At 51.3% G+C, this 55,644-nt stretch carries 46 protein-coding genes (1 of these 46 running past the window's edge); 15 read left to right on the top strand and 31 right to left on the bottom strand.

The features are described from left to right. Window positions 1-1,129 carry the beginning of a GLUG motif-containing protein gene (locus ACFO1S_RS25270; protein WP_204602091.1) on the bottom strand. It extends 2,969 nt beyond the left edge of the window, so only the first 1,129 of its 4,098 coding nucleotides appear in the window; the start codon lies at window positions 1,127-1,129; its stop codon lies off the left edge, out of view. 357 nt (window positions 1,130-1,486) lie between these two features. Between ACFO1S_RS25270 and ACFO1S_RS25275 the strand changes: the two genes are divergently transcribed. Further along, window positions 1,487-1,858 (top strand): iron chaperone, encoded by a 372-nt coding sequence (locus tag ACFO1S_RS25275; RefSeq protein WP_204602089.1) that lies wholly within the window; start codon window positions 1,487-1,489, stop codon window positions 1,856-1,858. 73 nt (window positions 1,859-1,931) lie between these two features. On the opposite strand, the gene ACFO1S_RS25280 is transcribed toward ACFO1S_RS25275, so the two are convergent. Beyond that, window positions 1,932-4,187: an ATP-binding cassette domain-containing protein gene (locus ACFO1S_RS25280; RefSeq protein WP_204602087.1), complete on the bottom strand. Its 2,256-nt coding sequence runs from the start codon at window positions 4,185-4,187 to the stop codon at window positions 1,932-1,934. Between the two features lie 157 nt (window positions 4,188-4,344). Next, window positions 4,345-6,264 carry a threonine--tRNA ligase gene (gene thrS / locus ACFO1S_RS25285; protein ID WP_204602085.1) on the bottom strand — a complete coding sequence of 640 codons (1,920 nt, stop codon included), beginning with the start codon at window positions 6,262-6,264 and terminating at the stop codon, window positions 4,345-4,347. Window positions 6,265-6,900: 636 nt separating this feature from the next. Here thrS and ACFO1S_RS25290 point away from each other — a divergent pair. Next, on the top strand, window positions 6,901-7,788 hold the full coding sequence (locus ACFO1S_RS25290; RefSeq protein WP_204602083.1) for a DMT family transporter: 888 nt from the start codon (window positions 6,901-6,903) through the stop codon (window positions 7,786-7,788). A 218-nt stretch (window positions 7,789-8,006) separates the two neighbouring features. Here the strand turns inward: ACFO1S_RS25290 and ACFO1S_RS25295 are convergent, their stop codons facing one another. From ACFO1S_RS25295 to ACFO1S_RS25320, 6 genes are all read right to left on the bottom strand, one after another. After that, a complete protein-coding gene (locus ACFO1S_RS25295; protein WP_204602081.1) occupies window positions 8,007-8,549 on the bottom strand; it encodes a GNAT family N-acetyltransferase in 543 nt (180 codons plus the stop codon). Window positions 8,550-8,843: 294 nt separating this feature from the next. Further along, window positions 8,844-12,302, bottom strand: coding sequence for an S-layer homology domain-containing protein (locus ACFO1S_RS25300; RefSeq protein ID WP_204602079.1), 3,459 nt, complete (start codon window positions 12,300-12,302; stop codon window positions 8,844-8,846). Window positions 12,303-12,478: 176 nt separating this feature from the next. Beyond that, on the bottom strand, window positions 12,479-12,781 hold the full coding sequence (locus ACFO1S_RS25305; RefSeq protein WP_204602077.1) for a Fe-S cluster assembly protein HesB: 303 nt from the start codon (window positions 12,779-12,781) through the stop codon (window positions 12,479-12,481). Window positions 12,782-12,823: 42 nt separating this feature from the next. Then, window positions 12,824-13,828, bottom strand: coding sequence for an NAD(P)/FAD-dependent oxidoreductase (locus tag ACFO1S_RS25310; RefSeq protein WP_204602073.1), 1,005 nt, complete (start codon window positions 13,826-13,828; stop codon window positions 12,824-12,826). Window positions 13,829-13,898: 70 nt separating this feature from the next. Further along, complete coding sequence (locus ACFO1S_RS25315) at window positions 13,899-14,252, bottom strand: HesB/IscA family protein (protein ID WP_204602071.1); 354 nt, start codon at window positions 14,250-14,252, stop codon at window positions 13,899-13,901. A gap of 180 nt (window positions 14,253-14,432) precedes the next feature. Next, window positions 14,433-15,962: a copper amine oxidase N-terminal domain-containing protein gene (locus ACFO1S_RS25320; protein WP_204602069.1), complete on the bottom strand. Its 1,530-nt coding sequence runs from the start codon at window positions 15,960-15,962 to the stop codon at window positions 14,433-14,435. Between the two features lie 232 nt (window positions 15,963-16,194). On the opposite strand from ACFO1S_RS25320, the gene ACFO1S_RS25325 reads away from it, so the two are divergent. The 4 genes from ACFO1S_RS25325 to ACFO1S_RS25340 are packed head-to-tail and all read left to right on the top strand — an operon-like array spanning window position 16,195 to window position 20,261. Next, on the top strand, window positions 16,195-17,709 hold the full coding sequence (locus ACFO1S_RS25325) for a spore germination protein (protein WP_204602066.1): 1,515 nt from the start codon (window positions 16,195-16,197) through the stop codon (window positions 17,707-17,709). A gap of 25 nt (window positions 17,710-17,734) precedes the next feature. Further along, window positions 17,735-18,910: a Ger(x)C family spore germination protein gene (locus ACFO1S_RS25330; RefSeq protein WP_204602064.1), complete on the top strand. Its 1,176-nt coding sequence runs from the start codon at window positions 17,735-17,737 to the stop codon at window positions 18,908-18,910. Between the two features lie 9 nt (window positions 18,911-18,919). Then, a complete protein-coding gene (locus tag ACFO1S_RS25335) occupies window positions 18,920-19,162 on the top strand; it encodes a hypothetical protein (protein WP_204602062.1) in 243 nt (80 codons plus the stop codon). A 13-nt stretch (window positions 19,163-19,175) separates the two neighbouring features. After that, window positions 19,176-20,261: a GerAB/ArcD/ProY family transporter gene (locus ACFO1S_RS25340; protein WP_204602060.1), complete on the top strand. Its 1,086-nt coding sequence runs from the start codon at window positions 19,176-19,178 to the stop codon at window positions 20,259-20,261. A gap of 77 nt (window positions 20,262-20,338) precedes the next feature. On the opposite strand, the gene ACFO1S_RS25345 is transcribed toward ACFO1S_RS25340, so the two are convergent. The 4 genes from ACFO1S_RS25345 to ACFO1S_RS25360 all read right to left on the bottom strand — a co-directional run bounded on the left by ACFO1S_RS25345 (window position 20,339) and on the right by ACFO1S_RS25360 (window position 26,526). After that, window positions 20,339-21,823 (bottom strand): Lsa family ABC-F type ribosomal protection protein, encoded by a 1,485-nt coding sequence (locus ACFO1S_RS25345; protein ID WP_204602058.1) that lies wholly within the window; start codon window positions 21,821-21,823, stop codon window positions 20,339-20,341. Between the two features lie 307 nt (window positions 21,824-22,130). Then, entirely contained in the window at window positions 22,131-22,469 is a 339-nt protein-coding gene (locus ACFO1S_RS25350; RefSeq protein ID WP_204602056.1) for a hypothetical protein, read from the bottom strand. Then, entirely contained in the window at window positions 22,466-25,012 is a 2,547-nt protein-coding gene (uvrA, locus tag ACFO1S_RS25355) for an excinuclease ABC subunit UvrA (protein WP_204602054.1), read from the bottom strand. The genes ACFO1S_RS25350 and uvrA overlap by 4 nt, the downstream gene beginning before the upstream one ends. A 59-nt stretch (window positions 25,013-25,071) precedes the next feature. Beyond that, the gene (locus tag ACFO1S_RS25360) at window positions 25,072-26,526 is read right to left on the bottom strand and encodes a DHA2 family efflux MFS transporter permease subunit (RefSeq protein WP_204602052.1); all 1,455 of its coding nucleotides are present in this window, start codon (window positions 26,524-26,526) and stop codon (window positions 25,072-25,074) included. A 174-nt stretch (window positions 26,527-26,700) separates the two neighbouring features. Between ACFO1S_RS25360 and ACFO1S_RS25365 the strand changes: the two genes are divergently transcribed. Next, window positions 26,701-27,615 (top strand): helix-turn-helix transcriptional regulator, encoded by a 915-nt coding sequence (locus tag ACFO1S_RS25365; RefSeq protein ID WP_204602050.1) that lies wholly within the window; start codon window positions 26,701-26,703, stop codon window positions 27,613-27,615. Here the strand turns inward: ACFO1S_RS25365 and chrA are convergent, their stop codons facing one another. Further along, a complete protein-coding gene (chrA, locus tag ACFO1S_RS25370) occupies window positions 27,616-28,830 on the bottom strand; it encodes a chromate efflux transporter (RefSeq protein WP_204602048.1) in 1,215 nt (404 codons plus the stop codon). A 150-nt stretch (window positions 28,831-28,980) separates the two neighbouring features. Between chrA and ACFO1S_RS25375 the strand changes: the two genes are divergently transcribed. The 4 genes from ACFO1S_RS25375 (at window position 28,981) to ACFO1S_RS25390 (ending at window position 32,374) form a co-directional block, all read left to right on the top strand. Next, complete coding sequence (locus ACFO1S_RS25375) at window positions 28,981-29,673, top strand: response regulator transcription factor (protein WP_204602046.1); 693 nt, start codon at window positions 28,981-28,983, stop codon at window positions 29,671-29,673. An 84-nt stretch (window positions 29,674-29,757) separates the two neighbouring features. Next, window positions 29,758-30,681, top strand: coding sequence for an ABC transporter ATP-binding protein (locus tag ACFO1S_RS25380; protein WP_204602044.1), 924 nt, complete (start codon window positions 29,758-29,760; stop codon window positions 30,679-30,681). Further along, window positions 30,674-31,435: an ABC transporter permease gene (locus tag ACFO1S_RS25385; RefSeq protein WP_204602042.1), complete on the top strand. Its 762-nt coding sequence runs from the start codon at window positions 30,674-30,676 to the stop codon at window positions 31,433-31,435. The genes ACFO1S_RS25380 and ACFO1S_RS25385 overlap by 8 nt, the downstream gene beginning before the upstream one ends. 24 nt (window positions 31,436-31,459) lie before the next feature. Next, on the top strand, window positions 31,460-32,374 hold the full coding sequence (locus tag ACFO1S_RS25390) for a sensor histidine kinase (protein WP_204602040.1): 915 nt from the start codon (window positions 31,460-31,462) through the stop codon (window positions 32,372-32,374). Here the strand turns inward: ACFO1S_RS25390 and ACFO1S_RS25395 are convergent. The 8 genes from ACFO1S_RS25395 to ACFO1S_RS25430 all read right to left on the bottom strand — a co-directional run bounded on the left by ACFO1S_RS25395 (window position 32,371) and on the right by ACFO1S_RS25430 (window position 39,526). Further along, the gene (locus ACFO1S_RS25395) at window positions 32,371-33,024 is read right to left on the bottom strand and encodes a DUF2306 domain-containing protein (protein ID WP_204602038.1); all 654 of its coding nucleotides are present in this window, start codon (window positions 33,022-33,024) and stop codon (window positions 32,371-32,373) included. The genes ACFO1S_RS25390 and ACFO1S_RS25395 overlap by 4 nt on opposite strands. A 191-nt stretch (window positions 33,025-33,215) precedes the next feature. Beyond that, entirely contained in the window at window positions 33,216-33,860 is a 645-nt protein-coding gene (locus ACFO1S_RS25400) for a hypothetical protein (protein WP_204602036.1), read from the bottom strand. Window positions 33,861-33,875: 15 nt separating this feature from the next. Continuing rightward, entirely contained in the window at window positions 33,876-34,988 is a 1,113-nt protein-coding gene (locus tag ACFO1S_RS25405; protein ID WP_204602034.1) for a hypothetical protein, read from the bottom strand. A 98-nt stretch (window positions 34,989-35,086) separates the two neighbouring features. Continuing rightward, entirely contained in the window at window positions 35,087-36,562 is a 1,476-nt protein-coding gene (locus tag ACFO1S_RS25410; protein WP_204602032.1) for a sensor histidine kinase, read from the bottom strand. Continuing rightward, entirely contained in the window at window positions 36,540-37,247 is a 708-nt protein-coding gene (locus ACFO1S_RS25415; RefSeq protein WP_204602030.1) for a response regulator transcription factor, read from the bottom strand. Before ACFO1S_RS25415 ends, ACFO1S_RS25410 begins: the two co-directional genes overlap by 23 nt. 35 nt (window positions 37,248-37,282) lie before the next feature. Next, entirely contained in the window at window positions 37,283-38,137 is an 855-nt protein-coding gene (locus tag ACFO1S_RS25420; RefSeq protein WP_204602022.1) for an SIR2 family NAD-dependent protein deacylase, read from the bottom strand. Next, the gene (locus ACFO1S_RS25425) at window positions 38,134-38,583 is read right to left on the bottom strand and encodes an Rrf2 family transcriptional regulator (protein ID WP_204602574.1); all 450 of its coding nucleotides are present in this window, start codon (window positions 38,581-38,583) and stop codon (window positions 38,134-38,136) included. Before ACFO1S_RS25425 ends, ACFO1S_RS25420 begins: the two co-directional genes overlap by 4 nt. Window positions 38,584-38,608: 25 nt before the next feature. Further along, window positions 38,609-39,526 (bottom strand): protein-ADP-ribose hydrolase, encoded by a 918-nt coding sequence (locus tag ACFO1S_RS25430; RefSeq protein ID WP_204602020.1) that lies wholly within the window; start codon window positions 39,524-39,526, stop codon window positions 38,609-38,611. 361 nt (window positions 39,527-39,887) lie between these two features. Between ACFO1S_RS25430 and ACFO1S_RS25435 the strand changes: the two genes are divergently transcribed. Next, on the top strand, window positions 39,888-40,739 hold the full coding sequence (locus ACFO1S_RS25435; protein ID WP_204602018.1) for a helix-turn-helix domain-containing protein: 852 nt from the start codon (window positions 39,888-39,890) through the stop codon (window positions 40,737-40,739). Window positions 40,740-40,839: 100 nt separating this feature from the next. Here ACFO1S_RS25435 and ACFO1S_RS25440 read toward each other — a convergent pair whose 3' ends face one another. The 7 genes from ACFO1S_RS25440 to ACFO1S_RS25470 all read right to left on the bottom strand — a co-directional run bounded on the left by ACFO1S_RS25440 (window position 40,840) and on the right by ACFO1S_RS25470 (window position 50,045). Further along, on the bottom strand, window positions 40,840-42,297 hold the full coding sequence (locus ACFO1S_RS25440; RefSeq protein WP_204602016.1) for a WG repeat-containing protein: 1,458 nt from the start codon (window positions 42,295-42,297) through the stop codon (window positions 40,840-40,842). A 136-nt stretch (window positions 42,298-42,433) separates the two neighbouring features. Continuing rightward, the gene (locus ACFO1S_RS25445) at window positions 42,434-43,711 is read right to left on the bottom strand and encodes a glycoside hydrolase family 125 protein (RefSeq protein WP_204602014.1); all 1,278 of its coding nucleotides are present in this window, start codon (window positions 43,709-43,711) and stop codon (window positions 42,434-42,436) included. A 25-nt stretch (window positions 43,712-43,736) separates the two neighbouring features. Further along, window positions 43,737-44,582 carry a carbohydrate ABC transporter permease gene (locus tag ACFO1S_RS25450; protein WP_204602012.1) on the bottom strand — a complete coding sequence of 282 codons (846 nt, stop codon included), beginning with the start codon at window positions 44,580-44,582 and terminating at the stop codon, window positions 43,737-43,739. Beyond that, window positions 44,583-45,458, bottom strand: a complete 876-nt coding sequence (locus ACFO1S_RS25455; protein ID WP_204602010.1) for a carbohydrate ABC transporter permease — start codon at window positions 45,456-45,458, stop codon at window positions 44,583-44,585. Between the two features lie 156 nt (window positions 45,459-45,614). After that, on the bottom strand, window positions 45,615-46,928 hold the full coding sequence (locus tag ACFO1S_RS25460; protein WP_204602008.1) for an ABC transporter substrate-binding protein: 1,314 nt from the start codon (window positions 46,926-46,928) through the stop codon (window positions 45,615-45,617). An 88-nt stretch (window positions 46,929-47,016) separates the two neighbouring features. Then, window positions 47,017-48,807 (bottom strand): L-fucose isomerase, encoded by a 1,791-nt coding sequence (locus ACFO1S_RS25465; RefSeq protein WP_378127796.1) that lies wholly within the window; start codon window positions 48,805-48,807, stop codon window positions 47,017-47,019. Between the two features lie 35 nt (window positions 48,808-48,842). Then, window positions 48,843-50,045, bottom strand: a complete 1,203-nt coding sequence (locus tag ACFO1S_RS25470) for an ROK family transcriptional regulator (RefSeq protein WP_204602004.1) — start codon at window positions 50,043-50,045, stop codon at window positions 48,843-48,845. Window positions 50,046-50,271: 226 nt separating this feature from the next. On the opposite strand from ACFO1S_RS25470, the gene ACFO1S_RS25475 reads away from it, so the two are divergent. The 3 genes from ACFO1S_RS25475 to ACFO1S_RS25485 are packed head-to-tail and all read left to right on the top strand — an operon-like array spanning window position 50,272 to window position 53,048. Further along, complete coding sequence (locus tag ACFO1S_RS25475) at window positions 50,272-51,429, top strand: hypothetical protein (RefSeq protein WP_204602002.1); 1,158 nt, start codon at window positions 50,272-50,274, stop codon at window positions 51,427-51,429. Window positions 51,430-51,441: 12 nt separating this feature from the next. Further along, the gene (locus ACFO1S_RS25480; protein ID WP_204602000.1) at window positions 51,442-52,386 is read left to right on the top strand and encodes a ribokinase; all 945 of its coding nucleotides are present in this window, start codon (window positions 51,442-51,444) and stop codon (window positions 52,384-52,386) included. Continuing rightward, window positions 52,386-53,048, top strand: a complete 663-nt coding sequence (locus ACFO1S_RS25485; RefSeq protein WP_204601998.1) for a ribulose-phosphate 3-epimerase — start codon at window positions 52,386-52,388, stop codon at window positions 53,046-53,048. The genes ACFO1S_RS25480 and ACFO1S_RS25485 overlap by 1 nt, the downstream gene beginning before the upstream one ends. A gap of 108 nt (window positions 53,049-53,156) precedes the next feature. On the opposite strand, the gene ACFO1S_RS25490 is transcribed toward ACFO1S_RS25485, so the two are convergent. Further along, window positions 53,157-54,674 carry a malate:quinone oxidoreductase gene (locus tag ACFO1S_RS25490; protein ID WP_204601996.1) on the bottom strand — a complete coding sequence of 506 codons (1,518 nt, stop codon included), beginning with the start codon at window positions 54,672-54,674 and terminating at the stop codon, window positions 53,157-53,159. Between the two features lie 264 nt (window positions 54,675-54,938). Further along, complete coding sequence (locus ACFO1S_RS25495) at window positions 54,939-55,538, bottom strand: TetR/AcrR family transcriptional regulator (RefSeq protein ID WP_204601994.1); 600 nt, start codon at window positions 55,536-55,538, stop codon at window positions 54,939-54,941. Window positions 55,539-55,644: the final 106 nt, after the last annotated feature.

Raw genomic sequence — 55,644 nt, forward strand, 5'->3', positions numbered from 1 at the left:
CGCCCACGGTTAAACTGTCCGCTCCCCCGTCCACATTACCCATAGCGTAGCTGTTGCTGATCTCTCCGAAACTAATATAGCTGTTCACCCCGGCCAAGCCGCCGAGTTTTTCGCTTCTGGACAGTCCGCTAACCTCTCCTGAAGCGTAGCTGAACAGAATCTTGCTGTCATTGTTGTAGCCGATCAGCCCGCCGACGGAGTTGCTCTCTTCATTACCGTTCACGTTTCCCGTAGCATAGCTATCTCTTAGGATGATTTCGATCTGCGTCCCGACCAACCCGCCGACGCTCATGTTCCCGCTCACTTCTCCGGTCGCATAGCTTTGGCTGACCTCGCCTTCGATGATTCTGCCGATCAATCCGCCGACCTCATCCGTGCCGTTTACTTTTCCAGCTGCGTGGCTGCGATGGATTTGCCCCTCTTCGGCAAAGCCGATCAGCCCGCCTACGTACCGGTCTCCGTTCACCTCTCCCGTTGCGCAGCTATCGGATATCTCGCCCATGAATTCGCCAACCAGCCCGCCTACCTTGTAATCGCCGGTCAACTCTACCGAAGCGCAGCTGTTCAAGATCGTTCCGTCATAGCTGGAGCCGGCCAATCCCCCGAGAAGATTGATTCCGCTGATCTCGCCCGAGACCGTGACGTTGTCGATGGTCCCCTGATAGTTTCCACCTACGAGCCCACCCACCAAGCTGTCCCCGATGATCGATACGCCGGTCAGCTTAAGATTGCCGATCCAGCCGCCGGTCGATAAAATGCCGAAAAGTCCCATGCTGTCTCCGTTATGATTCGTAAGCCCGCTTATCGTATGACCGTCCCCATCGAAATGACCGTAAAACGGATTATCGCTATCTCCGATAGAGTTCCATCCGGAAGCCGCGTACCCGCTTAAGTCAATATCGGCGATGAGCTTATAATGGTTCCCCGCATCCAAATAAGCGTTCCGTAAATTGTTCAGTTGAACCGCCGTTCCGATCAGGTACGGATCGGCCGCCGTTCCAATCCCTCCGGCAAAATCGCCTCCTGCCGCGTAAGCTTTATCGTTTCCGAAGCCTCCTCCGAGCACCGTTCCGAATAAAAGCGTTATCGTGAACAACCAGATTTTCGCTTTTTTTGTCGCTTCCAACATCCCTGTATACTCCTCTCGAATTCTTGTTTCCTAGCCATTCTCTTAGGGATAGTATAAAGAAGTCGAATAAAAGAATAATAAAAGGATCGGCCCTGAAATCGACCAAAACCGCAGAGCACCAAGGCTTCGCGGCTTTTAATAGAGCGTCTTTAATATTTCCTGTTCAGGGGCCGCTTGTTCTGTTTGAGTTGCCGTCAGACAGGTTGTTTGAATGTAGAGCTCTTGTTATCATAAAAGTAACTCTTCGCAAGGAAGGCACCTCGCGTCAAGTTTCTTAACGACAATGTGAGGAGTTGAATAAACGAGTGAGCTCGCGGAACTTCTCGTAGGTTATGAGGTTATTTTAGGAGGGTATACATGGAAGCTTTTGCAGACTATCTAGCACGCATTGATAACCCGCAGCAACGTGACCGAACGGAAGAGATATTCGCCTGGGTAACTCAAAAGTTTCCCCATTTATTGCCGAAAATCGCATGGAATCAGCCGATGTTTACCGATCACGGGACATTTATTATCGGCTTCAGCGTATCCAAGGCTCATTTGGCCGTCGCCCCTGAAAGAGCGGGGATTATCCATTTTGCGGATGATATTGTGCAGGCGGGCTACGAGCATACCAAGGAATTGATACGAATCCCGTGGAATCGTCCGGTTGATTACACATTGCTTGAGAAAATGATCGACTTTAACATTAGGGATAAAACAGATTGTTCGACTTTCTGGCGGAAATAAAATAAGAAGATGCCCGGGGTAGCCGATTCTGCCGGCAGCCCCGAGCATTCGTGACGCATTCGGATGGGATAGTTTACATCAAATATTTACCCGTGATCGAATGCTCCGCATCGATGATCTGTGCCGGCGTGCCCTCGAACACGACCTGCCCGCCCCTGCTGCCCCCGTCCGGTCCCATATCGATGATCCAATCCGCTTGGCTGATTACATCAAGGTTATGCTCGATAACGATCACGGTATTGCCGGCATCCACAAGCCGGTTCATGATCGCCAGAAGGTGACCGATATCCGACATATGAAGTCCGGTGGTCGGCTCGTCCATCACGTAAATGCTGCCCTTCTTATGCAATTCGCTTGCCAGCTTGATGCGCTGGCACTCCCCGCCCGAAAGCGTGCTGAGCGGCTGGCCGAGGGTAACATAGTTCAGCCCCACATCGCTCATCGCCTGAAGCTTGCGCACAACCTCCTTGAGCTGGAAAAAATCCAAGGCCTGCTCCACCGTCATCTCCAGCACTTCCGCTATCGACTTGCCGTTCAGCTTGTACGAAAGAACCTCTTCCTTGAACCGTCTGCCTCCGCATACTTCGCATGGCAGCTTCACGCTTTCGAGGAATGCCAGATCCGTGTACACCACGCCCAGCCCCTGACAGTTCTCGCATGCCCCTTTGGAGTTAAAGCTGAACAAGCCTTGATTGACTTTATTAGCGGAAGCAAACGCTTTGCGCACATCATCCATAATGCCTGTGTAGGTCGCAGGATTCGAGCGGGTCGATACGCCTACCGCCGATTGATCGATGACGATCGCATCCGGATGCCGGCCGAGGAAAACCTCGTTAATCAGCGTACTTTTGCCCGAGCCGGCGACCCCCGTAACGACGGTCAGCACTCCGGTTGGAATATCCACGCTCACGTTCTGCAGATTGTGCAGCGTGGCATCCTTGATGGACAGCTTGCCGGACGGCTGCCTGCAATCGCGCTTCAGCTGGAGCGACCGTTTCATATGGGTGCCTGTGAGCGTATCCGCCTCCAGCAAGCCCTGGAAGCTTCCTTCATACACGATGGAGCCGCCGCGGCTGCCTGCGTGAGGCCCGACGTCGACGATATGGTCCGCCAATTTGATTACATCGGGATCATGCTCGACGACGATCACGGTGTTGCCTTTGTCGCGGAGCTTCTGAAGCAATTCATTTAACCGATGCACATCGCGAGGATGCAAGCCAACGCTGGGCTCGTCGAAAATATACGTAACATCCACCAGACTGCCGCTCAAGTGCTTCACCATTTTGACCCGCTGAGATTCGCCCCCGGACAGTGTATCCGTCTCGCGGTCCAGCGTCAGGTAATCCAGTCCGATATCCACCAAATGCTCCAAACGCTCTGTAATCGACTTGACGATCGGCGCGGCGACAGGATCGTCGATCTCCCGAATGACGCGGATGAGCTGGCCGACCTCCATGGAGGACAGCTCCGCAATGTTAAGTCCATTGATCCTGCAGCCCAGAGCGGCTTGACTTAGCCTCGCGCCGCGGCAGCTGGAGCAAGGTCCTTCGGAGATGTACGGCGCGACGGCTCGTTGCGTGCGCTCGGACTTCGTCTTCACATCCTGCTTGATGTATTTGTTGGTGAATTTCTCGAGGACGCCTTCCACCGTAATATTCATGGCTTTCCCTGCAAAATCCATCTGAACCTTCCTGGCCTTGGCGAACAAGAGCTGCTCCAGCTCGTCCTCCGAATAGTCGCTTAGCTTCTTATCCGGGTCGAAGGGTCCAGCCTGCACCACCATATTCCATTCCCAGCTGTTCACCGAATAATCGGGCAGCATTATGGCTCCTTCATTCAACGACTTGGACAGGTCTACCGCCTTGCCCGTGTCAACGCCCAGCTTGCGACCGATTCCATTGCACTCCGGACACATGCCTTGCGGATCGTTGAACGAGAACATGTTCGCTTGTCCGATAAAGGGCTGACCCACACGGGAGAAGAGAAGTCGGAGAATGGGAGAAATATCGGTAATCGTCCCCATCGTGGAATGGGAACCGCCGCCCAGCCGCTTCTGATCCACAATGACGGCCATGCTCAGGTTCTCGATCGCGTCCGTGTCCGGCTGCGGAACGCGCGGCAGGAAATTGCGCACGAACATGCTGAAGTTTTCATTCAGCAGTCTCGTGGATTCTGCGGCGATCGTATCGAAGACGATCGAGGACTTGCCGGAGCCGGACACCCCGGTGAAGATCGTGATCCTCCGCTTGGGAATGCGCAAGGATACGTTCTTGAGATTGTTTTCCCTCGCGCCCGAAATCACGATGTATTGCTGATTCAATTCGCTCATGTTAACATCCTTCCGCTAACGATAAATTCCCCTTCTATTAATATTGTAGCATTCATCTGTCCGGTTGCCCAAGCCTGCGTACTACTCGAAGCGGCATAAGTATAACGGCAGTCCAAGACCAAGAAGGTCTCAGACTGCCGTTCTTTTGTCGTATCCGCTAGCGTTTGGCAGCCGTTTCTTCCTTCAGCCGTTCGATTAACGCGGCGACGTCCATGCTGTCGCTTGCTTCTGCCCCTCTTCTGCGTACTGACAACCGATGCTCGTTGCTTTCCTTTTCGCCGACGATGAGCATATAGGGAATCTTCTGCAGTTGGGCCTCCCGAATTTTGTAACCGAGCTTCTCATTCCGATTGTCGAGCTCGACCCGGATGCCCGCTTCGTTCAGTGTTCGCTTCACGCTGCGCGCATAGTCGGCATATCGATCCGATACCGGCAATATTTTGGCCTGCACCGGCGCGAGCCACAGCGGGAAAGCGCCCGCGTAATGCTCGGTCAGAATCCCGATGAACCGGTCTATCGAGCCGTAGACGGCGCGGTGAATGACCACGGGACGATGCTTTCCATTATCCTCGCCGATATAGCTGAGCTCGAATTTCTCCGGCATTTGGAAGTCCAGTTGAACGGTGCCGCACTGCCAGCTTCGCTTCAGGGCATCTTGAATGTGGAAGTCGATCTTCGGCCCATAGAAGGCTCCGTCTCCTTCGTTCAGCTTGTAGGCAACGCCGCGTTGTACAAGCAAGCTGCGCAGAGATTGCTCAGCTTGCTCCCATAGCTCATCCGACCCCATCGAATCGTCCGGTCTCGTCGACAGCTCGATCTCATAGGCAAAGCCGAACACGCCGTACATGTAATCGATCAGGTCGATCACGCGCCCGATCTCCTCTTCGATCTGCTCCGGCAGGACGAACAGATGAGCGTCATCCTGGCAGAACGTACGCACCCGAGTCATTCCGCCCAGCGCGCCGGAGAACTCATGACGGTGCACCTGCCCGAATTCGGACAGACGGATCGGCAGCTCCCGGTACGAATGACGGCGATCTTTGTAGATCAGCATATGCCCTGGACAGTTCATGGGCTTGAGCGCGTAGGTTGTGTCGTCCACTTCTGTGAAATACATATTATCCTTGTAATGATCCCAATGACCGGATTGCTCCCATATCCGGTTGTTCATCATGAGGGGCGTACGGACTTCCTCGTAATCCAGCTTGCGCTGCACCTCACGGGCAAATTGCTCAAGCTCCGCGCGCACCGTCATGCCGTTCGGCAAATAGAAAGGCATGCCCGGCGCTTCCTCCGAGAACATGAACAGCCCCAGCTCTTTACCCAGCTTGCGGTGATCGCGTTTGCGAGCTTCCTCCAGCATCCGCAAATGCTCTTCAAGCGCGGATTTCTTCGCGAACGCGGTTCCGTATATCCGCTGCAGCATTTTATTGCTTGCATCGCCGCGCCAATACGCGCCGGCCACGCTGAGCAGCTTGAACGATTTAATCAGGCCGGTCGCGGGCAGATGCGGCCCCCGGCATAGATCCGTGAATTCGCCTTGCGTGTACAGCGTAATGACGGCTTCCTGCGGCAAGCCTCGAATGAGCTCCAGCTTATAGGGCTCGTCGCGTTCGGCGAACAGGCTTAGCGCTTCCTCCCGGTTAACGACTCGCCGCGTAATCGGCAGGTTTTCCTGCACGATTCTTTGCATCTCCCGCTCGATGCCCGCCAGATCATCGACGGACAACGGCTTCTCCAGCTCTACGTCGTAATAGAAGCCGCTCTCGATCACGGGCCCGATCGCCAGCTTCACCGCCCCCTCGCCGTACAGACGCTTCAACGCTTGCGCCAGTACGTGCGAAGCCGAGTGCCGGAGAATATTCGCGCCTTCCGGCGAATCCAACGTTACGATTTCTACGAGACAATCCGGGGCAATCGTCTGGTTCAGATCCGTCAACGTGCCATTCATTTTCCCCGCGATCGCCTGTTTGGCAAGTCCTTTACTAATCGACTCCGCGACTTGCGCGAAGGTGGTCGTTCGATCAAACCCCCTCTTTGTTCCATCTGGCATCGCGACATTGATCATCTTCTCCATGATTAAGCCTCCGTTTCTCGGAAATTTGGTTTTTTGAACGCAAAAAAACGCATCTCATCCTGCAAGGGACGAGTGCGTTCAGCTCGCGGTTCCACCCTAGTTCGACCTGCAGCTTCTTCAAACAGCGACTTGCCATCGATGCGAGCGGCTTCGGGTCCTTCATTGGCATCCGTTAACGGGGACGAATCGGCGGCTCATACTGACGGCTCCGTAAGACTGGGACCGGGTTCCAAGCTGCGGCTGCAAAGGGGTAACTCCACATTCGCAGCTGAAGAGGCTCGCAGCAATCGCCTCTCTCTCTGGGCAGCCCGGTATGGGAATCCTGTCTTTGGTCATTGCCTTATAAATATGCTCCCTATCTTACATGGAGATTTTCAGGAAAGTCAAGCTTTTTTCAGGATCCACCCTGCCTTGAACCGCAGACAGGCTACTCGCTGGGATTGTTCGACACTGTTCAAATGGAACGGGCTTTGCTACTATAGATCACAAATGTAATCAGAGGTGAAACTGGATGTACCGAGCTCCATTGTTTGAAAACGACGTTCCAGCAAAATCCTTCCGTCCTTAATGGAGTGAAGGGGATTGCCTCACTCTCCGTTAAGGGCTTAAAACGCCTAATAAACGGAGGGAACAAAAATGAACAAAACCTGGGTAGGCTCGTTGTATCTGACTCTAGCTTCCTGTATCTGGGGGGGCATGTATGTTGTCGTTAAAATAGTCGTTTCCGTCATACCGCCGCTGGAATTGGTATGGCTGCGTTATTTCGTGGCGCTGATCGCCCTTGTCGCAGTCGGTTTAATCACCAAGCAGAATTGGAGAGTTCGCAAGCGTGATTTTTTACTCATCATCGCGATTGGAGTCATTGGTCACGCCATTTCGATTGTCGCCCAAGAAACCGGTACCCTACTGTCCACCGCGCAGATGGGAGCTATGATCACATCATCTACTCCCGCATTTATGGCGATATTCGCAGGGCTCATTCTTAAAGAACGCATTTCTTTAAAACAGGGTGTCTCTATCGCCTTGGCGACAGTTGGCGTATTGCTGATTATCGGCGTCGGGAATCTGGAATTTTCCGGCATGCTTGGCGGGTCTGCCTTGCTTGTTGCGGCTTTAACGTGGGCTTTGATGTCCGTTCTCGTAAAGCGCGTACCGAATGAATACTCACAAGTTGCGGTCATCGCCTATTCCATTCTGGTTGCCCTTCTTTTGTTGACTCCATTCGTATTACCGCGGTTGCCCGAGTTAGATATGACTCAGCTGGCGCAACCTAGGATTTGGGGAGGCTTGCTCTATTTGGGGATCGCTTCTACCGCAGGAGGATTTCTGCTATGGAATCGCGGATTACAGCTGTTGGACGTGTCGGGCGGAGGACTTTTTTTCTTCTTTCAACCGCTGGTCGGAGCCTTCCTCGGCTGGATTCTATTAGGTGAAACGATAGGAGCGATGTTTTGGGCTGGAGCCGCATTCATTCTTATCGGGCTGCTGCTCGTGATTACGGGGAAAAATAATCAAAGCCCTTGAATAGCGCTTAGTTTAGCTGTCTGCCCGTGATACGCCCGAATGGCCCGACTCCATTATGATGTCGGGCCATTCGTTTCCCATTCCTTTATGCCAATAGCAGGGAATTTCCCTTCCCTATTCCCATGAGAAATTAGCGGTTTGTCTCTGACAAAACCGCGTTACTGCGGTTGTAAACCAACCGCTTTTGCTTCCGCCTAACGATCGCGTTTCCGCCGCTTCTAGTGATCCGGGGACGGATTGATGAGGGCAAGTACCTGGTGGTCCTCCCACACCCCGTTAATCTTAACGTTGCTGCGTGAAATTCCTTCTTTATGAAATCCGGCATTCTCAAGCACGCGGATCGATCCCGGGTTCCGAGGCGAGGCCTCCCCGACGATCCGGTGAAACTTCAGCTCCTCGAAGGCATAGCGCACCACCTGCTTCACGGCTTCCGTCATATAGCCTTTGCCGTTATAAGCCTGGTCCAGGTTGTATCCGATCATGCAGCTCTGAAGCGGACCCCGCGCCACAAAGATCAGATCGACGTTGCCGATAATTCGGTCGTCCTCCTTGCGGCATATCACGAACGAATATCTCCGATCCGCTTCCCTGTCCGATTTCCCCTGATGGATGGCCTTGAGCTGGTGCTCCTCCGTATCGTACTCTTCCGAGGTTCCCGGTGAGAATTTTGCGAAGAACTCTCTGTTGCGCTTGTACATCGCTGCCAATTGCACCGCATCCGCTTCTTCGGGGAAGCGTACGTAAATTTGTTGTTCAGACATCTCGCACCTCCCTGGCTCGTTTCATAATCTTGTAAAATTATATCACAAGTGACCGATCCTTCCCCCTTTCTCGCTTTGCGACGCAATAGTCTCAGCTGCATATGGGAAGGTAGCATGCAAGGCATCTGCTGCATCAAGCCAATGATCCCCATCCCTGACGACCGAAATAAGAAAAAGGAGGCTCCGGGCCCCCTTTTTCTCTACCATCCAGCAATCATGCTCAATCCCGTCATTCCGACTCGCGCATCCGAGGCCGCATTTCTGTCAGTCGTGCAGCAACATTTTTGCTTCCATCTAGGAGTTAATCAGACCGGACTTGACCAGCAGGTTTCTCACCATAACCGCTACTTCCGCTCTCGTGACAGAGGCTTTCGGCGCAAGTCGATTGCCGCCTTGCCCCGATATCAAACCATAATTCAAGCCATCGATCATGCTGTCCTCCGCCCAGGACGAGACCGCGCTCGCATCAGTGAAGGCGTCAACCGCAGGCCCTTGAGTCGGAGAAGCTTTTTCTTTCAGCTCTGTGAGCTTCATCGCTCTGGCTAGAATCGCGATAGCTTGCTCTCTCGTCAATCGTTCCTGCGGGCGGAAGGTATCATCCGTAAAGCCGTTAATCAAGCCATGCTTGAATGCCGATCCGATCTCGTCTGCGTACCAGCTCGCGGAATCGATGTCTCCGAACGGCGCCTTCTGTCCATCGGGACTCAGTCCGAGCCCTCGAACCAGAATCGCCGCGAACTCCGCGCGAGAAATCGACTGATCGGGACTGTAGGAGGCGCTCGAACCGCCATTCACGACGAGTCTGGAGCCCATATCGTTGACGGCCGGCTTGGCCCAATGCCTCTCGACGTCCGTGAACGACACCGGATTCCAGACGAGCGCAACAGTACCGTTCGACAGACTGTTGACCCTCGCATAGAGCTTCCCCTCGCGACGGACAAGCATCGTCGGCAGATGCCGCAGCGTACCGTCCGCCTGGACCTCCGCTCCAGTCGTGACGCGCTCAGGATTGACGCCGTTAGGGATCGCGATCCATCTTTCCGAATAGGCTTGCAACGCAGGAATCTCGATGGTATGCCCGTTATATACGGCTCGCAGCGTGAAAATCATCGGAGCGGCGACAATAGAAGCAGCGGCTTCCTTGGGCGCTTCTGCCGTACCGGAGACAATCTCAATTTGTATCTCAGAGACGGCAGCGGATGCTCCCAATCGTTCCTTAATGGAACGAAGATCGATTCGCCCGGTCGGGATACGGAATTCGGCCTTATCCGTCTGCAACACCATTACGGCTTCACGAGAGGCCATCTTTTCGAGTAAATCCCACTGGAACCGCCCGATAGCCATATCGGAGCCGCCAGGCGCGCGGATCGCGACTTCCGGTGACCCTCCCTCAGCTGCAAGCTTCTCCTCCAATTTCTTCCCGTCAACGGCAATCGTCGCAATCGTTCGTCCGTTCTCTTGCGTCAGCTTAAGCACTCCGGCTTTCTCTTGCTTGCCGTTCACGTATACGGCAACGTCTTCCGACGACGAGGCGGGCTCGGGAGAAGACGGAACGTATCCGCCCCCGCCGCCGGAGGTCGTACCACGCGGTGTAACTGCGTTCGAAGCCTTGGAAGGAAGACTGCTTCCGTAAGAGTTCACTGCGACAACGGTAAACGTATACGAGGTGCCGTTTGTCAATCCGCTCACCTTGAGCGGACTGCCCGAACCGCTCACGGTCGCGCCTCCGGGATTGGCGGTAACGATATAGTCGGTGACAATGCTGCCTCCATCGTTCGCAGGCGCCGAGAAGCTGACGGTCGCCTCGCCGTTGCCCGCTGTTGCCGACACATTCGTCGGTGCATCAGGCCGATCATAGGTCCATTTCTGAAGGCGATGGTTGGCATAGTCGGCGATGAAGATGTCTCCGCTGCCGCTCACGGACAAGCCTGTCGGACTGCTGAACTCGCCCGGATTGCTGCCTGGCTGTCCATCGGCCTTCCCCCATTGTCTCCAGGTTCCGTTCGAAGCATCGAGCATTTGAATCCGATGATTGCCTAAGTCCGCCACGAAGACATTCCCGCGGCCGTCCAACGATACGTCGAACGGCTCGCTGAATTGGCCCAGTCCGTTTCCTTCTCCGTAACCGACGACTTCCCATTCGTCTCCAGGCTGCCAATCGCTCGGCGGATTTTCCAGCAGCGAGACGTTCATCTTCTGGATTCGATGGTTGTCGGTATCGGCCACGTAGAGGTTACCGTCTCCGTCCACTGCAACGCCCGACGGATAATCAAACTCGCCCGGACCGTTTCCCTTCCCGTAACCGAGCACCTGCCACTGACCGCTGGATACGTCCAGCTTCTGGATACGGAAATTGTTGATGTCCGCAACATAGACGTTGCCTTCATGGTCGATCGCGATATCGTTCGGGAATTCGAACTGTCCCGGCGCGCTTCCTCTTCCCTGCGCCAGCACACTCCATACCCCGCTCGCGCCCTGAGAGAAGTCCAGCTTCTGAATGCGATGGTTATCTCGGTCCGCGACATAGACGTTGCCGGCAGCGTCGACGGCAACGCCGGTCGGATTATAGAACTCGCCAGGCAGGCTTCCCGCTTCACCGCCCGATTTCCCCCATTCGCGCCAAACACCCGTGGCCAGGCCCAGCATCTGAACGCGATGAGTGTCGTAGTCTGTGACAAAGACGCGGCCCAGGCTATCGGCGGCGACGCCTGTCGGGTAACTGAATTCTCCGAGGTTTCGCCCGGGAATCGTTCCTATGTAGCCCCACTCGCTCCAGATTCCGGCCGCCGCGTCCCATTTCTGGATACGATGGTTGTTGGCGTCAGCCACGTAAATAGTCCCGGTTCCATCGACGGCTAGTCCGAATGGAACATCGAACTCCCCAAGTGCCTTGCCTGCTCCGCCTCCGCCCCTCTTCCATTCGCTCCAATTTCCGGTAGCCGCATCGCGCTTCTGAACGCGATTGTTCCCCGTATCGGTCACATAGAGATTGCCGTCCCGATCAAATACGATCGAGGAAGGCGAATACAGCTGTCCGGGAGCAGCGCCTCTTCCGCCCCACATCGGATCCCACTGACCGGTAGCATTCAGCTTTCGAATCTCGTTCCTATTGGAAGAGGTCGCGTACACGTTGCCGTCTCCGTCAATCGCGACACCTCTCGGGAATGAGATACTCTCATAATCGGTCCAGCTCTCTGTAGCTGCGTCCAGCTTGCGAACACGGTTGTTATCGGTGTCCGCGACATATACGTTCCCCAAGGCATCCAGCGTCAAGCCCTTGGGATGCTTAAGCCCCGAAGGCTCTCCAAGCGTCTTCCACTGGCCGGGAAATCCACCCGTCATATCGAGCTTCTGTATCCGATTGTTGTAGGTATCCGCGACATAGAGACTGCCGGCCGCATCGACGGTTACGGCATGTGGCCGATTAAACTCCCCGAGGCCGGTTCCCGGCTGCCCGGCATTGATGCTCAAAACGGTCCATTCCCCGGTAGTTGCATCGCGCTTCTGGATACGGTGATTGTCGGTATCTGCCACATAGACGTTGCCGATTGCGTCTACGGCCACCCCGTAAGGCGCAGAGAAAGCGCCTATGCGCTCGTTGCTTGCCATTCCGGGCTTGCCGTAGGTCGTCCAGTTCCGGGTGGTTTCTGCCGAAGCCGGAGACAACTGAGGCAACGCCAGCAGCACAATCAAGGCCCACAACAAGGTTTTTTTAGCGAAAGCGATTGCGTACTTCCTTTTGTGTTGGTTCACGTTGGAATAAGTCCTCCTGATCTATCGAAGCCCTAATCTGGCTAACGACATATTTCTGCATTTTTCCCCCTCATCTTACGCACCGCCTCTTAACAATTGCTTAACATCCGTCTCCACATAACAAAAAGGCGGCCGGAGCCGAAGCTCCACCGCCGTTCCTAGACGTTTCCTACTATTTATTGCTCTCCAATCGACGCTTCAACTAATACAAATTGAATGTCAATTCCCTGTGCGTCAATGATCAGCTCTTTTTCTTGCAGATGCCATAGGTCTTGTTCCTCGATGAAAAAAGTGACCCCTTGTGTCACCGTGCGAATCGCCAGGCCGCCCGGTACAGACTCCGCCTTCATTATGCCTAGAGCGTACGGGTCCCCTCCTCCTCCCACATATCTCCCGTACACGCGTACGGATGTAACTTCCTCGAATCCCCACTCTTCCTGCAAACAGGTTAAGGCTTTATCCGTAACGGTTATTTTCATGTCGGCCTATCCCCCCGATCCATTCTTGGCAGATTCTCGATTTCATCCGAAGTTCATGTGACTGCTATGGCCCGGAGACAGCTTCGCTTGGGGATCGATATAGACTTTGGCGTTGTTAATCGCCGTCGGCGCTTCGCCAAAACCAACGGCAATTAGCTTCAGCTTGCCGGGATAGGTGGTAATATCGCCGGCGGCGAATACTCCTGGAATGTTCGTCTGCATTCGGGTATCTACGCGAATCGAGCCTTGTTGGATATCCAGTCCCCACTCCGCGACCGGGCCTAACGAAGAGACGAAGCCGTAATTTATAATCAGCGCATCGCATGTCAGAGCTTGCTCTTCGCCCGTCCGGATGCTTGCGATCGTAATCTCGTTCAGCTTTCCTTCTCCATCGAGCTTCCGAACTTCCATCGAGGTCAGAACGTTTACGCTGGATTTCATTAGCTTGTCCACGCTATGTTCATGCGCTCTGAACTTCTCCCTCCGGTGAATGAGTGTGACCTTTTTGGCGACGCCCTCCAACATAAGCGACCAATCGACCGCGGAATCTCCGCCCCCGCACACTACGACCTCTTGACCGGTGAAAGCCTGCAAGTCCCCAATGAAGTAATGCAGTCCTTTTCCCTTAAATGAGGCGGCCTCAGGAAGCTCAAGCTGACGGGGCTCGAAAGCGCCGACACCCCCTGAAATAATAACTGAACGGCCAACATATTCGCCTCTGTCCGTGATCACTCTGAATTGCCGCTCCTGCTCTTTAATCACTTGCCGAACCTTCTCTTCCAGCCGCACCGGAATCGAAAATGCATTCATTTGTTGTTCCAGCCGATTAACAAGCTCTTGCGCCGTAACGTTCGGAAACCCTGCTACATCGTAAATGCGTTTCTCCGGATACAGGGCCGCCAGCTGTCCCCCCAATTGAGGCATGCTGTCGATGATCAACGCGCTTGCCTTCCGCATACCCGCATAGAAGCCGGCGAACATGCCGGTAGGTCCACCGCCGATAATGATCATATCTATAACATCGTTCGTATGGTTTGCAGAATTCATGCTGTGTTCCCCTCTCTCACCGCTCGGCAGCCAAGTTATGTATTTGGCTTTATCTTGTCTTTTGTCTGTTCTAGCACTTGGTCGGATTGCCCCGATATGCGGCTGTTCTGAAGCTTGCCCCGCATCCGCAGCTGGCTTTGACGTTGGGGTTGTCCATGGTGAACCCTCCCGTCATTCCTTGCATTTTATAGTCGATTTTTAATCCGGCAAGGTACTCGGCGCTCTGGGCATCGATAATGACCCGGATTCCCATTTCCTCGAACGAGAGATCCTCTTGCGTCTGATTATCGTCGAATCGCAGGTCATAGGATAAACCGCTGCAGCCTCCGTCGACCACGCCTATGCGCAAGAACATGTCCTGCGAATCCAAGCTTTGAAGCATTTCGTTAATTTGGGCAGAAGCCCGATCGCTAATCTCAATCATCGCAGTCCCCTCATCGCCAATTATTTAGTATACATATAAGTATAAAATGTATGTGATTAATGTAATTCAAAAACTCGCCAGCGTCAATATATACATTTTAAACTATAATATTTACTATGTTGAGAGACACGTTGGCATGACGATAATGAAAAAACCCGCGTTTCCGCGGGTTTTTATTGCTTACTTCACAGTTTCGTTCGCATACACGTTTACCCGCTTTAGAATGCCATCGTCGAACAACAATAGATTTCCGTTGCTGTCTACCGACATCTGTACCGTGTAGCGATCCAGCTTCAGCTTTTCATCGCCGAATAACGGCCAGTTAGCGGTCTCTGGCACACCTACAATGCCCGGGTTAAAGCTGACCTTCGCAAGCTCCGCATAGGTTTCCATTTTCCCGTCCGGACTTACGCGATGCACGACATGATGTTCGTCCAGCAAATAAAAAGAGCCGAAAGATGCCGTTGCATACACAATCGAGTCTGCTTGGATTGCAACCTTCACGTGCTTAACCAGATTATTGCCCGTCCACTTAAAGATGGTGCCGTCCTTCTTATCGTAGACATACAGGTTTCCCTCGGTCACAATTGAGACCAGCTGGGTTTTGTCTGAGGTCGGGGAACTATTGAACAGCTCCGACGCCTGACCTTTGGTTGCCGAATAGATTATTTTTGCGTGCGGCTCGCCGAAATAATAGGTAGACCCATCCATGGACGCAAAGAAGGCGTCTTCTATCTTGAAATAACTCGAATTGTCCAACTGATAGGTAATCATACTTACCTCTGGCGTAATTGAAAAAACAGCGAAACGCAGTTTGTCGGGGATCCTCGACGAGCTTTCTACAAGCATGTACAGCCTGTCCGTAGCTTCATCATAGACAAGCCTCTTCGGAACGACTTCTCCATAAACAAAGCTCGCCTTATACTTCCCCTTCACAGAGTATTCGAAGTTGAACCTCTGATCTATTACAGCTATAACCGTATATTTCTCGGCAGAATTCGGGTCATATTTCTGAATCATGTAGCCTTTGCTCGGATCCTTCGACAGAATGTAGGCTTGATTGTCTTTCACGGCTGCTATGCTCACGGTTCCAAAGGGATAAAACCTGATTTTCTCCAAAGCTGGTAAGTTGATATAGTTGGCGGACAAATAATCCACAGTCAGCTTGTCCAAGCGTTTTTTGATGTCTAGGACTTCTTTTCCAGCCTCCTCTTCCATTGCCTCTGATGCCTTAATGATTTTCGATGCAAGCCGGATTTCTTTCGTCGTCCGGTTATAATGCCAATCAAGCTCCAAGTGTGTGGCGATAAACTTTAAGGAGACCATCGTCGTCCCCTTCAGCACAACTGCGGGCTGTTCCAACACGACCGCTTGCCCGTTGACCAGCGCCTTTGCTTGGCCGATAGCGAATTCAATGGTCGCTCCTTCATAGCTTATGGTCATTTTATCCGACTTACTCTCCCGCTTTAGCCTAGCTCCGAACGCATCGCCGATACTTCGAAGCGGCACTAGGGTATGATTGTTGAGCATTGTCGGCGGGGCTTGCAAGACAGTTTTCTTCCCGTTTATCCATGCGATCTTGTCATTCAGCTTAAATACGGCTTCATGCTTGATCGACTGCTGCGTATCCTCGGCATATGCCGGAGATACATTCACCAAGGCTAGACAGATCCAGAAGCCCATGATGATGACCCATTTTTTTCTTGCCATTGAAAGCCTCCTCTCCTCTTTCTCAACGCTGTCCTATACAAGATAAAATATTCCATATTATATTAGCATTTATTTTTAACGATCTGAAGAGCTCATAACAGAGTGAATGTCATTCTTTTGTTTTGCCATATTCAGCAAGAAACGGTTCAAAATTTGGAAACAAAATGAATAAATCCGATTGGAGTTGAAAACAACTATAGCATAGTTCTTGCTTCCGGAGGTTAACTACAGGATGAACTCAACGAGCGATGCCGGCCCCCCTTCAGAAATGGATATACAACCGATTTCACCGGCGTTGGGGGCGAACTTGGAGTGGCTGGGAACGCGTTTTGAGGACTGCGCGGACCTGTCGATTTTTCAGTGGCACTACGGACCTGATCTCCGACACACCGCTTTCTCCGTTTATTTCGATTCGTTAACCGAAAATAAAACAATAAATTATATGAAGTCATCGCTTCAGGATCTTGTCCCTCATGAATTAGGTCCTGCAGCTTCAGTCACACCCGAGGATGTCATTCGTTTTTTTGGCAGCCACGGTGTTTCTTCGCAATATGCCAAGCTGGTAAACGATCTGCAAGAAGTAACCGATGAGATTGTTACAGGCCATCTTGTTATTTTCTTTAATGGCTGGAATCAAGCTTTGTCCTACAAAGTCGCTTTACTGATCACCAGGCAAGTGAGCGAGCCGGTCGCAGAATCCGTAGTTCATGGTCCGCGTGAGAGCACAGTTGAAAATCTGCAAAAGAATATCGGGATGATCAGACAGCGGTTAAAAACGCCTAACTTAAAATTAGAAAAGTTCATCTTCGGGGCAGAAACCAAGACTGAAATCAATATCGCTTATTTAATTAATGCTGTTAACTTGGAAGTCTTGACTGAGTTAAAGGAACGCCTTTCCAGAATGAAGCAAGTCAATGTTCTAGATACCTCTTTTATTGAAGAGTGGATTGAGGACTCAACCTATTCCCCCTTCCCCCAATTTCGTTATACGGAACGCCCGGATACCGCTGCAGCGGCATTGTTAGATGGTAAAATCGTCGTGCTTGTCGAAGGTACAGGTTCAATTCTAATCTGTCCGGGACTCTTTACAGAAATGTATCAATCCTCGGAAGACTTCTATCAAAGAAGCATCATCGCCTCCCTGATTCGCATGATGAGGATATTCGCTTTTTTTATTGCCCTAAGCTTGCCCAGCATCTATATTGCCTTAACGACCTTTCATCCGGAATTAATCCCTACCGTCCTCTTGCTTGCTCTCATGAACGCACGCGAAGGCATTCCTTTCCCTGCGTTTTATGAAGCCGCAATAATGGAGTTCTTCTTTGAGCTTCTTCGGGAAGCCGGAGCTCGGATGCCAAGACAGATTGGCGCCACAATAAGCATTGTCGGCGCGCTCGTCATTGGCGAAGCAGCCATTTCCGCAGGGATTGCCTCTCCAACGATGGTCGTGGTCGTGGCCTTAACCGGAATTGCTTCTTTTGCCATTCCCCAATACAACATGGCAACCGCTTTAAGAATAATAAAGATTCCGCTCATGATATTAAGCACCTTTCTGGGCGGGTTCGGACTGATGATAGGTTATCTCTGGATCTTGCTGCATTTAACGAGTCTCCGATCCCTTGGACAGCCCTATCTAAGCCCGTTAGCGCCTCTTCAGCCTAAGCAATTGATGGATACGATTATTCGCGCCCCATTAAAAGTGTTGCTGCGCTCGCCGCGCAATAAGCTGTTCGGCTCTAAGAAATAAAAGGCATATTTTGAAAGTAGGCTCCATGATGCGACATATCGCCTTGACCGGCTGCCTGATGGTGTGCGTTCTATTGTTGCCGGGTTGCTGGGACAAAACCGAACTTACGGATCGTTCCTTAATCTTAGGTCTTGCCATCGACAAAGCCGATAATGGCATGGTCGATCTCACCGTGCAAATCTACAAGCCGGTACATTCCGGCGGATCGCAAGGGCAGCAAGGCGGAGATATTTCATATATCAATGTACAAACTAATGGAAATACGATGTTCGATGGCATTCGGGATATTATCCTTCAAATCGGGCGCAAAGCGCAATGGAGCCATTTGCGGGCAATCATTGTGGAGGATCAGCTCGTACATCGATATCCGATCGGCGAGGTATTGGACTTCTTTTATCGGGACCATGAGGCTAGACTAAGCTCATCGTTTTTTATTGCCCGCGGGAAAGCATCGCAGTATTTAAAAATGAAGCCTTTAATTGAAAAAACGGTAAGTCAGCAGCTGCTGCAGATTACCAAAAAAACCGATCAGTACAATTACAAAACGACCGATACTTCGCTGCTTGACCTCTTCCTCGGTCTTCGCAGCCAAACGGGGATATCGTTGGTTCCTTACATTACAAAAGGCGGAGACAACGGACAGAATCTGGTGGCTGTCGGGATGGCCGTCTTGAAAAAAGGAACCTGGAAGGGAATCGTTTCTCCTCAAGATTCGCAAATGATACATATGCTGCGAAATCAGTTCAAGAGTGGAATTATCCGCGTTCCGTGCGAAGGGCAAAGCGATTCAAGCGATGCAAACAAAAACTCCGTGGAAGTATTGTCCTTCCACTCCAAACTAAAACCCCAAATAGATGGCGAATCTGTCAAGCTTCACATCTTCCTTCAGATCTCGGGAGCGATCGGTGAAATGAGATGTATGAAATTAAAAACTCCGGAGGATGAGAAAAAATTTGCCGCAACCGTAGCTCGGACAGTTGAGGAATCTGTAAGTGAAGCTTTGAACCGAATGAAAAAAAAGAAACTAGACCTAATTGGATTGGGAGACCGGATATATCGTAAGCATCCAGCACTTTGGAAGCGGTGGAGGAGCAATTGGGGAGAGCGTTTCGCCGGTGCCGAGATCGACATTCATACCAAAGTTAAAATAAAGAATAGCGGAACCGCAATCCCAAAACCGCTATCCTCGGATAGGCAGTGAAGGTGCTCCATGGCTGAAAAAATGCTGGTTGTCATTTCGAGTTATTTGCTCATGACGATCTACAACCTCGCCAAAGTCAAGAAAATGGCGCTTCGTGACAAGCTTGCATATGGAGCAACCGTAATTGCTTCTATTTATCTTGGCATCGAGTATGTAGGCGAGCTTGGAATGCCGGTTCTGCATGACCTTGCCTCATGGCTGTTCAAAGATCTGGCTCATCCTATTGTTGAATATTTAAACAAGACTTCTTAGGAAGGAGCCCCTTATGAACAAACAAATTATTAATCAAGATCAATTGATCGTATTATTTTTTGTTTATTTGACAGGCTCAGTGATTGTAAACCTTCCGGGTCCGTTAATTGGATTCGCCCATAATGGCGTGTGGATCTCTCTGCTGCTTTCCGGGACGTTTGCGATGGTTCAATTGCTGCTGGTCCTTTACTTGGACAGGGAATATCGCGGATTGTCTTTTATTGAATACAGCAAAGCTGTTCTGGGCACCTGGCCAACTATTATCCTTGCTATTCCGTTTATATCGCTCTTATTTGAAATGAGCACGGATATCGTGCATGAAGTAGGAAAATATGTGATCAGCTCTTTAATGCGGCAAACTCCCCAGTACATATTCGATATCTTTATCTTCGCCACGGTGGCCGCAACAGTACGCGCAGGGATTGAAGTCATGAGCAGAATGTTCACCATTCTCATCTGTATCCTGATGCTGTTCATCTTCTTGACTTTGTTGTTGTCCCTGCCTAATTATCACACTGAATTTCTTTTGCCCATTCTTCCTGATGGAATCAAACCTGTATTGCATGGCGCGTATCTATCCTTTGGATTCACTCACGCAGAACCGGTGCTGCTTGCCCTGCTGCTTCCTTTTGTTCGCCGCCCGGCCCGGGGGTTACATAAAAAGCTGGTCATTGTGTTTGGGATCAGCGTCGTTACCTTGATCACGGTCGCGATCTCAACCATTCTTGTATTCGGTCCCTTGGCAGGAGAAAGAAAGTACTCGATGGTAGAGGTTGCAAGAATAATTGATTTACAGCCTATACAACGGGTTGAATTCATAATCGGGATCGCGCTAATCGTCGGCTCCTACATGAAAGCCTGCATTACCCTTTTCATCTTGAACCAATTAGTTGTACGCCTGTGTAAATTAAAGGATGAGAACGTGCTCATTCTGCCTCTTGCCTTTATCAACCTGGTATCTGCTTTTCTTCTACAAAGCAGTGAAGCCAAATTGACCGAGCACATCACGCAAATCCTCCCCTTATGGAAGCTGAGCGGATTTACCATTCCTCTGTTAATCGTGGTTGCCGTTCATCTATTGAAGAAAAAGAAGGCGTGAACCGCTTCGCTAGCAGGAATCGGTTCACACGATCATCTACAACCTCAATCAGCATCGCTTTCATCTCCCGGAATCGGTTAGTTTTTCAATTTCACCGTCTTAGTCGCAATACGATTGCAGAATTCGCTGTCATGCTCAACAAACAGGAGGGTCGGGGAATGCTCCAGCAGCAGCTCCTCAATCTGCATTCGGGAGATCACGTCGATAAAATTAAGCGGTTCGTCCCATATATGCAAATGCGCCCTCTCGCACAGGCTTCTCGCGATCAGCACCTTCTTCTTCTGTCCCCCGCTGAAGGAGGCTATGTCCTTCTCAAATTGCGCGCGTGAAAAATCGAGTTTTCTCAATATCGTTTTGAACAGGCTGTCTTCAATTCCGCTGCTTCTGGCGAATTCCGTCAAGCTCCCTCGCAGGTGCGAGGTATCTTGAGACACGTAGGAAATTTGCAGTTGGCTCCCTATTCGCAGCGAGCCGGAATGCGGGATGTCCTCGCCGCAAATCAGCTTGAGCACGCTGGATTTGCCTGAGCCGTTCGGACCGGACAGCGCTATGCGATCCCCTTGCTCAACGGTAAAGCTGACATCGCGGCAAGCCGTCTTCTCTCCATAAGCAATAGATAGGCGGTCAAGCTCGACCAATAGCGATTTGTGATACGCAATCTGGGCGATTTTCAGGCTTTCCGAGCTCTCGACGTTTTTCAGCAGCCGGGACTTTTCCTCGATCGCGCTGTTCTGCCTCTGCTCGATCGATTTGGACCGCTTCATCATTTTGGCGGCCTTGTGACCGACGTACCCTTTATCCACCTTCGAACCGGAGTTGCGGGTGCCGTTTTTCGTTTTTTCCACTTCATGCGACCAGTTGCTCGTCCTCTTGGCGGCTTCGGACAGCCGTTTGACGTCCTTCCGCAGCTTTTCGTTCTCGTCCAGCTCGAAGCTGTCTTGTCTTTGCTTGTTCTCCAGCCAGTCGGAGAAACGTCCTCTCTGGATATCGATATTCGTTTTGTTGATCGAAAGGATATGGTCCACGCAATTGTCAAGAAACGCCCGGTCGTGCGACACCAGAATAAAACCGCTTTTGCTGTTCAGATAATTGCTGACAAGCTTCCGGGCATGCAGGTCCAGATGGTTGGTCGGTTCGTCGATAAGCAAGAAGCAGTTTTCCTTCAAAAACAAAGCCGCCAGCAGCACCTTCGTCTGTTCTCCATGGGACAACGATCCGAACGGCCTGTATAACGCTTCCTCCGACACCTTCAGCAGTGAAAGCTCGCGCAGAAGCTGCCAATGCTCGTAGTCCGGGTAGATGTCGGCGACGACGTCGACGGTAAGGTTGTCTTTATTCGTGACATGAAACGGAAAATACTCAAAGCTTACATTTGCCGATATCGTTCCGCTGTATTCGTATTTGCCGAGCAGCAGCTGGAGAAAGGTGGTCTTCCCGCGGCCGTTTCTCCCCGTAAAGCCCAGTTTCCAGTCGGTATCGATCTGAAAGCTAACGCGATCGAAGATGTTATCGTAGCTGCCGTCATAGGCAAACGTCAGGTTTGTTACTTTGATTAATGACATAGGGCATCCTCCTTGGGCAAAATAAAAAGAGCTGCAAGAAAGTTACCTTTCTTACAGCTCACAAAAATACGTCAAATCCAACCCGCGCAGGGGAGGAAATGGATATATTTGCAGAGTGAAAAGAATAAGTAACTTTCTTGCCATAAAGAATAAAACAACGACTGCTTTATTCTTCAAACAACAGGCAAGAAATATTACATTATCCTCTTCATCTCCATTCGTTTGGCGTTAGCGCGATTCTAACACATTCGTTCGTTCATTGCAATGGATGGTGACGGACTTATATTCATCTGTGAGAACGTGATGTTTACTTCTTGGTTGATGGGCTGCCTTTCTTCGTTGCCGCTTTGCGCAATCCCTTCGCGGCGATCTTCTCCGCTCGATCCGCTTCTTCTCTGCGAAGCTGTTCAACCCGTTGCTTCTCAACCGCTAGTTGCTCCTGCTTTTTTTGGGCGTATTCCGCCAGCACGAATGACTGGGCGTCTGGATCGCTCATATGCAAATGCTGTCCGAAAGCATCCGGATAGACAAATGCCTTTTGGCCAATCGGCTCAGTAAAAGAAATGTCTACCCGGCCCTCGTCAATATTCACGATTGTCCCGGTCCCGAATGTAGTATGAACGACTGTTTCATGAATCAGCTTCAAAGCTTTGTTCCCCCCTTTAACTCTCCTCGCAGATAGCGACCGGTATGACTGCTCTCACAGGCGGCTACTTCCTCTGGCGTGCCAGTACAAACAACATGACCTCCGTCCACGCCGCCCTCGGGTCCCAAATCGATCATATACTCGGCGTTTTTAATCACATCCATATGATGCTCGATCACGATTACGGTATTTCCGTTATTAATCAGCTCATGCATAATCTCAACCAACTGATGTACATCGGCCACATGCAGGCCAGTGGTTGGTTCATCCATCACATAGAGCGTAGAGCCTGTTGCAGGCTTCAACAATTCCGCTGCAAGCTTAACGCGCTGAGCTTCGCCGCCGGAAAGCGTAGTTGAAGCTTGTCCCAACTGAACGTATCCGAGCCCCGCCTTGCAAATCGCCGCTATCCTTCTGCGGATCTTTGGGATAGGCTCAAAAAACGATAACGCTTCGTCAGCCGTCATCGCCAACACATCTGCGATGCTCTTGCCCTTGTAGCGAATTTCCAGCGTTTCCCGGTTATAGCGCTTTCCCTTGCAGACCTCGCAAGGAACATATACATCGGGAAGAAAATGCATTTCGATCTTCATCAAGCCGTCGCCGGCACATGCCTCACAGCGGCCACCCGAAACATTAAAAGAAAATCTTCTGGCGTCATATCCGCGCACTTTTGCTTCATTGGTCAAAGCATAATGGGAACGGATCAGATCAAAAAGTCCGGTATACGTAGCAGGATTGGATCGGGGAGTGCGTCCGATCGGACTCTGGTCGATATAAATGACCTTATCAAGAAGCTCATACCCTTTAACTTCTTTGTATTTCCCTGGCCGCGTTTGGGCTCGATTCAGTTCGGCTGCCAGTTTTTTATACAATATTTCATTGACCAGGCTTGATTTTCCCGAACCGGAAACGCCCGAGACACAGGTTAGCACACCTAGCGGAACAGCAATATCAATCTCTTTTAGATTGTTTTCTGCCGCGCCGACAATCGTTACATATTTTCCGTTACCAGGACGCCTAATCTCTGGCACGGCTATAGATTTCTTGCCGGATAAATATTGACCGGTAATCGAATTGGGTTCGTTCGTAAGCGCTTCAAGCGTTCCCTGAGCCACCACTTCTCCTCCATGCTTTCCTGCTTTCGGTCCGATATCTACAACCCAGTCGGCTTGCCGAATTGTTTCTTCATCATGCTCCACGATAACAAGCGTATTTCCCTTGTCGCGCATATCCCTCAGAGCGCCTAGCAATCGTGCATGATCGCGTTGATGAAGGCCAATCGAGGGCTCATCAAGAACATAAAGAACACCGGAAAGCCCCGATCCAATCTGGGTAGCTAATCGAATTCGTTGGCCTTCGCCTCCGGAGAGCGTACCGGAAGAACGAGCCAATGTGATATAGGAAAGACCTACCTTATTCATAAACATCAGGCGCGATCCAATTTCATGAAGAATAGGATCAGCAATTGTTGCTTTTGCGCCTGGCAAGTTTAAGCGCTCAATAAACGCGTTCGCATTGTCGACAGATAACCGGCAGAATTCCGCGATATTCAACCCGCCAACCGTTACCGCTAGCTGTAATGGAGCCAAGCGGTCACCATGACAATCCGGACAGGGTTGATCCGATAACTGATCTTCTATTTCCTTTTGCATGAGAATGAATCGCTCATCCCCTCCTGTCTGGAGCTTAACACCCAGCCCATGGCAAGTCTGACAAGCCCCTGATTGGTTGTTGAATGAAAACATTCGCGGCGATAATTCGGCAATGGAATGGCCGCATTGAGAGCAGCCGTAGCTTTGTGAAAATGTCGTTTCTTGCTGGTTTTCATATTCGTAGATCGTTACAGTATCGCCCGACAAGGAAAAGGCTTGTTCGAGAGAATCCCCGATGCGCTGGGCGTCCTCCAGCTTGACGGAAAGCCTGTCTACAACAATGTCGATCGTATGAGGGTTGTTCTTATCCAATTGTATCGTTTCGCTTAATGTATGAAAGGTTCCATTAACGCGCACGCGCACATAGCCGTTCGATCTTGCCCAATCAAGCGTCTTGTCATGTTCGCCTTTCTGCTCACGTATGACTGGCGCGAGTATTGCAAATCGGGCCCCTTGCGGCAGTGTGAGAATTTTATCGACAATTTCATCAACGGATTGTCTGCCGACTTCCACTTTACAATCCGGGCAATGGGGCGTCCCCACTCTGGCATACAGCAAGCGCAGATAATCATATATTTCGGTAACCGTGCCTACAGTAGAACGCGGGTTATTCGAAGTGGTTTTCTGTTCAATCGCAATTGCGGGCGAGAGTCCTTCGATGGAATCTACGTCCGGCGTTGTAACTTGTCCTAAAAATTGCCGGGCATACGCGGATAACGATTCCACGTACCGTTTCTGTCCTTCCGCATACAACGTATCGAATGCGAGGCTTGATTTCCCAGAACCGCTAACACCCGTAAATACGACCATTTGATCTCGCGGAATATCAATGTTTATCCCTCTCAAATTGTTTTCTCTCGCACCCCTGACACGAATGAAGCTTTGCATTTCTAACCTCCTCGCGGCATTCCTTATGAGATGCCTAATCGAAATGCGATATTGGCTGTTTAACGATGCATCTTTACCTTTACGCGAGTCACGAACAAACTCAAGACGGCAGCGGCTATAGCAATGAGCAGAGCAAGCCCGAATGCGTCCTGAATTCCTGCAGTGAGGGCTGCATTCGTAAAAGAATGCTCGACAACCCTCTCAACTTGTTGCATGTATTTTCCTGCTCCGCCTGTCATTAATGTGACAGCCATTGCCACGCCTACGGCGCCGGCAATTTGACTCAACGTGTTCATAATCGCCGTACCGTCACGATGCATTTCTCTAGGGAGCTGGTTTAATCCATTCGTCTGAGCAGGCATCCAGGCTAATAACAAGCCAAGCATGAGGCACATGTGCACGGATGTAATAAAGACAAGCGTGGAAGCTGCTGTGAGAGTGGTCAAAAACCAAACGGCTGCAGATGCAAGAATAAACCCGGGAATAACAAGCCACTTCGGCCCGAAGCGGTCAAACAACCGACCGATGACAGGGGATAATACGCCGAATAATATTCCGCCGGGAAGGAGCACAATAGCGGCAGATAGCGTACTCATTTCCAATACTCGAATTAAGAACATCGGTAACAGGAGCACAGCCATCAAGTTGACCATCATGCAAACAAAAATGAGCACGGTACCGACAAGAAACATCCTATGCTTGAGTGCGCGCAGGTTCATAATAGGTCTGTCCATTCTCAATTGCCGCACCACAAAACATGCGAGCGCGATCCCTCCGATCGACAGGGCCAAAACCACCTTTGAACCGCTCCAGCCCGCGTCTCCTTCGCCCGCGTTGCTTAAGCCGAACACGATACCGCCAAAGCCGACGGTTGACATCATCAGCGATAACACATCAATGCGCGGCTTTGTGACGGTGGATACATTTTGCATATAAAGGCTCCCTATACATAGCGCAAGAAGCATTAAAGCAAAGGAAAGCCAGAATATCCAGTGCCAGCTAAGATGCGCAATCAACAAACCCGAGACGGCCGGCCCTACAGCCGGGGCAGCGGTAAAGATCATCGTAATTAGCCCCATTGCCATTCCTCGCTTATGAGCCGGAAACATAATAAGCACGGTGTTAAACATGAGCGGCAAAAGAAGGCCGGTTCCCACAGCTTGTAATATTCGAGCCGCCAATAGCACCTCAAAGCTGCCGGCCATGGCTCCAACAGCAGCTCCGATTAAAGAAACGATAACGGCTGTCAAAAATAATTGTCTTGTCGTGAACCACTGCATCAATAAACCGGATATCGGCACGAGAATGCCCAGAGTCAGCAAGTATCCTGTAGTAAGCCACTGCACAGTAGACTCTGTAATGGAAAACACCTGTATGAAATTGCTAAGCGCAATATTCAAAGCTGTTTCATTAAATGTACCCACGAAACCCGCTATCATCAGCGAAAACATGATCGGGGCTATTTTAACTTTCACGTTACCCTGTCCTGCTCCAACACTTGCTTCCAAAATCAAAGTCCCCACTTCTTTAAAAGTCCGAGTCCTGCGCAGTCACACTCATTCTTCCAAATTTTTTATTTGCCAATTGGACTTTTTTACGTCGACAAAATCAAGCTTAGCACATATAATCATGACGACATTATGTCATATATTATTAGGGGAAATTAAAAACTTTTTCAGGTGAGGCCTATGAAAATCGATCGTCTATTGTCTATTGTCATGCTGCTGCTTGAACGGGAGAAAATCAGTGCTTCCAAGCTTGCCGAAATGTTTGAAGTCACGCCAAGAACGATCTTTAGAGACATCGAAACCCTCAACAAAGCGGGAATTCCCATCATTACTTATCCCGGCGCAAAGGGCGGCATCGGGATTATGGATAAGTATAAAATTGAAAAAAAGCTATTTACAGCCACCGACATTATTGCGCTATTACTTGGTCTTAACAGCCTTCATGCTGCAATGTCCAGCGAGGAATTTCTAAGTACCATCGTTAAAATAAAGGGCTTGATCTCCGAAGAGCAAATTCGGACTTTGGAAAGTAAAATTGCGATTGATCCGGCCCCCTGGTTTGGCAAGCCAACGATCAAACCGAATTTCGATGATTTGCAAACTGCGCTCATCAATAATCGATTGTTGTCATTCGATTATTCAGATCAATTCGATCAATTGACGGAACATCAAGTTGAACCGTATCGCTTGGTTCTCAAAGATATCGTCTGGTACTTGCATGCCTATTGCTTTACCAGACAAGGCTTTCGTATGTTTAAGCTCTCATGTATGTCTGCGGTAAAATTACACAATGAGCAATTTATGCCGAAAAATCTCGAATCCGAGCCCTTGGATTCATCCGAAACGAAGCAAGTAACTCTCAAGCTCCTTATTGATGAGTCCCTTCGACACTATATGGCAGGCTACTGCGGCGAGGAAAATGTTCAGTTCTATAACAGCAATAAATGGTTAGTTAGGTTTCCGTTTATTGAAAACGATTATTGCTATGGACACTTGCTTAGTTTTGGAGACAAATGCGAATGCTTGGAGCCGGAGCATGTGCGGTTGGAATTGATTGATCGCATTAATCGTTTAATGGGCAAGTATAATCAATGATCACACGCCTCCGCTGATGATTATCCCCCCTGCCGCACCGGCAAGGACGACTAGCCAAGGCGGCACCTTCCAGAAGACAAGCAATACAAACAGAATGGAAGCTAAGGCAAAGTCGACAGGCCTCAGGATTGCGGTCGTCCAGAGAGGATCGTACAACGCGGCCAGCAATAGGCCGACGACTGCTGCGTTGACTCCGATGAATGCTCCTTGAGCCTTCGGACTCCTTCGCAAGGCATTCCAATAGGGAAGCGCCCCTAGCACCAATAGAAATGCGGGCAGGAAGATCGCCGCCGTTGCGATTATGGCGCCCGTAATCCCGCCCGTCATTGCGCCCAAATAAGCGGCAAAGGTAAAAAGCGGTCCGGGAACGGCTTGCGCCGCTCCGTAGCCTGCAAGAAAATCCGCGTTGCCGATCCATCCGGCCGATACCGTTTCCCTTTCAAGCAGCGGAAGAACGACATGTCCCCCGCCAAAAACAAGCGACCCTGACCGATAGAAGCTATCGAATAAGGACAAGCCGTCAACGGCTATCCATTGTCTGAGCAGCGGCAACAGAATCAGCAAGCCGAAGAATACGGACAGGCATACGATTGCAAAGCTGCGGCCGACCGGAACCGTGATGTTCGCCGCTTCTCGATCCTCTGTTTGCTTGAAGAACAAGACCCCTATCAAGCCTGCGGCAAGGATCAGCAGAAGCTGGTTAAACACGGAAGGCCATATAAGAGCGGCGGATGCAGCAAGAATAGCGATCGTCGCTCTATGACGGTCGGGAGCCAGCTTGCGCCCCATGCCAAGAACGGCTTGAGCGACAATGGCCACAGCCACGAGCTTCAGGCCATGAATCCACCCGGCGCCGCCCATATTCGATCCCTGTATAAGCAAAGCGAAAAGCGCCAGCGCTATGACCGACGGCAGCGTAAAACCAAGCCAAGCCGCCAGTCCGCCCAGCACCCCGGCGCGGATCACGCCGATTCCAATGCCGACCTGACTGCTTGCAGGCCCGGGCAGAAGCTGGCAAAGCGCGACAAGCTCGGCGTAGCTTCGTTCATCCATCCATTTGCGGCGACGTATGTATTCATCATGAAAATAACCAAGATGAGCAATGGGGCCTCCGAATGAGGTTAGACCAAGCTTCGTAGATACCGTTAACACTTCAAGCAAAGCTTTGGTCTTGCTTTTGGGTTTATTTTGCAGCGCGGTTTTATGATTATCCATGCTTCTCTATTCCCCTCTTCAAGGATGATATAGATTGTAGCATGCGTTTGTTAACGCAGTTCAAAATTGTGGCAGTCATGAAAATCAGTTACCATATGTACTAAACAAACGTACAAATAACGGCCATCGCTATGCTCAGAAGGAGATTCAATGAACAATCCAATTCATATTCTCGTTGCAGAGGACGACAGCGACATCAGCCAGCTGCTGTGCAATATTATTAAGAAAAGCGGTTATATCCCTCAACCCGCCTTTTCAGGAACGGAGGCTCTCCTCTATCTGGAACAGAGGCCATGGAGCATGCTGCTGCTTGATCTGATGCTGCCGGGAATGACGGGCGAGGAATTGCTCCGGCGGATCGCCGGGCGGGACGATATGCCGATTATTATTATTTCAGCCAAGGGCGAGCCGATGACCAAGGTGGCCGCCTTGCGCGGAGGGGCGGACGATTTCATCACGAAGCCATTCGACATCGAGGAGGTATCGGCGCGGATCGATTCTCATCTGCGCATCTATGCCAGGATCGCGCAACCGGCTATGCCCAAAGTACTGCGGCATAAGGAGCTAGTACTGGATCAAGAGGCCATGTCGGTTACTGCGGATGGGAAGGCGCTGGCGCTTACGGCACGCGAATATGAGATTTTGGCGCTGCTCATGTCGGCCCCGAAAAGGGTATTCACGAAATCCAATCTGTACGAGAGCGTGTGGAACGAGCCCTTCTACGGCGACGATAATACGGTCAACGTTCATATGAGCAATTTGCGCGGCAAGCTGGCTAAGGCCGTCCCCGATAGCGAGTATATCGAGACGGTATGGGGCATGGGCTATCGATTGAAGCCTTAAGACATTCTTAATGATTGGCTTTAGCTCTTCTTATATTTTCGTTTCTATACTTGGTCTATTATCATGAAGGAGGCCAAGACGACAATGCACGAATACGTGTTGCAAACGAATTTGCTATCCAAGAAGTTTAAGGGCCAAACCGCGCTGGACAAAGTCAATTTGTCCATTCGTAAAGGCTCCATTTACGGCTTCATAGGACAAAATGGAGCTGGAAAATCAACGCTGATCCGTATTGTGACTGGACTTGCTTTTCCAACCGAGGGAACGATTGAACTGTTCGGCGCCAGTGAAGATCAGGCGTTGATCCAAGCTCGCAAGCGAATCGGCTCCATGATCGAAAGCCCTGCCCTGTTCCCCCATATGACCGCCAGCGAAAATCTGGAAGCGAATCGGATTCTTCGCGGCATCCCAGGCAAAGATTCCGTGCCCAGAATGTTGGAGCAGGTCGGCCTTCAGAACGCCGGGAGGAAAAAAGCGAAAAACTTCTCGCTTGGCATGAAGCAGCGGCTAGGCCTTGCGATTGCCCTGCTGGGCGATCCGGAATTCCTGATTTTGGACGAGCCCACCAATGGATTGGATCCAATGGGCGTCGTCGAAATGCGCCAGCTGCTCAAGCGGTTAAACCAAGAGCTTGGCATTACGATACTCATCTCTAGTCATATTCTGAGCGAGCTGCATTTAATGGCAAGCCATTACGGCATTATTCATCGCGGACAGTTGCTGGAACAGCTCACTGCCAAACAATTAGACGAGCAATGCCAACACTATGTATTGATCGAAGTAGACAATCCGGACAAAGCCGCAGCCGTTATTCAGAACGAGCTGGGTACGACCGATTTCGAAGTGATGCAGGACGGCGCTATCAAGCTGTATGGCCGCTTGGAGAGACCGGGCAAAGTCTCGTCTGCCCTATTCTCTGCCGGGCTGGAGATCGAGAAGTTCATGCCTATGGGTGAAGATCTGGAGAGCTATTTCACAAAGCGGATCGGAGGCCACGCGCATGTATAATTTGCTCAGAGTCGAGCTGTTCAAGCTGCGTAAGAACCGGTCGTTTTGGACGCTGCTGTTCATACTTTCCGCTCTTTCCCTGACGTACCCTCTTCTTTATTATTTTGATTATCAAGCTAGCGGTAAACCTCAGATGACCGGAGCGGAATTTCTGGTTGCCTTTATCTCAGGCAATGCGTATGTGATCAAGCTCGGCGTAGCAGTGCTGGCTGGCTTCTTCATCTCCAATGAATACTCCACGGGCGTCATGAAGACAATCGCTTCGTCGGGCAATACCAGGGGACGACTGTTCGCTGCAAAGCTCATCGTATTTGCGTTCGGCTCGATGGCGATCTCTCTCGTCTTTCCGATCGTCAGCACCATTGAAGTTACATTGCTTTCGGGCTTTGGCCATCTGCCGGAGGGAAGCAGCTCGCTGTTCATACCGCGAGCCCTCGGATTCACGCTATTGTACGCGGCGGGCTACGCGGCAATCGGGGCTTTATTTACTATGATCCTTATCGACAGCGGCAAAACCATCGGCTTCTCGATGATTTTCTTCCTCATGATCGATACAATATTGGCAGGCATAGGTTCGAAGCTCGCATTCGTTGAGACCTTATACGACTATTCCATCTTCAAGCTAATAGGCGATATCGGAAGGCCGCAATTGGACGTCGGAGATATGCCAGCGCTCCTGCTCGCACCGTTGTTGACGTTTGCGGTATCCGGACTGCTCGGTATTGTTGTGTATCGTAAAAAGGAAATTAAATAATCAAGCAAAGGGGGCAGGAGCGCCTTGCTTATTCTGATCATCCTATCGGTTGCGGCTGTGGCTTTCCTGCTTGTCCGTCTGATGATGCTAAGAAGCGAGCTAGGTCGGATGACGGAGCAATTGCGCCGCTACAACAACCGGGAAAGCGGAAAAAAGCTCGACGTGGCTCTGTTCGACCAGCGGCTTGAAGCGCTGGCCGGACAGATCAATCGTCAATCCGAGCTTATCGTAGAAGCCGAAGCTCATCAAAAACGCACTGAAAATGAACTTCGGCAAGCTGTTGCGAATATTTCCCATGACATCCGTACACCGTTAACCTCTATCTTCGGTTATATTCAACTGTTGGAGGCGGAGTCTATAACGCCCGAGGAGAAGCATGAATACGTCTCCGTCGTTAAAAAAAGAACGCAGCGACTGCAAGCTTTGCTGAACGATTTCTTTGAATTGTCCGTAATTGAATCTTTGGATTACTCTCTTCAAACCGAGAAGCTGGAGATAACCGCCCTGCTCTCCGATATTTTGTTTGGATTTTATGATTCGTTTAACGAGCGCGACATCGTGCCGGATATCCGATTGCCGCAGGATAAGGTGTTCGTATACGCGGATGAATCAGCTGTGCGGAGAGTCGTGGAGAACTTGCTTGTCAATGCGATCAAGCATGCAAGCAAACAAGTGGAATTTCGTCTTGAACGGCAGCAGGATACGGCCAGCCTGACGATGATTAACGATGCGCAAGAACTAGCTGGAACGGACGTTACCCTGTTGTTCGACCGTTTCTACACCGCAGACCGCACCCGATCCGCTCAAGGATCGGGGCTTGGTCTTTCCATCTCCAAAAGCCTGATGCACAAAATGGGGGGTACGATGACAGCCGAACTGCACGGGGAGAAGCTCACGATGACTTGCCGTTGGAAGCTGTCGGGCGTGGCGCCGGATTAGCGGCTTGACGAAGCTGAGACGGATTTACGATTCCGCAGCAGCCACTCCGCGAAGATCAAGTTCGGTACCCAGCAAAGCCAGGCATTGATCCGGTAGCATGCTTCAAAATTATCCGGTCCGAAAATCTCGGTGGACGCCGGAACGTAAACTCTTAAGGTCACCGCGGCGAAGGTCAAGGCATAGTTGCGAATCATCCATTCCCGATGCGCGTGCACGTCTCTCTGGACGACAATCGTCCGAACCCCTTGAATCAAGGTGTACAGCCATGCCAACGAAAGCAGAAAAAAACCCGCCCAGGACACCCATCCGCCCGTAGCATAGAACGACAGATACCCTCCGGCGATCCCGGACAAGCCGACGCACACGGTATAAAGGAGCCCGCCCCCTTGATGAAGCGCAGGCGATTTTTTGCGCAGCTTGCCGACGAATTGCGTCCACCCGATACAGATCGCCACGACGGCCGTCCCGATGTGCAGATAGAGCACTTCGTACCAAATGTCCTCCAGCTTCATTCGACTTATCTTGTCTTGCACAAAATCGCTGCTGTCCGCTCCTAGCGCATAGTACTGGAATGCCAGAAAAATTCCGATGCCCAATGCCAGAAACGCGATCACCGTTATGCTTTTGCGGCTGCCGTTTGCCTTTTGCAAGGCGATTCCCCCTCGGAGGCTCGAATGCATGAATATCCATGCTCGATTTCAGCTTACCGCAGATCACAAGTAAGGAAATCCGACCGAGGCTCGGCAGGCGGCACAGACCGAGGTCGGTACTCGTACCCCGACCGCCGTCTGGCGACCGCCCGCTTGGATGCCCACTACAACCTATTCCTCTTGCGAAAGTATTAATTAGCCTGAACTGTCGAAAGCGTGACAAGAACCGGGTTGGCGAAATCGGAGGCTTCTTTGCCCTTCGGATTGTGCAGACGGAACAGAAAACGGTCTCCCGACTCCGCTTTCCAGACGATGTAGTCGCTGATTCCGTCCCCGCTTTCCGCTTGAAGATAGAGCTCTGCAGAACCGAGCGGATGCTCGACAAGCTCCCCGCTGTAATCGGAAACCTTGCCGGCTTTCGCGAGCTCTTCCTCTCCTGCAGCTCTCAGCTTCGACAGGTCTTCATCCGTTGGCAGAAGCTTGATCTCTACATCGTAATCGCTGTTCTTTTCCAGCGACAGTCGTCCTTGGTCGGCATCAAAAACAAACCCATCAAAGAGATACAAGGAAAATCCGTCCCCTTGATGCAGCGTTGCGGCTTGCGGTCCTGTGATCAGATCGAAGCTTTCGGTCTGCGGGCGTGCTGTACCGGGCGGCTTCTCCGAAGGAGCCGGGGTATTGGCGCTAGGTGCCGGAGAAGAGGCGCTCGCGTTCTGCGAGGGTGAGGCGGTGCTTCTTGGCGAACCGGCCGGTTCGTTAACGCTGGAGCAAGCAACAAGCGCGAAAGCCATAGCCAGCACCGGCAGTTTTTTCAGGGTTGAGCCTAAGTTCATCATACTGTCTCTCCTTAATTAGCGTATTGAATATTTCAAATGAACAATGCTGCTGCTGGCTTTGTACCCTTTCCATTCGGTATAGGCCAGCGCGTTGCCGGAAGGGCTCCAGACGGTTGTTGCATGGTTTAGATCAACGGCGATCTGTGTGGAATCGCCAGATAACATATCATAGACATACAAACCATTGGCCGATGCGCCTGCCGTGTCAGCACTCAGTCTGTACGCGATCATCCGCTGATCTGGAGACCAGGACACCCCGCCAAGCTCCGTGCCTTCAACAATGGTTTTTGCGGTCCCTTTAATCGTATCATAGACGATCATAGTTGCTTTGGAGCCCCGATATTGAAGCGCCAGCAGTAGATTTTCATCCGGCGAGGGGATGAGGTCATATACCTGGTCGAGCTTCAAGCTCGTCTTCTCTTTGGTCGTCAGATCCATCTGCTTTAAGGTTCCATCGTACTGAGTATTGTAATAGACCTTATCCTTGACTTTCCTAGCGATAAATAAGCCTTCCTCTTCCAGGCCGGGGATGAGGCCGATATCTCCCGATGTCTGCGCTTCGTATATGCCGCTGCTGTACGAAGCTCCAACAATCGTTCCATTGGCTGTCCATCGGGCGCTGACGGCTCCGCCGATCGGTTGGCCGATCAGGCCGAAGGATTTCAGCGTATCGAGATTCAGCACATAATAGACGGGATCGCCCAGATCAAATTCATGATAGAGCAAATGCTTCTTGTCCGGCGACAGCACCGCTCCTCCTAACAAGGTGTTCGGCTTCTCCTTCAGCAGCTTGTATTGCTTGGAGGTCAAGCTGTATGCATACAAGCTTTTGGGATAAAGCTCCGACAATTCTGCCAGCTTCATTCTGTCCAAGGCCTCGTTTTCCTTAGATACAATAATCGTTTTCTCGTCCAGCCAATCCGTAATTTCCACATCGCCTACCCGATCAATCGATTCCACGGCGACTTCCGGGCCGCCGGCCTTCGGGGCAGCGCGTTCAACGACTGTGATCGTCGACCCGGATTCCTTGATGACGACCCGACCTCCGTCAGAATTTGAACTGCATGCTGTCACGGATAGCAGCAATGCGGGAACCGCCGCCATCATCAGCAGGGTTTGTTTTCTCAAGGGGGGTCACCTCCTTCCGACTTCCCTCACTATATCAGGAACTTATTCCTAAAATACAAACGGTTATTTCCAAAATGTAAACAAAAGCAACAGAGCTGTTACTTCTGGCCATTTGCAGAAGGCGCATAGGCTGGCAGCGATACTCGGAACAAGGTGATCTCCGCGTCCGAGCTAACAAGCGTAATGGAGCCGCCAAGCACCTTCGCGTATTTCTGGGCAAGGGACAAGCCTAATCCGGCTCCCCCGTTCTGCCGGGCTCTATTCTTATCCACGGTGTAGAAGGCGTCAAATATTTTGTGTCCGACCTCCTCAGGAATGCCGATACCCGTATTGGCAATTTCGATGAATACCTGTCCGCCCTGCACCCGGTTGCTGACCTGAATATGCCCGCGGGGGCGGTTATACTTGATGGCATTGTCCAGCAGATTCACCAGAACAAGAGTCATGCTGTCCTGGTCTGCTTCCACGCAGGCTTCCGTCAGATCTGTTCTCAATTCAATTCCGAATTTGTCTATTTTCCCTTTCAGGCTGTTAAGCACGATCCGAATAAGAAAAGGAACATCCACTCTTTCCTTGACGAACTCAAAATCGTATTTGTCCAGAGCGGAGAGCTGCAGCACCTTTTCCACCATTTCATATAGGCGTTTCGTCTCGCTGTCGATATTCCGTTTTGAGGTTTCCAGCAATTTTTCATCGTCCGGATACATATCCAGCAAATCAATATAGGCTTGAATGGAAGTTAATGGCGTTTTAAATTCGTGAGTGACGCTGCCAATAAACTCCTTTTGCTGTTTGTCCAACAGCGACAGCTTCTGAACCGCCAAAGCCAGCTTTTCCCGTTCCTCGTCCTTATCCCGTATCGTTCTCATGATCTGCTCGCTCATGGCCCCGATGCCTGCGCTCAGCTCGCCAATCTCATCCCTTCGCAATAAGGGGGTTGTCTTGTAGTCTCCCTGCCGGATCTGGTCTACTGTCTTGTTCAGCCTGATGATGCCGAGCGCGAACGAATTAAAATACACGTATGCCAGCGCAAAGCTCAACATAAACACTCCTGCTCCGATGTAGACAAACCATTGCTTGATCTGATCGTAGAAGGCTTGGTTGGCAGATAAAGAGTAATGGAACTGGATGACGCCGACCTGATCGTTGCCCGCTCTTAGCGGAGTCATGTAATACAGCGAGCTTTTCTCCGTCAGATAGGCGTCTTTGTTTTGCTGAGCATAGGCAAGCGCTCTTTGCAAGCCCTTCGGCGCCGCATAAGTGCTGCCTTTGTTCAGGACAGCCCCCTCCTGGTCGTACAAGACCACCGTTTGTCCCGTTATGAGCTCCAATTGCGCGGCGAACTCCCTGCCTTTGGCGGCAAGGAACGTTTCCGGCGATTTATTCGATTCGGCCATAAGCGTTTGGATAAAGTAGATATTCGCCGTCGCTGATTGCTGTGAGAAATATTGCTCAAGCTGCGTCTGCTGATTTTGCTTGATGCCTTGAAGCACCAGCAAGCTGATAATAAATACCGTCAGAAGCAGAAGAACGCCGAGGAAAATGCTGAATTTAACTTTTATGCTGATTCGCACTGTACCCTCCCAACACTTTATAGCCAATCCCGTGAACGGTCTGTATGATGTCGCTATAGGCTTCGCCCAATTTCTTTCGCACGCGCTGCACGTGAATATCTACGGTACGGGTCCCGCCAATATACTCCATTTCCCATACGAGATCGAGAAGCTGCTCTCGGGTGTACACCCTGTCGGGGTTGGATAGCAGCAAGGCCAGCAGATCGTACTCCTTCGGCGTCAAGTCCAGCTTCTGCTCCTTTGCGTGAGCCGTTCTTTTGCCGACATTCAGCACGATGTCGTCAAATACAATCTCCGTAACCTCCTGCACCTCAGCCGCGGCCTGCATTCTTCGCAGCAATGATTTTAAGCGCGCAAGCAGCTCACGCATATCGAAGGGCTTCGTCATATAGTCGTCGGCTCCGAGCTCCAGCCCCAGTATTTTATTGACAATATCCTCTTTCGCCGTCAACATGATTACCCCTATGCGTCCTTTATCTTGCAGCTTTTTTAGAATGTCGTAGCCATCCTTCCCGGGAAGCATGACATCCAGGATAAGGGCATCCGGGCGAAACTCCCCCAATCTTGTTAGGGCAGCGTCTCCATGATCGACAATTTCTACGGTATAGCCTTCTCTGCTCAGAGCATAGGCAATCGCCTCCGCGATTTTTCTCTCATCCTCGACAACCATAACCTTTCCGCTCATTCGTTAGCCCCCATTCTTCCATAGATATCCTGGGCTCATTCGTCCCCTGCTATCCAAGCGGATAATGCGTCTTGCATCTCGCTCGTGATCGATATGGTTTTGCTTTCATTTTCTTTCATGCCTTCGGGGTCGCTTTTGTTCAACCGGATCAAGGTGGCATTTCTATTCTGGTGCGTCCACTTCTCAAAAGGATAACGGATGATTCCCGGCGTGTTATAACCGACGCCCAGCTCCAAGAGCACCGTCTTCTTCTCTTCCGCCGCGCTTAGAAAACGCTGATAAGCCTCATTGGCTTGATGCCAGCCCTCGTTCTGGATGAAGTAGGCGTTGATTCTCAAGTGAGGGTCCATCGTACCGCCGCACACCGGGCACATAGGAACAAGCGAGGCAGGAATTGTACAATTGATCGTCTGCTCCAGCATTTCTTTAACAGCCGTCTCATTATTATACAATCTGTCGTGACAGGCCACCGCGCACTGCAGATAGCCGTAGTTCCCCTGAACCTCGAAGATTCTGTCAGCCGGAAAGCCCGCCTTCTCGAACTGACTGTCTACATTCGTGGTGATGACAAAGTAATTCTTGTGCCGGACTAATTGAAACAGGTCCCGATACAGCCGGGTGACCGTCGCTTCATAACGGTTAAGGCTTATGTGCTTGGCCCAATAGCCCCATCTCTCCTCCTGCGTTCGAAACGGGTAAAAGCCCGAGGAATACATATCGGTTAGCCCGTATCTGCGGATGAACGGAGCAAAGCTCGCGGTAAATCTCTCTCCCCCATACGCTAGACCCGCCGCAGCGGACAAGCCAGCTCCTCCGCCCAACACGATGCACTCCGCCTCTTGCAGCGCCGACATTGCTCGATGGAGCGCCTGTTGTTCATTATTCTTCATATCATTAGCCTCACTTCTGCTTCATCGTTCTCCCGATTCAGGATATCCGCGACAACCTGCTCCACCGTCGTTTGAGCAAGCGTATTCTCCATTTGCAATTGAGCGCTTCTCAACGGCTCGTCGAGCGCCCGCTGAACGTTTCGTCCCACCGGACACTTCAGGCTCGTGCCCTGATGAACCGTGAACAAGCCCCGGGCTTCCGGCAGCTCAACCGCATGATAAGCCTCCAGCAACGTAATCTCCGAAATAGGTCGCATCAGCCTGATCCCAACGACGCCGGGTCTGGATTCAATCAATTTGGCTTTGCCGAGCATGCTCATCAATTTGCGAATGACTGCGGCATTCGTATTAACGCTCGAAGCGATGAATTCCGATGTCACTTTGCCTTCATAGATATGGATGAAGGTCAATATGTGGACCGCTACGGTAAAACGGCTGCTAATTATGGCGGTGACCCCCTTCCGATCCTTCTCATTGCTTCAGCACCGATTCGTAGATACGCCGATCTTCATCGCTGAACGCATTATATATAATCCGGTCGAAGCGTCCGGGATTTTGCTTCAGCCAATTCGTCACTTCTCTTACGGCAAGCTCCGCCGCTTCGGCTTTGGGATAGCCGAATACCCCCGTTGATATCGCGCAAAAGGCAATCGAACGTATAGAGTCAATCTGTGCCGCCAGCGACAGGCAGGAAGTATAGCAATTCGCCAGCAGCATGCGGTGCCGCTCCGTGACCGGGCTTCCGGCCGGAACAATCGGCCCCACTGTATGCAGAACATAAGCGGAGGGCAGATGATAGGCCCTGGTGATTTTGGCATGTCCCGTCGGCTCGGAATGTCCTTGCAGCTTCATGATCCGATTGCAGTCCTCGCGAAGGCGCGGACCCGCAGCCGAATGAATAGCGTTGTCGATGCATGCGTGAAAGGGCTGGAAGCAGCCTAACAGCGCGTTGTTGGCGGCATTCACGATGGCATCGGCCGCAAGCTCGGTGATGTCTCCCTGCCACAGAACAAGCTCCGCAGGAATGCGTCTGTTGCCAAACCGCTTCGACGCGGGGACCAGGTCGGAAGCGTTGGCAATGGCTTTCGATTGTCGTTCGAACTGCAACAGCCGATCCACATGCCCATGCAGCTTCTCGGATACCGCTTCCGGCGGCATCACCGTCAGAGCGGCTTTAAGATAAGCTCTTTTTCGCTCGCGGGAAAGTAATCGAGTCTGTCCCGAAGCGTTCTCCGTATGCTCTTGCAGCAGCTCGACGGCCGCTTCCAGAGACGCCAGGTAGACCTCCTCGGTGAGTTGCGGCTCCACCGAAGCGTATAGCGGTTCGTCCAAATCGATCTCCGATCTGTATACTGACAATCTAAGGGTAGATAAGCGGTCCTGGTCCATAGACTGAGCCCCTTTCCAGCTTGGCTGCAATTTAAATGTAACCAACACTGTTACTAATTGAATCAAGTAAAACCGGCTTCGCCATCCTTTAGTAAGGCGGCAGACGTTTTGTATCGCGCTATCAGATGAGTATAAAGGTGGTCTGCATCTTATACTTTCTGATAGTTCAAAAAAAGAAGTCGTTCGCCTGTAATTGTAGCAGTTACATTATCGCAGGGCAATTGCCGGGTGCTTATCCTCCTCGAGTGCTTGCAAATTGACTCTCGACACGTTCGAGTATATGCTATTTTTCAAGGCGCAGATTGGAACGGATTAAACCTGATCTTATAAAAAACAACATTAAAAAAGTCAGGAGATTGGCATGAGCGAACCCACGATCGTTGAACTGCATACCCCTCCGCTCCCCTATTTACGGGAATCCGGCCGCTCGGACTTTCTGATCGGCGATCGTCATCCGAATCGAAGAAACCTCGGTCTCTTCGATCTGTTGATTGTGGTCGACGGAAGGCTGCACATCGGGGAGAACGGGAGCGCATGGTCGCTTGGCGCAGGCGATGCCCTGTTGCTGCTGCCGGACGGGGAGCACTACTCGGTCAAGCCCTGCGAGCAGGATACGGTATTTTACTGGCTTCATTTTGAGCATTCCGCTTGGCGACAGGGCGTATGGGATGAATTTGCGGGCGGAACCGCCCACAAATCCCCCTTCGCTTATCCTTACTCGATTCGTATCCCCAAGCACGTCTCGCTGCCCAGCCCTCAGCATGCTTTTGATCTGATGCGGCAGCTTCAGGAGCTGCCTGTCGGCGATTCCTTCTGGGAGGAGCAAAGCCTGCTGGCCCGGCTGTTGGCTTTGCTGGAAAGCGGCGGGACGACCGAAAGCCGCTCTCCGGCAACCCGACTGGCCGAGAAAACCGCCGCCTATCTTCAGCAAAATTACCGGGAAGAATTGACGAACGAGAGGCTGGCCGAGGCTCTCCACTTTCACCCCAATTACATTGTGCGCTGTATGAAGCTGAAATACGGCGTTACGCCGGTCCACTACTTGCTTCAGTTTCGAATAGAGCGGGCAAAACGGCTGCTCGTGTCCACCGAGTGGTCGATCGAGCGAATCGCCGAGGAGGTCGGCTTCCGCTACGCGCCTTATTTCTCCGCCTGCTTCAAACGCCTCGCCGGAATGCCTCCGCTTCGCTTTCGCAAGCAGTATTTGAATTAACCACTCGTCCGCACTCCAATCACACGAACGCATTGACGAATAAAAAGCGCAAGCTCCTAGAGACCATGGCCTCGGAGCTTGCGCATTGGCGCAATTCGGCTTATAACGGATTCGTGATGTACCCCCATTTTCCGCCGGAACGAACGGCGGCCATCCCTTCGCTGAACCCTCCGTAGGTGTCCTCGAACTGCGCCGGGATAATCTCGTTGCCTTTCTTATCGAGGAAGCCATGCTTGCCGTTCTTTGTAAATAGAGCCGCACCTTCCTTGAAGTTGCCCAAGGATGAATAGATCGGCGCGATGATCTCCTTGCCCGATCGGTCGATCATTCCGTATTTTTTATTTCTTTTCATGACGGCAATGCCATCCCGAAAATCTCCGATTTCGTCATAGATGGCGGGCGCAACTTCTTTCCCGGAATGGTCGAGAACGCCCATCTTCTTGCTTGCATTAACAACCCTTACGACGCCTTCGCGCGATTGGCCGAGGCTCGGATCGTTGCGGAAAGCTGCCAGGCGGCTATACGCATGCATCGTTATTTTGGCCTTCGGCTTGTCGGTATTGAACAGACCCAGCTTTCCGCTCGTGTCATAGAGGACGAATACGGGATCGCCGTTATACTCCGACAAATCCGTAATCCCTTTGTATTGAATTGGCACGACGATATTGCCCGCCCGGTCGATAATGCCCTTGCGATTATTGCTGACAACCCAGCCGTAGCCGTTCGTAAATCTCCACAAATAATCGTATTGTGCGGCGATCTTGACTTTGCCGGTTCGGATGTCGGCCGCTCCCCACTCCACGTTGTGATATTTGCCGTTTGCATCGACGATTTGGCTTTTGAACGCATCGCCGGCGACTCTCGGAGACACTTTGGAGCTTGCCTGAGCGAAAGTAAACAGGCTTTCGTCGTAATCGCCAATATTATTGTACTTTAGTGGAATCGCAACTTTGCCGCGTTTATCGATCATTCCGACCTTGCCGTTCTTTCCGACAACGGCATAGCCAAGCTTGAAATCGCGCGCGGATTCATATTGAATCGGAATGACCAGCTTTCCTGCGCGATCGATGTAGCCGTGCTTGGCCTTGACGGTCACCCGAGCCAAGCCGTCGTTGAAATCTCCGATATGATCGTATTTGAGAGGTACGATTTCCTTCCCGTCGGCTTGTCTTAAACCATACTTTCCGTCGCGGGAAAGTCTGACAATGCCGTCCTCCAGCAAATCCAGGTGGAAATAGAGAGGCTCTATCGTTTCTTGTCCAGCCTTATCGATCAACCCGATTCGGTTAAGCCCCTTGGCATCAATCTCGCCAACTAACGCATACCCATCCTTGAAATCTTCGATCCAGTCGTAGCGAGGCTGCAGGACGAAACTTCCGGACTTGTCGATGACCCCCCATTGTTTCCCCGCTTGAACAGCCGCCAAGCCTTCATGAAACGGTCTAGCTTCGTCAAAGCGGGCTTCGATGGCCAGCGGATACGCCGAATTCGCAAAGGCCTGCATAGGAATTGCTGCAACAAGGCCTACTCCAAGCATTAATGTCATTAACTTTCTCATCTCGCAGGTCTCCTTCACTTCTAAGGTGCAACCTTTATTGTAAGGAAGGACGGAAGAGTTTTCCATGCATAATTTGGAGATGAGTCACGGAGAGCCCACTCGCGTTTATAAATCTTCTTACGCATTAAAAACGGGATCAAGATGATCCCGCTTCTGCACATTTCAAGATAAACTGGCCGAACAAACTGTTCGCCCAGGCGAACCATTCTCGGGTGAATTGGCCCGGATCGTCCGGATTAAAGCTTTCATGCATGAAATGCGTTCCGGCTGTAGTCGCCGAGATTTGTCGGATCAGCTCATCCTGCTCCTTCCGATCAGTGGAGGTCAGTCCTTGAATAATAAGCCCAATGTGCCATATATATCCGGCGGGGGTGTGAGGACTTCCGATCCCCTTGGCAAATTTGCCTTCGTAATAATAGGGATTGTCCTTACTGAGTACAAACGCCCTTGTTCTTCGATACCTGGCATCATCCGCCGGCAAATAGCCCAAGTACGGGATCGACAGCAGACTCGGCACGTTAGCGTCATCCATCAGATTGTAGTTTCCGAAGCCGTCGGTCTCATAAGCGTAGATCAGACCGTGCCGGGGATGATCATATACGCCGTACGTCTCAATGCCGAAGGTAATTTCCTTGCTGAGCTTCTCCGCTTTGGCAGCCAACGCCGCATCGTTGTAGAAACGGCTCGCAAACAAGCCAATATATTCAAGTATAACAACCGCGAACATATTTGCCGGGATCAGATAGCCGAACTTGCAAGCGTCGTCGCTGGGGCGGAAGCCCGACCACACCATCCCCGTATAATTGGTGTGCGTGCCTCGGCCGTCGAAGGGCAGCGTATCGGAGGGCAGTATAATATCGTCGCGCTCGAACGAGTAAGAGGACTGCATGTCATGCCTCTGTTCGATGATCATCGTGTCGACGATTGCTTTCATCATCAGGTGAATGGCTTCGTTGAAGATGCTCTCGTCCTCGGTAGTACTCCAGTAATCATGAAGAAGTTGAACCGGATAACACAAAGAATCAAGCTCGAATTTTCTTTCCCATATTATCGGCAACATGGTAGTTCTGTCCTGTTGATGGCCATTTCCGTTGGCTTCTTTGTTGAATGCGTTGGCATAGGGATCCAGCACGATCATGCTAGCCTGCCGCCATACGAGCCCTTTGATCATCGCAGCCAATTGGTCATCTTCCGATGCAAGCTTCACATAGGGCCTTACTTGCGCAGACGAATCCCGCAGCCACATCGCTGGAATATCTCCCGTAATCACGAATGTCGTTCCGTCAGGCAGACGTTCGACCGTTGTGTCAAGCGTATTCAGATAGCATTGCTGAAACAGATTCGCAAGCTCGGGGTTAACTCTCTTCAATTGTTTCATTGCCGATTCTGACTTGTTATGAATGGAAGTATACATGTTGTCAGCTCTTTCCTGCTTGAAATTATCCTTTGACGGCTCCTGCGGCAATTCCTTTGACAATATGCTTCTGCATCAGAATGTAGAAAATGACGATCGGAATTGTCGAGACGACAAATCCCGTCATAATGAGATGCCATTGTTGGTTGTAGGTGCCAAAGAAATATTGCTGCGACAGCGGAATCGTCATTGGCTTGTGGTTGCCGTACACCAGGAATGCGACCAGAAATTCTCCCCATGACCAGAGTGCATTCAGAACGGCGACCGTTGCGGTGATCGGCTTCATGAGCGGGAGTACGACGCGGAAAAACAATTGCAGTCTGCTGCAGCCGTCAATCGCTGCGGCTTCTTCGATTTCAGTTGACATGGCATAAGCGTAGCTTCTGTACAGAAATATCGGCACCGGCATTCCAAGCGCGATATATATGAGAATAAGACCGATCGCATTTCCGGTAAGATGTAAGTCTCTGGCGATTACAATCAAAGCGACCATATAAACCTGAAACGGAACAAACAGCGTCGAGAGAAACACAAGCATAATAGCGCCTGAAAACTTGCTCTTCCATCTTGCAAGCGAATAACCTGCCAGCGATGACACCAGTATGGTAAGCGTAGTCGTTACCGCGACGATAAACACGCTGAATAGCAGCGACGGGAAGAAGTCGTTATTCGTCAGTATGGTTGCGTAGTTGCCGAAGTCGATGCTTTTCGGCAAGGAGATCGCCGATACCATAAGCTCCGGCTTTGTTTTGAAGGAGTTTAATATCACGATATAGATCGGCGCAAAGAATAACAGGGCCAGAATCCAGATGATTGCCGTCAGGAGAAGCTTCCGCCATGAACGCTTGGATAAGTTGGCTGCGGTATGCATCTAGAGCTTCGCCTCCCTTGACTTCATAATTCTGACCAGCACCAGCGTAATCGTCGCGATAAGAATAAAGAAGATGGTCGATTGCGCCGTCGCATAGCCTGTCCGGTTCGCATTAAACGCCGTATTGTAGATTTTGAGTACCATCGTCATGGAAGCGCCGGCGGGACCGCCCGACGTCATCGTAAAAGGCAGCTCGAACACTTTGATATGCGCTGCCACCGACAGCATAAGACAAGTTACGATGGAAGGCGCAATCAGCGGCAGCTTAATGCGGAACAGAATGTCTCTGCCCCGGGCTCCGTCGATTTTGGCAGCCTCCATCAAATCGTCGGATATGCCTTGCAGCGCCGCCAAATAAATGATCATATAATAGCCCGCCGCATTCCAGATCGCCGTAATCGCCAGCGCGTAGACAACAATGTCCGGATTTCCGAGAATCGACCGCTGCATCTGCTGCGGCACCTGCAGGAAGCTGAGCAAGTCCGGTATCGCATCCCCGTAGACGAAAGACCACACATAACCGACAACAAGCAGGCTCATAATGTTCGGGATAAAAAATATCGAACGCAGGAAGTTTCTCCCCCGCAGCTTCGTATCCAGGATCAGGGCCAGCATCAGAGACAATAGATTGCCAACAATGACGGCAAAAGCCGTGAACAGAAGCGTTGCGCTGATCGTATCGATGAAGCTCTCGTCCTTCAAAGCTTCGATGTAATTATCCAGGCCGATAAAGTTGTACGTGACTCTCATGCCGTAGGCGTCCGTCAACGAAAGCGTCAAGCTCTGTACGACGGGGATAATGAAAAAGACCGTAAACAGCAGCAAAGCAGGAGACAGGATTAGAAAGTAGAATAAGCCGTTTCGATTTATTTTCATAGGAAACATCCTCTTTCGACATGCATTTTGGCCTACTGTACATTCGACCGAAGGTTAAGACACCTTGATTGAAAGCATGGATATTCCATCAACAGAAGACTGTTACGGAATATCCATGCGGTGTCGTCAAGCGGTCATCATAAGAGGCTATAGATGTTATTTGCCTGCCGTGTTTTCAATGTCCTTCGCTTTGTCCCAGAACGCGTCAAGGTCGGCGGAAAGCTTCTCCCAATCGGTCTGATCCAGCATATATTTCGAGAAATCCTCCCAGAGCTTGTCCGTAAAGACGGAGCGCAGCACCCGGTCACCGTATGGTGTGAACTTTCCGCTGGAAATATACGCATTGATATCTGCTGCGATCGGATCGTAGTCGACGTTGACCCCGTTTACCGTGGAGGAAACTTTGACCTTCTCGGACCAAATAGTTCCCGCTTCTTGAGAGGCCATATAGGCCAGGAACTTTTTGGCGGCTTCGATATTTTTGCTGTCCTTGGAGATGGAAAGCGACGTATCCGGGAACACAAGCAGCTTTGAATCGTCAGGATTTTCAGAAATCGGGAATGCCATCAAGCCGATATCCGCTGTAGGTCCGACTTCCCGAATTCCACTCAACGCCCAAGGGCCATTTCCATAAAAAGCCGCCTTGCCTTGCGCAATCATGGCATTCGCGTCGTCATAAGAAATGTTGTACGCATTGCCGACATCGCTGTAACCGTATACATAATCCTTGTGAAGGTCAAATGCAAGCTTCCAGTTCGGATCGGTTGCAATGCTGATCTTGCCCTCATCGCGCTCCTGAGACCAGTTCGGGTTTTGTCCGAATACCGTTTCGGAGAAAAGCGAGATGAGCGGCATATAAGCGACGGACAAGTCCTTGGCGCCTGTGGCGAACGCCGGAATACCTTTTGCTTTAAGCGCTTCAACAACCGTCTTCATTTCCGAAAGTGTCTTGGGCACTTCCAAGCCGTTGTCCGCCAATACCGTCTTGTTGTAGTAGAAACCAATGTATCCGTTATCAATCGGCATCGCATACACTTTGTTGTCGTAAATGGCATTAGCTGCGGCGACACTGTCGGAATTCAGGTTAGACAGGAAGCTTTCGCCAGACAGATCAAGCAGGGTGTCAGGCTCGACTTCCTTCATCCAAGTAATCAGGTCAGGCATTTCATTGGCTGCGGATCTCGCTCTCAAAGTCGTTTTAAGCTGATCCGCATTCATGGTTTGAATATCAACGGTGATATTCGAATTCTCTTTCTGGAAGTTGTCGATAATCTGTTTAAATGCGTCCTGACTGGATTGCTCCTGCTTGAGGGATAGAATCTGCAGCTCGATTGGTTCGCCTCCCTTCCCTGCGCTTGGCGTTGCTGCGCCAGGGCTTGCACCGCTATTGTCTGCGTTGTTCGAACCGCATGCGGCTAGAACAGAGGCAAGCAGAACAAGCGAGGTGAGCATTGCTCCAATTTTCTTCATGTGAAGTACCTCCCTTTATCTTGTTGTTCAATCTATGTGAAAGCGCAGAATGCTGCTGGCCAATACAGCATGTCGGCGCGACACAACGTTAGCGGCGGGAAGAATATAACGGACCGTAGGTTGAGCAAGCCCTGTAATCGGTGCCGACGTAATCTTCTTCAATCCCGAAGGCGAGCCAGGCGCTCGGACGGAAAATCTGCTCCTCCGGCACATTATGCATGGTTACCGGGATTCTTAGCATCGATGCCAGCGTAATCAGGTCGGCTCCAATATGACCATAGCTGAACGAGCCGTGGTTGGCCCCCCAACTGTTCATGACGGTGTACACATCCTTGAACGCGCCTTTGCCCGTAATGATCGGAGCAAACCAGGCGGTCGGCCAGGCGGGATCGGTTCTGTCGTCCAGCATGCGGTGAACCTGCTCCGGCAAATCCACGGTGTAGCCTTGGGCGATCTGGAGCACCGGCCCGAGCCCCTTGATCAGATTAAGCCTGGAAAGGGTAATCGGCATGCCGCCGCGAGACAAAACATGGCTGGAGAAGCCGCCGCCTCTGAAGTAGCCCTGATGCGCCGGATGCCATGTCGTTGCGTCGAGACAGCGGAGCATTTCCTCCTCTGTAATGTCCCAGAACGGCTTCAAGCTCGGCTTGCCGCCTATCATTTGTTCGCCGCTGCTGTCCAGCGCGACAGAGCCGGAGTTTTTCAGATGGATGACGCCTCCAGCAGCAGGACCTTCCAGCTTGACACCGGTTACACGATTGACAGACTCGGGGCTCCAGAAGGTTCGAATATCGACGAAGGATTGCGCCGTATTCGTAAGCAGCTTTCCGAACAGCATCGTTACGGCGTTCAGACTGTCGTTCTCCGTAGCGACTACGAAGGGCTGACGAATACCGTTCCAATCGAAGGAGGAATTCAGAATCGCCTCGGAAAAATCGCCGTTGGGCAAATAGTCGTTCCAATGCCGTTGACCCTGGAATCCCCCTGCGAGGGCATGATGGCCGAACGCTTCTTCCGTAAAGCCAAGTTCCGCAAGCTTAGGATTACCAACCATCAAATCGCGGATAATCAGTGTCATCTTGACGACGAAGCGCCAGATGTCATCCTTCTTCTCCCGGGACAACTGCATCTGAGGGGTATTGAAGTCAGTGCCTTCCTTGCCATGTTTTTGTAACCAAGCCTGAGCCTTTTTGTACTCCTCGTCGTCGTATATATTCAGATGAATCCGACGGCTGATCTCGCTCATATCTACATATTCGTTGTGCATGCCGAGATAGGATTGAAAAAAATCTTCATTCACAATCGAGCCTGCGATCCCCATGCTGACGGAGCCGATAGAGAGATACGATTTGCCTCGCATTTCCGCAACGGCTATTGCGCTTCTGGCAAATTGCAGCAGCTTGCGACCGACATCGTCCGGAATCGTATCGTCATCCTTGTCCTGCACCTCTTGACCGTAAATGCCGAATGCCGGAAGCCCCTTCTGATTGTGAGCTGCCAGTGCGGCAGCCAGGTAAACGGCGCCGGAGCGCTCCGATCCGTTAAAACCCCATATCGCCTTCGGCCTGAGCGGATCGAGGTCAATCGTTTCACTGCCATACGCCCAGCAAGGCGTAACGGAGATCGTTGCTCCGACATTCGCCCGGGCGAACTTCTCGTCCGCCGCCCTGGCCTCCTGCACGCCCCCGATGCAAGTATCCGCGATGAGACACTGCACCGGCGCGCCGTCCGAATACCGCAAATTATGTTGAATGAGCGATGCAACCGAATGCGCCATGCGCATCGTCTGCTCTTCCAGTTCCTCCCTTACTCCCCCGGTACGACCATCGATAACCGGTCGAATCCCGATTGCGATTCTGCTGAATGATTTTGTGTTCATGGGAGCCACACCCTTCGTAGGTTTAGACAGTGATGTTAAATCTGCAGCTTCAGTTTAGGTTTGTTGAACAGGTGATCGAACAACAGGAAGCATCCGCCTAACGCATAATCGCGTTCCTCCAGCTGGCCGCAGCTGATGACGATATCTTCAAATTGAAACTTGAGATGGTCGCTCGCCGCCTGCTTCACCGATCGAAAAAACTCGGAAGACTCGATGCTCGCCCCACCGCCGATAATGACGGTCGGAATTTCCAGCGTCTTGACCAGATTGGCGATCGCAACGCCCAGATAGAAGCCGGCTTCCTTCAATATTGCCGATGCAAGCTCGTCTCCTCCGGTTGCCCAACGGATCAAATGGGCCAGATTGATATCTTCATCGGACAACTCGGATAGTCCGTTCGACCTTCGTGCGGCTTTATACCGCTCAATCAAAGACAGCTCTCCTGCAAATACGTCCAGGCATCCTCTCTGACCGCAGAAGCAGCGAGGCCCATTGACATCCAGCGTAATATGGCCCGTAAAGCCTGCATTGCCGTTCTTCCCTTCATAGATCGTGTTCTTCAGGAAGATCGCACTGCCAATGCCAGAACGGAGTCCGATATAGATGAAAGCGTTGTTATCGTTCGGATTATAAAACCGCTTCTCTACTAACCCCATCAGATGAACGTCGTTCCGAATATAGACGGGCATCTTCAGCTTTTGCTCCAGGATCGACTTGATGTCAATGTCCTTCCAGCCGTTGATTCGCTCGATGAATTTCGAGTGCCCGCTGTTGGTGTCGATGATGCCGGAAATGCCCATTCCAAGCCCTTCGATCTTCTTCGTGTCGACGTTGGAGCTGTGGATAAAGTCGTATATCCGGTCAGGCAAATCAGCCAAAAGCTCCTCCGCGGTAATGTCTTGCGGATATTTAAGATGGTGAGAATGGAGAATCGTTCCCTTAAGATTGGCAATCGCCAACCGGACCTTGGGAAATTCGAAATCCGCGCCAACGGCATAATAAGCATCGGCGTTCGTCGAAAGCAACGCAGCCGTTCTGCCGCCGGTCGATTCCGCGTATCCATCTTTGGTTACGATCTCCTTCTCCGTAAGCTCCTTAACAGAATTAATGACGGTCGGACGACTGAGATTCGTCTTCTTGACGATATCCTCTATCGTGATCGGCTCATAGTTAGAGATGCACTGCAATACAAGATATCTGTTAGCCAGCTTTAATATTTTCGTATTATTTCCCGCCAAAATGCGCACCTTCTTCTTTATGGGTCTATACTCTATTTTTGTGCCAACTCTTGATGGATTACAAGCTCTATTTGGCAGGTGCTGTCTGAGGTTAGTATAACAACCCCTCAATCTTTTGTAAATATATTTTACTAATCTAATTTTAAAATGTGTTATTGAAAACTATTTGAATTATGTTATACAATTTGGTCAGCACTCATACGACAACAGAGAGGTGATCTTCTATATGACAATTAATGACATCTTAAATGAGCTTGGACAGAAATCCAGGCAACTGATCAAAGGCTGCGCAACACCGGCACATGACGGCACCGTCCTCTTTACGCCGGATGGCATTGCCAGCTATAACGCGCTTTGGGTTAGGGATTTCGGTTACATGGTCGAATATGCGGGAGCTTATTTGGAGGAAGATTCAATCGAGAAAGGGATTCGTTTCATCATGAACGCCCGACGCGAGGACGGATGGATGCCTGACCGCGTATATAGCGACGGCACCCCCGTATTTGCCGCAGGCGAAGCGGGGAGTCCCGTCGGCGAAGCGAACTTGGACAATACGCCGTTTCTCCTTTTCGTCGTTCATAGCTACCTGAACAGAATCGAGAAGGAGAAAGCAATCGAGCTGTACCGCGAATGGAAGCAACCGCTGATCCGCGGACTTGACCTGATTGCATTAAGCGAATCCGGACTCGTCTACAACGACCCTTCCGCACCTCATTCCCCTTACGGCTTTACGGATACGATCGGGAAAACCGGCGAGCTGTTCAAGGAATCGCTGCTCTACTGGCGAAGCTGCATATTCCTAGCGGAATTGGATGTCCGTTTCGGGGATAGAAGTCTGGCCGGGTCTCTGGAGCGAAGAGCGGCAATAATTGAGTCGGCGATTTATCGGCTTTACGACGAAAGCAGCGGCGCTTTTTTCGCCGCATCTCAGGATTGTAGGCAGTTGGACATTTGGGGCAACGCCTATATGCTTTACATCGGCTTCCCTGCCGCCAAGGTCAAGGACAGCATATTGGCATTCCTGAAGGATCAGTACGATAACTATGTGTACAAAGGCCAAATCCGGCATTTGCTTAAAGGCCAACATTGGGAGCGTTTGCTGATTGATGTCCCTCATGAGGAATATCAGAACGGCGCTTACTGGGCAACGGCTACAGGCTGGGTCGTGTGGTGTCTGGCCCAGACGGACTCGGCGCTTGCCGCGCAAACGGTGAAGGACGTACTGGACAGCTTTAAGAATGATGGCGTATTCGAGTGCTTAAACGAGGGCTATAGCAAGCTGGACAGTTTTGTCGTCAGTGCCGTCAACGTGTACGGAGCCGTAGACAGATTGGTCAACACAGAGAAAAACGTCGGCTTTATAGAGCAATTCAGTCGTGCTTAAGGAGGTCGAGTCATGCAACGCAGTCCGCGCATTCTTGTCGTAGGCAGCGCCAACGCTGACGTCATTCTGCACGTGCCCCGGAATCCCTACAATGGGGAGTCCCTTCTGGTTCGCAGTCGCACCGAAGGACTCGGCGGCAAAGGCTCTAACCGCGCCGTCGCCCTGTCCCGCCTTGGCGCCAAGATGGAGTTCAGTTGCAAGCTCGGCAGAGACGTTCAGAGCGACGTGCTGCTATCCGCCTATGGACATGAGAAAATTTCTTCGGATCTGATCTTCTTCGATGAACAGACTGGCACTGGAACCGCCTATGTACTGGTCGACGGGAACGGAAACAACACGATCTTGTCGTATATGGGAGCTAATGACACGTTTAACCGGCGCGATCTGGATAAGCTGGTCACCGAGATGCCTCGATTTGGTTTCTTGTCTCTTGAGCTGGAGATCAGCCTCTCCGCGGTGGAAGAACTGCTTCAAGCATCCAGAAAGCATGGCGTTCATGCAATCGTGGATGCCGGTCCCGCTAGAGAGCTTCCGCTCGATTTGTTCCGCGACGTGCTTGTACTCAGCCCGAACGAGGTCGAAGCGGCGCAACTAACAGGCATTTCAATCACCGGCATGCGGGATGCCCGGCTAGCTTGCATCAAGCTCTATGAATCCGGTTGCCGGAACGTTGTACTGAAGCTGGGCGCTCAAGGCGCATTGTTGTATGACGGCTGCGACTTCGTTCATTTTGAAGCTTGTCGGGCAGGAGAAGCGGTCGATACGACGGCTGCCGGGGATTGTTTCATGGCGGCCCTGACCTTTGCGCTGTCGAGAGGGACCGACATGCATAACAGCATCCGTTACGCCAATGCGGCCGCGGCGATTTCCGTCACACGGCGGGGAGCGATTGACGCGCTGCCGTTCGGTGAAGAGGTAGAGCTTCTGTATAGCAGATCGCTCAAGGAGGTCACTTGATGAACACCCAGTTGGCTTTGTCGATTATGTGTGCCGATCCGTTGAACTTGGGAGAGGCTCTGGATGAAATTCGGATTTCCGGCGCCCACTTCGTGCACGCGGACGTTATGGACGGCAGCTTCGTGAACAATATTACGCTTGGCTTCGATCAGGTCAGACGAATGGCGGAATCCTCCGTCGTTCCCGTCGAGGTTCATCTCATGGTCGAAAATCTGGATATTGCGCTGCCAGAGGTGCTGTCAACGAAGTGCAGCCACGTATCCTTCCACATTGAGGCGACCAATCAGCCGATCAAGTATTTGACTCAAATCCGCAAAGCAGGCAAGCGTGCAGGCATTGCGCTGAACCCGCACGCACCCGTCGAGTTTCTGGCCAACATTGTACCTTATCTGGATTATGTGCTTGTCATGACGGTAGAGCCCGGCTTCGCCGGGCAAAAGTTTCTGGAAAGCGCCGCTCCTAAAATCGGACGCATTCGCGAGCTGATCGGCGAAGGCAAAGACATCGTCGTCGATGGCAATATCGGCTCCGAATCCGCCGCCGTCTGCAAGAGCTATGGCGCGAACATTTTTGTTCTGGGCACGACAGCCGCCTATTCGCACAACCATGTAGACATGGACAAGCTTAACAAGTTCCGCCATACGCTGGAGGCGCAGCGTTGAGGGAACGATATGCACCTTCCTGTTCTATAACAAAACCTTCCATCGGAGTACTTGGCTCCGATGGAAGGTTTTTATGTGCTCTCTGAAGTTAGTCTTGCTTCTCCGTGATCAGGATACGGTTCGGCGAACGGCCTTCAACGGCTGGCTTTCGTTTAGTCCGAGCGTCCGCTCTGTGGAAGCCAGAATTTCCTGGATCAGCTCCGGATTTTTCAATAGCGGTACGCCGTAAGAAGGAATCATTTCCTTGAGCTTCGGCTCCCACGTTTTTATTTGCTGCGGGAAGCATTTATTGAGAACCTCAAGCATGACGGATACGGCTGTAGAAGCCCCCGGAGAAGCGCCGAGCAAGGCGGCGATCGAGCCGTCGGCGGCACTGATTACCTCCGTGCCGAATTGAAGCGTGCCTTTGCCTGCGGAAGTGTCTTTGATAATTTGCACACGCTGTCCGGCTACTAGCAGATCCCAATCCTCGCTTCTGGCATTCGGGACAAATTCCCGCAAAGCGTCCATCCGCTTTTCCTTCGACAGCAGCACTTGCTTGATCAAATACGTGGTCAACGGAACGTTTTTGACGCCTGCCGCCATCATCGTGACGAGATTGTGCATTTTTATGGAGGTGACCAGATCAAACATCGAACCGAATTTCAGAAACTTCGGCGAAAATCCGGCAAACGGTCCGAACAGTAAAGAATCCTTATTATCGATCACCCTGGTGTCCAGATGCGGCACGGACATAGGTGGCGCGCCGACCGGTGCCTTGCCGTATACTTTGGCTTGATGCTGGGCGACAACCTCCGGCTTCTGACACACCATGAATAACCCGCTAACCGGAAATCCGCCGATTCCTTTTCCTTCCGGAATACCGGATTTTTGCAGCAGATGCAGGCTTCCTCCTCCGCCGCCGATAAAGACGAACTTGGCCGTGCGCCGTTCAACGGTGCCGTCGTCGACATTCCGTACCTTCAATTCCCATCCGCCGTCGCTGGTTCTTTTAATATCTTTTACATCATGCCTGAATTTGATGTCCACGTTTTTGCTCTTTAAGTGATCGAACAGCAAACGCGTCAAAGCGCCGAAATTCACATCCGTTCCGGCTTCGCTTCTTGTAGCTGCGATGGGTTCGTTTTTTGCCCGGTCCTTCATCATCAACGGAATCCATTCCGCCAGCTTTGCCGGATCGTCCGTATATTCCATGCCTTGGAACAAAGGATTGACGGACAATGCGTCAAAACGTCTTTTTAAGAAGGATACGTCCTTCTCTCCTTGCACGAAGCTCATATGAGGCACGGGCACGACAAAGTCCCGAGGATTGCGAATCAGCTTGCGTTCTACCAAGTAAGACCAGAACTGCCTGGATACCTGAAACTCTTCATTGACCTTGACCGCCTTGCTGATATCTACAGATCCGTCCGATTTCTCGACGGTGTAGTTAAGCTCGCACAACGAGGAATGTCCCGTTCCCGCATTATTCCATTCGTTGGAGCTTTCCTCTGCGGCGCCGCTGCGTCTCTCGATCACGGTAATGTCCCAATCCGGCGCCAGCTCCTTCAGCAGCGCCCCCAAAGTCGCGCTCATGATGCCTGCACCAATTAAGATAACGTCTGTTCTAGTTTGTCTGTTGCTCATTTTTACCGTCCTTATGCCCTAATATTTGCAGAAAAATGCAGGCGCTCCTGATTATGCGCTACTGCAAGTCAGGGCGGCCTGGGTAAACACCTTTTCTGGATTCATGATTCTCTTATTCTAGTGTATCACTATTGCCGATAGATTAAAATATTTTACTACTTATCTGATCGCCATAATCGTTTTAAAAAGCGCGTCGTCCGTTCTAATCCGCGCGCACTTAACCAATACCAGGTTCGGGACCCAAGTTATTGTAGGTTTGGAGGCTTAAAGGCCTTCCGACCTTTCCTTCACGTATTTGCGCAGCAAGGCAAACTGTCCGGCGAGGAATTGCGGCGTATAGGGCATATCCATTCGGAGCCATGCGATGATCGAGCCGATCACCGCCGAAGAGCCGTACCAGATGGCGATTTCTCTCTTGATGCCGGTCCCTTCCACGAACTTCTCCGCATGCTCCAATTTCACGACAATCAAGCTCTTCAGAAGCTGCAGCAGCCGATCCGTAAACACAGTCGTTCTGTTCGTCGCCAGAATCACCTTATAGAAACGGGACTGCTCCGCGATGTGCTCCAGCAAACTCACCATAAGCGGCCATTCCGCATCCTTGTCCTTGACGTGGCTCGTCTCCGATGCTTTCATAATGGACTTGAACTCCTCGACCATATCGTCCGCCATCTTATCCAGCATGTCCGGAATGTCGCGATAGTGTAAATAAAACGTCACCCGATTAATCGTGGCCCGCTGCGCAAGCCGATTGACGGATATTTTCTCGATATCCATCTCCTCAAGCAGCTCGACCAGGGCGTCCCGAAGCATTTTTCGCGTGCGAACAATGCGAGGATCCGTCCGTGGTGTGGAAGCATTCATGCCAAGCTCTCCTCGTATAGTATCTTTTGAAAGCATCTTTAAGTCAGTTTCCAGTCCCCGAGGGGCTGGAAAGGAACTTTTGAAATTTCCAGCGAATCGCTCCTTG

The sequence above is a fragment of the Cohnella boryungensis genome (assembly GCF_042651945.1).
In the GTDB taxonomy this organism is placed as follows: domain Bacteria; phylum Bacillota; class Bacilli; order Paenibacillales; family Paenibacillaceae; genus Cohnella; species Cohnella boryungensis.

Coding starts and splice junctions, on each gene's coding strand:
- ACFO1S_RS25275 (WP_204602089.1), top strand. CDS start 1,487: ATGGAAGCTTTTGCAGACTATCTAGCACGCATTGATAACCCGCAGCAA.
- ACFO1S_RS25280 (WP_204602087.1), bottom strand. CDS start 4,187: ATGAGCGAATTGAATCAGCAATACATCGTGATTTCGGGCGCGAGGGAA.
- thrS (WP_204602085.1), bottom strand. CDS start 6,264: ATGGAGAAGATGATCAATGTCGCGATGCCAGATGGAACAAAGAGGGGG.
- ACFO1S_RS25290 (WP_204602083.1), top strand. CDS start 6,901: ATGAACAAAACCTGGGTAGGCTCGTTGTATCTGACTCTAGCTTCCTGT.
- ACFO1S_RS25295 (WP_204602081.1), bottom strand. CDS start 8,549: ATGTCTGAACAACAAATTTACGTACGCTTCCCCGAAGAAGCGGATGCG.
- ACFO1S_RS25305 (WP_204602077.1), bottom strand. CDS start 12,781: ATGAAAATAACCGTTACGGATAAAGCCTTAACCTGTTTGCAGGAAGAG.
- ACFO1S_RS25310 (WP_204602073.1), bottom strand. CDS start 13,828: ATGAATTCTGCAAACCATACGAACGATGTTATAGATATGATCATTATC.
- ACFO1S_RS25315 (WP_204602071.1), bottom strand. CDS start 14,252: ATGATTGAGATTAGCGATCGGGCTTCTGCCCAAATTAACGAAATGCTT.
- ACFO1S_RS25320 (WP_204602069.1), bottom strand. CDS start 15,962: ATGGCAAGAAAAAAATGGGTCATCATCATGGGCTTCTGGATCTGTCTA.
- ACFO1S_RS25325 (WP_204602066.1), top strand. CDS start 16,195: ATGAACTCAACGAGCGATGCCGGCCCCCCTTCAGAAATGGATATACAA.
- ACFO1S_RS25330 (WP_204602064.1), top strand. CDS start 17,735: ATGATGCGACATATCGCCTTGACCGGCTGCCTGATGGTGTGCGTTCTA.
- ACFO1S_RS25335 (WP_204602062.1), top strand. CDS start 18,920: ATGGCTGAAAAAATGCTGGTTGTCATTTCGAGTTATTTGCTCATGACG.
- ACFO1S_RS25340 (WP_204602060.1), top strand. CDS start 19,176: ATGAACAAACAAATTATTAATCAAGATCAATTGATCGTATTATTTTTT.
- ACFO1S_RS25345 (WP_204602058.1), bottom strand. CDS start 21,823: ATGTCATTAATCAAAGTAACAAACCTGACGTTTGCCTATGACGGCAGC.
- uvrA (WP_204602054.1), bottom strand. CDS start 25,012: ATGCAAAGCTTCATTCGTGTCAGGGGTGCGAGAGAAAACAATTTGAGA.
- ACFO1S_RS25365 (WP_204602050.1), top strand. CDS start 26,701: ATGAAAATCGATCGTCTATTGTCTATTGTCATGCTGCTGCTTGAACGG.
- chrA (WP_204602048.1), bottom strand. CDS start 28,830: ATGGATAATCATAAAACCGCGCTGCAAAATAAACCCAAAAGCAAGACC.
- ACFO1S_RS25375 (WP_204602046.1), top strand. CDS start 28,981: ATGAACAATCCAATTCATATTCTCGTTGCAGAGGACGACAGCGACATC.
- ACFO1S_RS25380 (WP_204602044.1), top strand. CDS start 29,758: ATGCACGAATACGTGTTGCAAACGAATTTGCTATCCAAGAAGTTTAAG.
- ACFO1S_RS25385 (WP_204602042.1), top strand. CDS start 30,674: ATGTATAATTTGCTCAGAGTCGAGCTGTTCAAGCTGCGTAAGAACCGG.
- ACFO1S_RS25400 (WP_204602036.1), bottom strand. CDS start 33,860: ATGATGAACTTAGGCTCAACCCTGAAAAAACTGCCGGTGCTGGCTATG.
- ACFO1S_RS25415 (WP_204602030.1), bottom strand. CDS start 37,247: ATGAGCGGAAAGGTTATGGTTGTCGAGGATGAGAGAAAAATCGCGGAG.
- ACFO1S_RS25420 (WP_204602022.1), bottom strand. CDS start 38,137: ATGAAGAATAATGAACAACAGGCGCTCCATCGAGCAATGTCGGCGCTG.
- ACFO1S_RS25430 (WP_204602020.1), bottom strand. CDS start 39,526: ATGGACCAGGACCGCTTATCTACCCTTAGATTGTCAGTATACAGATCG.
- ACFO1S_RS25435 (WP_204602018.1), top strand. CDS start 39,888: ATGAGCGAACCCACGATCGTTGAACTGCATACCCCTCCGCTCCCCTAT.
- ACFO1S_RS25440 (WP_204602016.1), bottom strand. CDS start 42,297: ATGAGAAAGTTAATGACATTAATGCTTGGAGTAGGCCTTGTTGCAGCA.
- ACFO1S_RS25445 (WP_204602014.1), bottom strand. CDS start 43,711: ATGTATACTTCCATTCATAACAAGTCAGAATCGGCAATGAAACAATTG.
- ACFO1S_RS25450 (WP_204602012.1), bottom strand. CDS start 44,582: ATGCATACCGCAGCCAACTTATCCAAGCGTTCATGGCGGAAGCTTCTC.
- ACFO1S_RS25455 (WP_204602010.1), bottom strand. CDS start 45,458: ATGAAAATAAATCGAAACGGCTTATTCTACTTTCTAATCCTGTCTCCT.
- ACFO1S_RS25460 (WP_204602008.1), bottom strand. CDS start 46,928: ATGAAGAAAATTGGAGCAATGCTCACCTCGCTTGTTCTGCTTGCCTCT.
- ACFO1S_RS25465 (WP_378127796.1), bottom strand. CDS start 48,807: ATGAACACAAAATCATTCAGCAGAATCGCAATCGGGATTCGACCGGTT.
- ACFO1S_RS25475 (WP_204602002.1), top strand. CDS start 50,272: ATGACAATTAATGACATCTTAAATGAGCTTGGACAGAAATCCAGGCAA.
- ACFO1S_RS25480 (WP_204602000.1), top strand. CDS start 51,442: ATGCAACGCAGTCCGCGCATTCTTGTCGTAGGCAGCGCCAACGCTGAC.
- ACFO1S_RS25485 (WP_204601998.1), top strand. CDS start 52,386: ATGAACACCCAGTTGGCTTTGTCGATTATGTGTGCCGATCCGTTGAAC.
- ACFO1S_RS25490 (WP_204601996.1), bottom strand. CDS start 54,674: ATGAGCAACAGACAAACTAGAACAGACGTTATCTTAATTGGTGCAGGC.
- ACFO1S_RS25495 (WP_204601994.1), bottom strand. CDS start 55,538: ATGAATGCTTCCACACCACGGACGGATCCTCGCATTGTTCGCACGCGA.